At 36.7% G+C, this 57,671-nt stretch carries 56 protein-coding genes (1 of these 56 running past the window's edge); 38 read left to right on the top strand and 18 right to left on the bottom strand.

Going from position 1 to position 57,671, the window contains the following annotated elements; all coding sequences use genetic code 11:
- The 4 genes from CRS_RS17350 to rimP all read right to left on the bottom strand — a co-directional run.
- Positions 1 to 32, bottom strand: the 5' portion of a protein-coding gene (locus tag CRS_RS17350; RefSeq protein WP_142725275.1) for a SusC/RagA family TonB-linked outer membrane protein. It extends 2,863 nt beyond the left edge of the window; the window shows 32 of its 2,895 coding nt (coding positions 1-32); its start codon is at positions 30 to 32; its stop codon lies off the left edge, out of view.
- Positions 33 to 336: 304 nt separating this feature from the next.
- Positions 337 to 3,303 carry a translation initiation factor IF-2 gene (infB, locus tag CRS_RS17345; protein WP_142725274.1) on the bottom strand — a complete coding sequence of 989 codons (2,967 nt, stop codon included), beginning with the start codon at positions 3,301 to 3,303 and terminating at the stop codon, positions 337 to 339.
- A 78-nt stretch (positions 3,304 to 3,381) separates the two neighbouring features.
- Complete coding sequence (gene nusA / locus CRS_RS17340) at positions 3,382 to 4,617, bottom strand: transcription termination factor NusA (RefSeq protein ID WP_066691517.1); 1,236 nt, start codon at positions 4,615 to 4,617, stop codon at positions 3,382 to 3,384.
- 17 nt (positions 4,618 to 4,634) lie between these two features.
- Positions 4,635 to 5,102, bottom strand: a complete 468-nt coding sequence (gene rimP, locus CRS_RS17335; RefSeq protein ID WP_142725273.1) for a ribosome assembly cofactor RimP — start codon at positions 5,100 to 5,102, stop codon at positions 4,635 to 4,637.
- A gap of 214 nt (positions 5,103 to 5,316) precedes the next feature.
- Here rimP and CRS_RS17330 point away from each other — a divergent pair, with 214 nt between their 5' ends.
- The 18 genes from CRS_RS17330 (at position 5,317) to CRS_RS17245 (ending at position 22,045) form a co-directional block, all read left to right on the top strand.
- Entirely contained in the window at positions 5,317 to 6,630 is a 1,314-nt protein-coding gene (locus CRS_RS17330; RefSeq protein ID WP_142725272.1) for a UDP-glucose/GDP-mannose dehydrogenase family protein, read from the top strand.
- 4 nt (positions 6,631 to 6,634) lie between these two features.
- Positions 6,635 to 7,714 carry a dTDP-glucose 4,6-dehydratase gene (rfbB, locus tag CRS_RS17325; protein WP_142725271.1) on the top strand — a complete coding sequence of 360 codons (1,080 nt, stop codon included), beginning with the start codon at positions 6,635 to 6,637 and terminating at the stop codon, positions 7,712 to 7,714.
- Positions 7,715 to 7,718: 4 nt separating this feature from the next.
- The gene (locus CRS_RS17320; protein ID WP_142725270.1) at positions 7,719 to 8,171 is read left to right on the top strand and encodes a hypothetical protein; all 453 of its coding nucleotides are present in this window, start codon (positions 7,719 to 7,721) and stop codon (positions 8,169 to 8,171) included.
- Between the two features lie 4 nt (positions 8,172 to 8,175).
- Positions 8,176 to 9,039 carry a glucose-1-phosphate thymidylyltransferase RfbA gene (gene rfbA, locus CRS_RS17315; protein WP_142725269.1) on the top strand — a complete coding sequence of 288 codons (864 nt, stop codon included), beginning with the start codon at positions 8,176 to 8,178 and terminating at the stop codon, positions 9,037 to 9,039.
- A gap of 174 nt (positions 9,040 to 9,213) precedes the next feature.
- Positions 9,214 to 10,062: an ABC transporter permease gene (locus tag CRS_RS17310; protein ID WP_142725268.1), complete on the top strand. Its 849-nt coding sequence runs from the start codon at positions 9,214 to 9,216 to the stop codon at positions 10,060 to 10,062.
- Between the two features lie 45 nt (positions 10,063 to 10,107).
- A complete protein-coding gene (locus CRS_RS17305; RefSeq protein WP_142725267.1) occupies positions 10,108 to 11,364 on the top strand; it encodes an ABC transporter ATP-binding protein in 1,257 nt (418 codons plus the stop codon).
- A gap of 75 nt (positions 11,365 to 11,439) precedes the next feature.
- A complete protein-coding gene (locus tag CRS_RS17300) occupies positions 11,440 to 11,841 on the top strand; it encodes an FdtA/QdtA family cupin domain-containing protein (RefSeq protein ID WP_142725266.1) in 402 nt (133 codons plus the stop codon).
- Positions 11,838 to 12,299: an acyltransferase gene (locus tag CRS_RS17295; protein WP_142725265.1), complete on the top strand. Its 462-nt coding sequence runs from the start codon at positions 11,838 to 11,840 to the stop codon at positions 12,297 to 12,299. Before CRS_RS17300 ends, CRS_RS17295 begins: the two co-directional genes overlap by 4 nt.
- A complete protein-coding gene (locus CRS_RS17290) occupies positions 12,292 to 13,398 on the top strand; it encodes a DegT/DnrJ/EryC1/StrS aminotransferase family protein (RefSeq protein WP_142725264.1) in 1,107 nt (368 codons plus the stop codon). Before CRS_RS17295 ends, CRS_RS17290 begins: the two co-directional genes overlap by 8 nt.
- The gene (locus tag CRS_RS17285) at positions 13,395 to 14,369 is read left to right on the top strand and encodes a hypothetical protein (protein WP_142725263.1); all 975 of its coding nucleotides are present in this window, start codon (positions 13,395 to 13,397) and stop codon (positions 14,367 to 14,369) included. The genes CRS_RS17290 and CRS_RS17285 overlap by 4 nt, the downstream gene beginning before the upstream one ends.
- Positions 14,370 to 14,457: 88 nt before the next feature.
- Positions 14,458 to 15,378 (top strand): glycosyltransferase, encoded by a 921-nt coding sequence (locus CRS_RS17280; protein ID WP_142725262.1) that lies wholly within the window; start codon positions 14,458 to 14,460, stop codon positions 15,376 to 15,378.
- A 19-nt stretch (positions 15,379 to 15,397) separates the two neighbouring features.
- On the top strand, positions 15,398 to 16,522 hold the full coding sequence (locus CRS_RS17275; RefSeq protein WP_142725261.1) for a glycoside hydrolase family 99-like domain-containing protein: 1,125 nt from the start codon (positions 15,398 to 15,400) through the stop codon (positions 16,520 to 16,522).
- The gene (locus CRS_RS17270) at positions 16,515 to 17,360 is read left to right on the top strand and encodes a glycosyltransferase (protein ID WP_142725260.1); all 846 of its coding nucleotides are present in this window, start codon (positions 16,515 to 16,517) and stop codon (positions 17,358 to 17,360) included. The genes CRS_RS17275 and CRS_RS17270 overlap by 8 nt, the downstream gene beginning before the upstream one ends.
- Before the next feature lie 60 nt (positions 17,361 to 17,420).
- The gene (locus CRS_RS17265; protein WP_142725259.1) at positions 17,421 to 18,089 is read left to right on the top strand and encodes an NAD-dependent epimerase/dehydratase family protein; all 669 of its coding nucleotides are present in this window, start codon (positions 17,421 to 17,423) and stop codon (positions 18,087 to 18,089) included.
- A gap of 182 nt (positions 18,090 to 18,271) precedes the next feature.
- Positions 18,272 to 19,138, top strand: a complete 867-nt coding sequence (locus tag CRS_RS17260) for a glycosyltransferase family 2 protein (protein ID WP_142725258.1) — start codon at positions 18,272 to 18,274, stop codon at positions 19,136 to 19,138.
- Between the two features lie 124 nt (positions 19,139 to 19,262).
- Positions 19,263 to 20,090: a glycosyltransferase gene (locus CRS_RS17255; protein ID WP_142725257.1), complete on the top strand. Its 828-nt coding sequence runs from the start codon at positions 19,263 to 19,265 to the stop codon at positions 20,088 to 20,090.
- Positions 20,091 to 20,099: 9 nt separating this feature from the next.
- Positions 20,100 to 21,089, top strand: coding sequence for an acyltransferase (locus tag CRS_RS17250; RefSeq protein ID WP_142725256.1), 990 nt, complete (start codon positions 20,100 to 20,102; stop codon positions 21,087 to 21,089).
- Positions 21,086 to 22,045 (top strand): glycosyltransferase family 2 protein, encoded by a 960-nt coding sequence (locus tag CRS_RS17245; protein WP_228451286.1) that lies wholly within the window; start codon positions 21,086 to 21,088, stop codon positions 22,043 to 22,045. Before CRS_RS17250 ends, CRS_RS17245 begins: the two co-directional genes overlap by 4 nt.
- A 34-nt stretch (positions 22,046 to 22,079) precedes the next feature.
- Here the strand turns inward: CRS_RS17245 and CRS_RS17240 are convergent, their stop codons facing one another.
- Complete coding sequence (locus tag CRS_RS17240) at positions 22,080 to 23,114, bottom strand: acyltransferase (protein WP_142725254.1); 1,035 nt, start codon at positions 23,112 to 23,114, stop codon at positions 22,080 to 22,082.
- Positions 23,115 to 23,281: 167 nt separating this feature from the next.
- Between CRS_RS17240 and CRS_RS17235 the strand changes: the two genes are divergently transcribed.
- From CRS_RS17235 to CRS_RS17225, 3 genes are read left to right on the top strand one after another with little or no spacing between them, the layout of a single operon-like run.
- Positions 23,282 to 23,824 carry a DapH/DapD/GlmU-related protein gene (locus tag CRS_RS17235; protein ID WP_142725253.1) on the top strand — a complete coding sequence of 181 codons (543 nt, stop codon included), beginning with the start codon at positions 23,282 to 23,284 and terminating at the stop codon, positions 23,822 to 23,824.
- Positions 23,824 to 24,663 (top strand): glycosyltransferase, encoded by an 840-nt coding sequence (locus CRS_RS17230; protein ID WP_142725252.1) that lies wholly within the window; start codon positions 23,824 to 23,826, stop codon positions 24,661 to 24,663. The genes CRS_RS17235 and CRS_RS17230 overlap by 1 nt, the downstream gene beginning before the upstream one ends.
- Positions 24,663 to 25,817: a glycosyltransferase gene (locus tag CRS_RS17225; RefSeq protein ID WP_172617100.1), complete on the top strand. Its 1,155-nt coding sequence runs from the start codon at positions 24,663 to 24,665 to the stop codon at positions 25,815 to 25,817. The genes CRS_RS17230 and CRS_RS17225 overlap by 1 nt, the downstream gene beginning before the upstream one ends.
- A gap of 1 nt (position 25,818) precedes the next feature.
- On the opposite strand, the gene CRS_RS17220 is transcribed toward CRS_RS17225, so the two are convergent.
- Genes CRS_RS17220 through CRS_RS17210 form a run of 3 tightly spaced genes read right to left on the bottom strand, consistent with a single transcriptional unit; the run spans position 25,819 to position 27,808 of the window.
- Entirely contained in the window at positions 25,819 to 26,577 is a 759-nt protein-coding gene (locus CRS_RS17220) for an SDR family NAD(P)-dependent oxidoreductase (RefSeq protein ID WP_142725250.1), read from the bottom strand.
- Positions 26,577 to 26,810: a phosphopantetheine-binding protein gene (locus CRS_RS17215; protein ID WP_047422304.1), complete on the bottom strand. Its 234-nt coding sequence runs from the start codon at positions 26,808 to 26,810 to the stop codon at positions 26,577 to 26,579. Before CRS_RS17215 ends, CRS_RS17220 begins: the two co-directional genes overlap by 1 nt.
- Before the next feature lie 26 nt (positions 26,811 to 26,836).
- A complete protein-coding gene (locus CRS_RS17210) occupies positions 26,837 to 27,808 on the bottom strand; it encodes a 3-oxoacyl-ACP synthase III family protein (protein ID WP_142725249.1) in 972 nt (323 codons plus the stop codon).
- 53 nt (positions 27,809 to 27,861) lie between these two features.
- Between CRS_RS17210 and CRS_RS17205 the strand changes: the two genes are divergently transcribed.
- The 4 genes from CRS_RS17205 to CRS_RS17190 all read left to right on the top strand — a co-directional run bounded on the left by CRS_RS17205 (position 27,862) and on the right by CRS_RS17190 (position 32,163).
- Positions 27,862 to 28,431 (top strand): acyltransferase, encoded by a 570-nt coding sequence (locus CRS_RS17205; protein WP_142725248.1) that lies wholly within the window; start codon positions 27,862 to 27,864, stop codon positions 28,429 to 28,431.
- Between the two features lie 38 nt (positions 28,432 to 28,469).
- Positions 28,470 to 29,618: a glycosyltransferase gene (locus CRS_RS17200; protein ID WP_142725247.1), complete on the top strand. Its 1,149-nt coding sequence runs from the start codon at positions 28,470 to 28,472 to the stop codon at positions 29,616 to 29,618.
- A gap of 12 nt (positions 29,619 to 29,630) precedes the next feature.
- Positions 29,631 to 30,185: a serine O-acetyltransferase gene (locus CRS_RS17195; protein WP_142725246.1), complete on the top strand. Its 555-nt coding sequence runs from the start codon at positions 29,631 to 29,633 to the stop codon at positions 30,183 to 30,185.
- Positions 30,186 to 30,669: 484 nt separating this feature from the next.
- Positions 30,670 to 32,163, top strand: a complete 1,494-nt coding sequence (locus CRS_RS17190; protein WP_142725245.1) for a phosphoethanolamine transferase — start codon at positions 30,670 to 30,672, stop codon at positions 32,161 to 32,163.
- Here the strand turns inward: CRS_RS17190 and CRS_RS17185 are convergent, their stop codons facing one another.
- Together CRS_RS17185 and CRS_RS17180 are read right to left on the bottom strand one after the other, a co-directional pair.
- On the bottom strand, positions 32,164 to 32,775 hold the full coding sequence (locus CRS_RS17185) for a DUF2306 domain-containing protein (RefSeq protein ID WP_142725244.1): 612 nt from the start codon (positions 32,773 to 32,775) through the stop codon (positions 32,164 to 32,166).
- 135 nt (positions 32,776 to 32,910) lie between these two features.
- Positions 32,911 to 34,035: a helix-turn-helix domain-containing protein gene (locus CRS_RS17180; RefSeq protein WP_142725243.1), complete on the bottom strand. Its 1,125-nt coding sequence runs from the start codon at positions 34,033 to 34,035 to the stop codon at positions 32,911 to 32,913.
- A 387-nt stretch (positions 34,036 to 34,422) separates the two neighbouring features.
- On the opposite strand from CRS_RS17180, the gene CRS_RS17175 reads away from it, so the two are divergent.
- The 5 genes from CRS_RS17175 (at position 34,423) to CRS_RS17155 (ending at position 38,601) form a co-directional block, all read left to right on the top strand.
- Complete coding sequence (locus CRS_RS17175) at positions 34,423 to 35,091, top strand: carbonic anhydrase (RefSeq protein WP_142725242.1); 669 nt, start codon at positions 34,423 to 34,425, stop codon at positions 35,089 to 35,091.
- Between the two features lie 21 nt (positions 35,092 to 35,112).
- On the top strand, positions 35,113 to 35,412 hold the full coding sequence (locus tag CRS_RS17170; protein WP_047427346.1) for a hypothetical protein: 300 nt from the start codon (positions 35,113 to 35,115) through the stop codon (positions 35,410 to 35,412).
- 141 nt (positions 35,413 to 35,553) lie between these two features.
- Entirely contained in the window at positions 35,554 to 37,146 is a 1,593-nt protein-coding gene (locus CRS_RS17165; RefSeq protein WP_142725241.1) for a SulP family inorganic anion transporter, read from the top strand.
- Between the two features lie 55 nt (positions 37,147 to 37,201).
- Positions 37,202 to 37,837 carry a carbonic anhydrase gene (locus tag CRS_RS17160; RefSeq protein ID WP_142725240.1) on the top strand — a complete coding sequence of 212 codons (636 nt, stop codon included), beginning with the start codon at positions 37,202 to 37,204 and terminating at the stop codon, positions 37,835 to 37,837.
- A 419-nt stretch (positions 37,838 to 38,256) separates the two neighbouring features.
- The gene (locus tag CRS_RS17155; RefSeq protein ID WP_142725239.1) at positions 38,257 to 38,601 is read left to right on the top strand and encodes a hypothetical protein; all 345 of its coding nucleotides are present in this window, start codon (positions 38,257 to 38,259) and stop codon (positions 38,599 to 38,601) included.
- Between the two features lie 258 nt (positions 38,602 to 38,859).
- Here CRS_RS17155 and pth read toward each other — a convergent pair whose 3' ends face one another.
- The 7 genes from pth to mfd form a co-directional block, all read right to left on the bottom strand.
- Complete coding sequence (gene pth / locus CRS_RS17150; RefSeq protein WP_142725238.1) at positions 38,860 to 39,423, bottom strand: aminoacyl-tRNA hydrolase; 564 nt, start codon at positions 39,421 to 39,423, stop codon at positions 38,860 to 38,862.
- A gap of 87 nt (positions 39,424 to 39,510) precedes the next feature.
- Positions 39,511 to 40,443 (bottom strand): hypothetical protein, encoded by a 933-nt coding sequence (locus CRS_RS17145; RefSeq protein WP_142725237.1) that lies wholly within the window; start codon positions 40,441 to 40,443, stop codon positions 39,511 to 39,513.
- Between the two features lie 99 nt (positions 40,444 to 40,542).
- Positions 40,543 to 41,418: a hypothetical protein gene (locus CRS_RS17140; RefSeq protein WP_142725236.1), complete on the bottom strand. Its 876-nt coding sequence runs from the start codon at positions 41,416 to 41,418 to the stop codon at positions 40,543 to 40,545.
- A 152-nt stretch (positions 41,419 to 41,570) separates the two neighbouring features.
- Positions 41,571 to 42,308 (bottom strand): hypothetical protein, encoded by a 738-nt coding sequence (locus CRS_RS17135; protein ID WP_142725235.1) that lies wholly within the window; start codon positions 42,306 to 42,308, stop codon positions 41,571 to 41,573.
- Positions 42,309 to 42,315: 7 nt separating this feature from the next.
- Positions 42,316 to 43,143, bottom strand: a complete 828-nt coding sequence (locus tag CRS_RS17130) for a hypothetical protein (RefSeq protein ID WP_142725234.1) — start codon at positions 43,141 to 43,143, stop codon at positions 42,316 to 42,318.
- Positions 43,143 to 43,964 (bottom strand): hypothetical protein, encoded by an 822-nt coding sequence (locus tag CRS_RS17125; protein ID WP_142725233.1) that lies wholly within the window; start codon positions 43,962 to 43,964, stop codon positions 43,143 to 43,145. The genes CRS_RS17130 and CRS_RS17125 overlap by 1 nt, the downstream gene beginning before the upstream one ends.
- 372 nt (positions 43,965 to 44,336) lie before the next feature.
- Complete coding sequence (gene mfd, locus CRS_RS17120) at positions 44,337 to 47,705, bottom strand: transcription-repair coupling factor (RefSeq protein ID WP_142725232.1); 3,369 nt, start codon at positions 47,703 to 47,705, stop codon at positions 44,337 to 44,339.
- A 252-nt stretch (positions 47,706 to 47,957) separates the two neighbouring features.
- Here mfd and CRS_RS17115 point away from each other — a divergent pair, with 252 nt between their 5' ends.
- The 8 genes from CRS_RS17115 to CRS_RS17080 all read left to right on the top strand — a co-directional run bounded on the left by CRS_RS17115 (position 47,958) and on the right by CRS_RS17080 (position 57,514).
- Positions 47,958 to 48,353 carry a hypothetical protein gene (locus CRS_RS17115; protein WP_142725231.1) on the top strand — a complete coding sequence of 132 codons (396 nt, stop codon included), beginning with the start codon at positions 47,958 to 47,960 and terminating at the stop codon, positions 48,351 to 48,353.
- A 181-nt stretch (positions 48,354 to 48,534) separates the two neighbouring features.
- A complete protein-coding gene (locus CRS_RS17110) occupies positions 48,535 to 48,831 on the top strand; it encodes a hypothetical protein (protein WP_142725230.1) in 297 nt (98 codons plus the stop codon).
- 135 nt (positions 48,832 to 48,966) lie between these two features.
- Positions 48,967 to 50,466 (top strand): GH3 auxin-responsive promoter family protein, encoded by a 1,500-nt coding sequence (locus CRS_RS17105; protein ID WP_142725229.1) that lies wholly within the window; start codon positions 48,967 to 48,969, stop codon positions 50,464 to 50,466.
- Between the two features lie 69 nt (positions 50,467 to 50,535).
- Complete coding sequence (locus tag CRS_RS17100; RefSeq protein WP_142725228.1) at positions 50,536 to 50,898, top strand: hypothetical protein; 363 nt, start codon at positions 50,536 to 50,538, stop codon at positions 50,896 to 50,898.
- Between the two features lie 92 nt (positions 50,899 to 50,990).
- Positions 50,991 to 52,226, top strand: coding sequence for an MFS transporter (locus CRS_RS17095; RefSeq protein WP_142725227.1), 1,236 nt, complete (start codon positions 50,991 to 50,993; stop codon positions 52,224 to 52,226).
- Positions 52,227 to 52,529: 303 nt separating this feature from the next.
- Complete coding sequence (locus CRS_RS17090; RefSeq protein ID WP_142725226.1) at positions 52,530 to 53,141, top strand: hypothetical protein; 612 nt, start codon at positions 52,530 to 52,532, stop codon at positions 53,139 to 53,141.
- 27 nt (positions 53,142 to 53,168) lie between these two features.
- Positions 53,169 to 55,265 carry a T9SS type B sorting domain-containing protein gene (locus tag CRS_RS17085; RefSeq protein WP_308463716.1) on the top strand — a complete coding sequence of 699 codons (2,097 nt, stop codon included), beginning with the start codon at positions 53,169 to 53,171 and terminating at the stop codon, positions 55,263 to 55,265.
- 101 nt (positions 55,266 to 55,366) lie between these two features.
- Positions 55,367 to 57,514 (top strand): T9SS type B sorting domain-containing protein, encoded by a 2,148-nt coding sequence (locus CRS_RS17080; RefSeq protein WP_142725224.1) that lies wholly within the window; start codon positions 55,367 to 55,369, stop codon positions 57,512 to 57,514.
- Between the two features lie 62 nt (positions 57,515 to 57,576).
- Here CRS_RS17080 and CRS_RS24840 read toward each other — a convergent pair whose 3' ends face one another.
- Positions 57,577 to 57,669: an IS3 family transposase gene (locus CRS_RS24840; RefSeq protein ID WP_373995763.1), complete on the bottom strand. Its 93-nt coding sequence runs from the start codon at positions 57,667 to 57,669 to the stop codon at positions 57,577 to 57,579.
- Positions 57,670 to 57,671: the final 2 nt, after the last annotated feature.

Raw genomic sequence — 57,671 nt, 5'->3', positions numbered from 1 at the left:
CCAGCTGTCAATACACGTAATTTAACATTCATATTAACAAATTTTAATATATTTAATGGGCAAATATGTTAATAAATATTAACACTCACAAATTAAACCAATGTTTAAATACCTCTTTTTTTTAATATTATATTTAAATTTTTCTCAAATTAAATAGGATTCATTAATGATAGATAGCTTTTATTAAATAAATAATAATTTTCATGCAAATCAAATTCGCTTTAACAAATTATTAATAATTTAAAAAAAATTATTTAGAATCATTATAAATTGTAGGTTTTTAAAAATAAAAAAACCACTTTATAAAAAAGTGGTTTTCACATATTTAGGATATAATTATTTCAGTTTTTTCTTAACCGCTACTTCTTCGTAAACTTCAAGAATATCTCCGATTTCGATGTCATTGTAACCTTTCAGGTTCAGACCACATTCATAACCTTTTGTGACTTCTTTAACATCATCTTTGAAACGTTTTAAGCTTTCAAGCTCTCCGTCAAATTTAACAATACCGTCTCTCAATAAACGTACTTTAGACTGTCTTGTTACTTTTCCTGTAAGAACCATACAACCTGCAATTGTTCCTACTTTAGAAATCTTGAATACTTCACGGATCTCAACATTACCAATCACCTGCTCCTGAATTTCCGGAGAAAGCATTCCCTCCATCGCTTCTTTTACCTCATCGATTGCTTTATAGATTACAGAATAGGTCCTGATTTCAATTTCTTCACGGTCTGCAAGCTCTTTTGCATTAGCTCCTGCTCTTACATTAAATCCAATGATAATAGCATCTGATGCTGCAGCCAGGTTGATATCGGACTCAGTGATCTGCCCAACACCTGAGTGAAGGATTTTCACACTGATTTCTTCAGTTGATAATCTTTGTAACTGATCAGAAAGTGCTTCCACAGAACCATCCACATCACCTTTAAGAATAATATTCAATTCTTTGAATTCTCCTAAAGCAATACGTCTTCCTAATTCTTCAAGTGTAGTATGTTTTTTCGTTCTGATAGAAAGTTCTCTCTGAAGCTGTTCTCTCTTGTTTGCAATAGCCTTACCTTCACTTTCGTCAGCATATACACGGAATTTATCTCCTGCTGTAGGTGCTCCATCCAGACCTAAAATTGTTGCAGGAATAGAAGGACCTGCTTCTGCAAGGTTTTTTCCTCTTTCATCAAGCAAAGCTTTTACTTTACCGTGATTTTTACCTGCTACCACATAATCTCCTACTCTTAAGGTTCCGGCCTGTACTAGCATCGTAGCAACATATCCTCTACCTTTATCTAATGATGCTTCAATAACAACTCCGTTTGCAGAACGTTCTGGATTTGCTTTTAATTCAAGCATTTCTGCCTGCAGTAAAACCTTTTCCAACAATACATCTACGTTATTACCAAATTTAGCTGAAATTTCTTGAGCCTGAACATTACCACCCCATTCTTCTACAAGAACCGGAGGATTCAAGCCAGAAAGCTGTTGACGGATATTATCCGGATTTGCATTAGGCTTATCAACTTTATTGATTGCAATAATCATTGGAACCTGTGCGGCCTGAGCGTGAGCAATAGCTTCTTTTGTCTGTGGCATAACATCATCATCGGCAGCAATTACAATAATGGCAATATCCGTAATCTGTGCACCCCTTGCTCTCATCGCTGTAAAGGCCTCGTGACCAGGAGTATCTAAGAACGTAATTCTCTGACCATTTTCCAGTTTCACGTTATAAGCACCGATGTGCTGGGTAATACCCCCAGATTCACCCGCAATTACGTTAGTTTTTCTGATGTAATCCAATAATGAAGTTTTACCGTGGTCAACGTGTCCCATTACAGTAACAACAGGCGCTCTTGATACCAGGCTTTCTTCTGTATCGATTTCATCTTCAGTATTGTTATCTTCAAGATCAGCATCTGAGAATTCAATTTTATAACCAAACTCATCTGCTACCAATAGTAAAGTATCTGCTTCAAGTCTCTGGTTCATGGTAACCATAACCCCTAATGAGAAACAGGCAGAAATTACTTCAGTCGGAGAAACATTCATCAAACTTGCCAATTCACCTACTGTGATGAACTCGGTTACTTTAAGAGTTCTATCCTGCGCCTCAAGTTCCTGTTGACGTTCATCCTGCTCTCTACGGAAAGTTCTTTTGTCTTTTCTGTGCTTTGCAGATTTAGATTTCCCGCCTTTATTGGTAAGTTTCTCTAAAGTTTCTTTGATCTGATTTTTAACCTGTTCGTCAGTCAGCTCAACTGGCATAACTCTTTGTCCAGGTCTGTTATTCTGGCCTCCTTTTTTGAAGCCGCCACCTTGACCCTGACGGTTTCCACCACCCTGATTATTATTTCCGAAACGGTTTCCACCCTGGCCACCCTGACCTTGAGGACGATTACCCTGTCCTCCCTGACCCTGCCGGTTCCCACCTTGTCCACCGTTATTCTGCTGACGATTTCCCTGGCCTTGTCCACCCTGGTTATTATTTCCTGAGTTTTGATGAGTTCCCTGACCTTGCTGATTATTCTGCCCACCAGGTTTTTCAATTCTCTTTCTTTTCTTTTTTGCCCCAGCTCCCGGCTTTGGTGCAAATTGAGTCAGGTCTATCTTTTCTCCAACGATCTTAGGACCATCTAGCTTTTGATATACTGTCTCAATTTTCTGTGGTTCCTGAGATTCAGGCTCAGCTTCCTCTTTTGGAGCTTCCACTTTTTTCTCCTCTACAACCACAGGTTTTGGAGTTTCCTTTACTGCTTCCACAGGTTTTACTTCTTCTTTTTTCTCCTCCATTCTTGGTTTGTCTTTTTTCACAGGTCTGTTTCTAGATTCTATTTGAGACAAATCAATTTTATCCAAAACCTTAAATTCCTGTTTTTCTGGAGCTGCTTTAACCTCCGGCTGTTCTTCTTTCACGATTTCTTCTTTCTTTTCTTCAACCGGTGTTGCAACAGGAGCCACAGGAGCTGCAGAAACTTCTTCTGTCTCAGGTTTTTTAGATTCCAAATCTATTTTACCCAAAATCCTGGTTTCTGGTTTATTTGCTTTAGCTCTTATCACTTCAGGGGTTTTCTTTTCTTCAATTTCCAGCTTTTCTTCCGGAACTTTAGTAATTACCACCTCATGGGAAGCCTTTCGCTGTTCGCCGTCTTTAGCAAACTCAGCCTCCAATGCAGAATATGCCGCTTCTTCCAATTGAGCGTTAGGATTGCTTTCAACTTCAAATCCCCTTGATTGTAAAAACTCTACTAATCTGGACATTGAAATGTTGAATTCCTTAACCGCTTTATTTAATCTAATTTTTGGCATCTATATTATTTACTGTTTTTTAATTTTTAAAATTAAAGTATTTCCTTTTTACTGTTTATTAAAATTTATTTTAAAATCTTAATCTTCAAATTCTTCTCTCAGAATACGTTTAACCTCTTCGATTGTTTCTTCTTCAAGGTCTACCATATTTAAAAGACTCTCAGTTTCTTTATCCAATACTGATTTTGCAGTTGTAAGTCCTACTTTCTTAAACTCATCCAAAATCCACTGCTCGATATCATCGTTAAATTCTTTCAATTCAACATCATCATCCTCGCTGGACTCTCTGTATACATCAATCTCATATCCTGTCAACCAAGAAGCCAGTCTGATATTCTGTCCTTGTTTTCCGATCACTTTGGAAATTTCTTCAACCGGAGTATACACCAACGCATAGCTGGTCTCCTCATTGATTTCAATTTTGTTGATAGTAACATTTCCCAATGCTCTCTTCACCAAGATTTCAGGGTTTTTAGACCACTGAATAACATCGATGTTTTCATTTCTCAACTCTCTTACAACGCCATGAATTCTGGATCCTTTAACCCCAACACAAGCACCTACAGGATCAATCCTGTCATCGTAAGCGTCTACTGCGATCTTCGCCTTTTCACCAGGAATTCTCACTACCTTTTTCAGGATAATGGTTCCGTCCTGGATCTCAGGAATTTCCAGCTCTAATAACTTCTCCAGGAATTTAGGTGCAGTTCTGGAAATAATAATCTGCGGTTTAGAACCTTTAAAATCTACTGTCTCAACAATAGCTCTGATATTCTCACCCTTTTTAAAGAAATCGGATGGGATCTGGTTTTCTTTCGGTAAAATGAATTCATTTCCTTCATCATCCAGCAGGATCACATGTTTATGACGGATGTGATGAATTTCCCCTACAACTATTTCTCCAATTTTATCTCTGAACTGTTCATACAGCATTGCATTATTGTGTTCCTGAAGTTTGGTCGCCAGAATCTGCTTAAGGGTAAGAATATTTCTTCTTCCCAACTGTGCCACAGGAATTTCCATTGTAAAGTCTTCCCCTACTTCGAAGGTAGGATCAATCTTCTTCGCTTCAGAGATTTCAATTTCCAGATCATCATCTTCAGACATTTCGTCCTCTACAATTGTTTTATTTAAAAATATCTGAAAATCTCCTTTATCCGGGTTTACAATCACATCAAAATGGTCATCTGAATCGAATCTCTTTCTCAAAAGAGTCTTCAGTGAATCTTCAATAATTGCCATAAGATCAATCTTACTGATCCCTTTTTCGTCTTTAAAATCACCAAAGGATTCAATCAACGCTATATTATCCATCTATTCTTTTTTCTTTTTTAAAATTTAATTACTACTAATGCTTTTTTGATCTCAGAGTAAGAAATCTCTTTCTCCTCCTCTACATCCACTTTTCCTTTTCCGATATCTTTCGGCTTACGGTAACGCAAAATAAGTGTGATCTTTTCCTCATCTACTTTTGACAATTCCCCTTCAATTTTAGAAGAATCTTCCAGCATTACCTCAATCTCTCTTCCAATATTCTTGCTGAACTGTCTTGGTGTGGATAACGGCTCGCTCAGTCCGGCAGACATCACCTGCAGGCTAAAGTCATGCTCTTCACGATCCATATTGAATTCTATGGCACGGCTTGCATCAAGACAATCCTGCAAAGAAACGCCATTATCACCATCTAAAATCACTGTAATATCATCCCCTGCAGAAATTTTAAGATCAATAAGAAACAGATCTTTTCTGGTCTCAAGGAATTCATTTAATAATTCTTCAATTCTTTTTCTAAACTCCATATATTTTTATCTTGATTTACAGTACGAAAAAAGGCTTTCTTCCGAAGCCTTCCCATTTTTTCCGTAAATCCAATGCAAATATACGCTTTTTTTCTAAAAATGCAAAATTATCTTAAGTATCAAGCAAATAGAGTCAGATTCATTTACCATAAATTAAAAGAGCATGTCACAGTATTTTTATTATTTTTGTCTTTAGAATTTTAAAACAAACATTTTGAATATAACGATTGTAGGAACAGGTTATGTAGGATTAGTCACAGGAACTACTCTGGCAGAACTTGGCAATTCAGTATACTGTGTTGATATTGATGAAAAAAAAGTAGAAGGTATGAAAAACGGCATTGTTCCCATCTATGAGCCGAACCTTGAAGAAATGTTTTTAAGAAACATACAGTCTGAAAGATTATTTTTCACCACCAACCTTAAAGAGGCTTTAGATAAAAGCGAAGTAATATATCTGGCCCTACCCACCCCCCCAGGTGAGGATGGTTCAGCAGACCTGTCCTATGTATTGAAGGTGGCCAATAATATTGGTGAGCTAATGACAGAATACAAGGTCATTGTTAATAAAAGTACTGTTCCTGTAGGAACTGCCGACAGGGTAAGAGAAACGATTGCCGCCAAAACAAATATTCCGTTTGATGTTGTATCAAATCCAGAGTTTTTAAGGGAAGGCTTTGCTGTGGAAGACTCGATGAATCCTTCGAGAGTAGTTGTCGGAGCAAGCTCTGAAAGAGCCCAAAACATTATGTCTAAAATCTACCAGCCTTTCACCAATACAGGAATCCCGATTATTTTCATGGATGAGAAATCATCAGAACTTACCAAATATGCTGCCAACTCATTTTTGGCGGTGAAAATTACCTTTATGAACGAAATAGCGAACTATTGCGAAAAAGTAGGAGCCGATGTAGACAAGGTAAGACTGGGAATGGGAAGTGATGACAGAATCGGGCACAGATTCTTATTTCCTGGAATCGGATATGGAGGAAGCTGCTTTCCTAAAGATGTAAAAGCTCTTATTAAGTCTGGGAAACAGGAAGATTTTAATTTTCAGATCCTTGAAGCTACTGAAAAAGTAAATACAACCCAGAAAGTAATTTTAGTTTCTGAAATTGAAAAGTATTTTGGCGGAAATATCGAAGGAAAAAAAATTGCCATGTGGGGACTGGCATTTAAAGCAAATACCGATGATATCAGAGAAGCATCCTCCTTAGACAACATCGCTCTTCTGCTGGATAAAGGTGCAAAAATTGTAGCATATGACACTATTGCAGAAAACAATGTTAAGAAAATTCTGGGTGACAAAATACAATATGCTAAAGGAATGTATGATGCCCTGGAAGAAGTAGACGCTCTGTTTATCGCCACAGAATGGCCTGAATTCAAAAATCCGAATTTTGAACTTATGGCCAAAAAAATGAAAAACAAGGTCATTTTTGACGGTAGAAACATGTATCCGCTGGAAATCCCGGAACAAAACGGATTCCATTATAAAAGTATAGGAAGAAAGACCATCTCAAAATAAATCAATGAAAAACATTATCATCACAGGAGGCGCAGGATTTATCGGCTCTCATGTTGTAAGAGAATTTGTAAAAAACAATCCGGAAAGCACCATCATTAATCTTGATGCTCTTACTTATGCCGGAAATTTAGAAAACCTTAAAGACATTGAAAACGAGCCCAATTATGTTTTCGAAAAAGCAGATATCACAAAACCGGAAGAACTCCGAAAGGTGTTTGAAAAATACAATCCCGACGCTGTTGTACATTTAGCTGCAGAAAGTCATGTAGACAGAAGTATCACTGATCCTATGGCATTCATCAATACCAATGTGAACGGAACAGCCAATCTTCTCAACCTTTGTAAAGAATTCTGGACATTAAATCCGGACCATACCCACGGCAGATTCCCGGATGAAAAAAGAACAAATCTTTTCTATCATATTTCAACTGATGAAGTATACGGAAGTCTAGGAGAAACAGGATTCTTTTTAGAAACAACTCCTTACGATCCACAATCTCCATATTCTGCCTCAAAAGCCGCTTCTGATCATTTGGTGAGAGCATATGGAAACACTTACGGAATGCCGTTCATCGTATCCAACTGTTCCAACAACTATGGACCGAATCATTTCCCGGAAAAGCTGATCCCTCTGTGCATTTCAAATATTATCAATGAAAGGCCCCTTCCCATTTATGGTGACGGAAAATATACAAGAGACTGGTTATTTGTCATTGATCATGCCAGAGCCATTCACCAGATCTTTAAAGAAGCTAAAACCGGTGAAACATATAATATCGGCGGATTCAATGAATGGCAGAATATTGATCTTGTAAAAGAACTGATCAGGCAAATGGATACCAAACTGGAAAGACCGGAAGGTTATTCTGAAAAACTGATCACTTTTGTAAAAGACAGGCCGGGCCATGATAAACGTTATGCTATTGATGCAACCAAGCTCAATAAAGATTTGGGCTGGAAACCATCCGTAACCTTTGAAGAAGGATTGGCAAAAACCATTGACTGGTATCTTGAAAATAAAGAATGGCTGGAGAATGTAACCAGTGGAGATTATCAAAAATATTACGAAAATCAATATCATTAGAATCATGAAATCTGTTTTCATATTGTTTTTTGCAGTATTTTCTTCTTTGGGAAATGCCCAGGCACCCCCTCCGCCTCCGGCAATGTCAAACTCTTCACAGCAAAAACTGATTGATGAGTTTATAGAAGTTTCTCATTATAAGGAAGCATTGATCAATTATGCAAAAGATTATCTGGAACTGAAAATGTTTGACTACAGTGTGAGCCCGCCCAAAGAATTACTCTCCAGGGAACAGGTAAAATCCATAATCAAGCATTTTAACTTCGATGAGTTTAAAACTTCATTATACAGCTCATTTTCTTTTATTTCAGAAAAAAAATTAAAAGACCTCATACAATTTCATAAAGGCATAGGAGGAACATTATCCAAAGATAATTCGGCGTTCCTCATCACTCCCACCATAGATTTAAATATTAAAAATCAAATGGATTATGCCATAGAAAACATACAAAAATAAAAAGATGAAAGGAATAATATTAGCCGGAGGATCCGGAACACGACTTTACCCTCTAACCATTGCTGTAAGCAAGCAGCTGATGCCTGTTTACGACAAACCCATGATCTATTATCCGCTTTCCACGCTTCTTTTAGCAGGAATTAAGGATATCCTGATCATCACCACTCCACATGACCAAGCCGGTTTCATCAAACTTCTGGGTGACGGTTCCCAAATCGGCTGCAATATAGAATACGTTGTACAGCCAAGCCCTGACGGCCTGGCACAGGCATTCATTCTGGGAGACCGGTTTATTGGAGATGATTCTGCCGCACTGGTACTGGGAGATAATATTTTCTACGGTTCTGAAATGGGAACTTTACTGAAAAATAAAACCAACCCAAATGGAGGTGTTGTTTTTGCCTACCACGTAGCTGACCCCGAAAGATATGGTGTTGTAGAATTTGATAAAGACCTTAAGGCTGTTTCTATTGAAGAAAAACCTCTGAGTCCAAAATCAAATTATGCCGTACCCGGTCTTTATTTTTATGACAATAGCGTAGTCGATATCGCCAAAAATATCAAACCTTCCGCAAGAGGGGAACTGGAAATCACCGATATCAACAATGTTTATCTTAGCAAAGGAAAGCTTGAAGTAGCCGTTCTTGACAGAGGTACAGCCTGGCTGGATACCGGAACATTCGACTCTCTTCACGATGCATCAGAATTTGTAAGTGTGATTGAAAAAAGGCAGGGCTTTAAAATCGGCTGCATTGAAGAAATTGCATTCAGAAATAAATTCATCAATGAAGAAAAGCTGCTGGAAACGGCTACCAAATATGGCAAAAGCGGCTATGGTGAATACCTGAAACAACTTATTGGAAAATAACAATTATAATTTATAAAAACTACAGACTATTGGCTTTATGGCCAATAGTTTTTGTTCATACCGTCAAATATCAATATATTAGTTGTTGATTTTTAGTTTTATGGGCAATGAAAATTCATAAACTGAGCGATACGGTAAGAATTAATTATTATAAATTTGCAAAAACTTACACAGATGAATGAACCACAACAGAAGTGGACTGAAACGATTGATGCTGATCATTCGTTATTTGACTTGAAGCTGAAAGAAGTCTGGAGATACAAAGATCTTGTTTATATGTTTGTAAAAAGAGATTTTGTATCCAGTTTTAAACAGACTATTTTAGGGCCAATCTGGTTTTTTATTAATCCCATTTTAACCACTATTGTCTATCTGGTTATTTTTGGAAGAATCGCCAAGCTCCCTACAGATGGAGCACCGCCACTTCTTTTCTATCTGGCCGGGGTTACTCTATGGAATTATTTTTCTTCGTCATTACTGGCGACATCCTCTACCTTTACTGGCAATGCCGGGATTTTTGGAAAAGTTTATTTTCCAAGACTGGTCACTCCACTCTCCATTGTCATCTCCAATCTTATGAGATTTGGAGTTCAGTTTCTGTTATTCATTCTTGCATGGGCATATTATTTCAATAAAGGAGAAGCACATCCCAATATCTGGGTTCTTGCAACACCTTTCCTTATATTGTTAATGGCTCTTTTTGCATTGGGAGTAGGAATGATATTTTCTTCACTTACTACAAAATATAAGGACCTGGCAATGCTGTTAGGTTTTGGGGTTAGCTTATATATGTACGCTACTCCTGTCATTTATCCTGTGTCTTCATTACCGGGATTTTTTAAAAAACTGGCATATTATAATCCGTTAACAGGTATTTTTGAATGCTTTAAATATGCGTGGATCGGGGTAGGAGACTTTTCTCCTGCCATGCTTGGAATCAGTACGGTTATTATTCTCATTCTTTTAATGATAGGGATTGTCGTATTCAATAAGGTTGAAAAAAGCTTTATGGATACTGTATAGTATTTATTGAGAAACTTTCTTATTAATTTTAAATCATTTAAAAATATGCTGGCTTTAAAAGCAGAAAATATATCAAAACAATACCGTCTGGGGCAAGTCGGGACAGGTACTCTTTCCCATGATCTTAACAGGTTCTGGCATAAAGTAAGAGGAAAGGAAGATCCTTATCTGAAAATTGGAGAAGCCAATGACAGAGCCACAAAGGGAGATTCTGAATACGTATGGTCTCTTCAGGACATCAACTTTGAAATCCAGCAAGGAGACGCAGTAGGAATCATCGGAAGGAATGGTGCCGGAAAATCTACATTACTTAAACTGCTGAGTAAAGTTACAAAACCTACGACCGGTAAAATATACAGCCAGGGAAGAATTGCCTCATTGCTTGAAGTAGGAACAGGTTTTCATCCCGAAATGACGGGACGAGAAAATGTCTTTCTTAACGGGGCTATCCTTGGAATGACAAGAAAGGAAATCACCAGGAAATTTGATGAGATTGTCGATTTCTCAGGAGTAGAAAGATATATTGACACTCCTGTGAAAAGGTATTCTTCCGGAATGTATGTGCGGCTTGCGTTTGCTGTAGCAGCTCATTTGGAATCTGAAATCCTTATTGTGGATGAAGTGTTGGCAGTAGGTGATGCTGAATTTCAGAAAAAATGCCTGGGGAAAATGGGAGATGTTACCAAAGGAGAAGGAAGAACCATTCTTTTTGTAAGCCATAATATTACTGCAATTAAAGAGCTTTGCAATTATGGTATTTTACTGGATAAAGGAACTCTCGTAACTCAGGGTGATATCAATAAATGTATTATTGAATATCAAAAAAATAATGATATTAAATTCTTTTATGACTATTCAAATGACAATACAAAAGTTGAAAATCATAAAATTCTGGTAAAGTCATATAAAGCAGAGCCAATCAATGGAGATATGATCAATATTAAATCAGGAATTAAAGTAACTGTTACTTTCATGAGTAAGCTGGAAAATGTTGATATTGATCTGTCATTCTTTTTAAAAAACAGTCATGATCTTACTGTAATGAGTACAGGAATTATGGTAAGTCAAAATAAAAATTCGGAAAAAGGAGATTACACTGTCAGTTTTGAAATTCCGCCGTACACAATTAATGAAGATTCATATCATTTCGATTTCTTTTGGGGAGTAAACAGGTCGGATATAGCCTTCAGAACAGAATTGTTCGGATTTGAAGTACATGGAATGCAGAATCAGTTTGGTGAAATCATAAAATCACCAGGCATTTTGTTTCCACGCATCACACACACAGTTGAAAGAGCCTGATAAAAATCAAAATTAATCCATAGCCAATAGTTTTATACATTTATTAATTAGGCTATTAAACAATATTCACAATACATGGACAGTCCTCATATTATAAACTTTTCGAAAATAGGATCTCAGGATTTGGGATATATTACCGTTGCCGAAACTCAAAAAAATGTCCCTTTTGAAATCAAAAGAGTATACTGGACTTACTACACCCCTCAGGATGTCATCCGAGGCGGCCATGCCCATAAAGAACTTCAGCAAATCATATTCGCAGTTTCCGGAAGTATTAAGTTTAATACTTTAGACCTGGAAGGGAATGAAGAAACTTTCATTTTAGACTCACCTTCAAAAGGACTTTATATTCCGAAACTCATATGGAGAGATATAAAATTCAGCCACAGTGCAGTATTGCTGTGTCTTGCTTCAGAATTATATAATGAAAAGGATTATTTCAGGGATTTTGATGAATTTAAAAATTATAAAAAATGATACATCCTTTAGCTGACGTACAATCTCAGAATATAGGTGAAGGCACTACTATATGGCAGTTTTGTGTAATATTAAAAAATGCAACTATTGGTAAAAATTGCAATATCAACTGCCAGGTGTTGATTGAAAGTGGAGCTGTAATCGGTAATAACGTAACGGTAAAACCCGGAGTACAGATCTGGGATGGGGTTACAGTTGAAGATGATGTTTTTATCGGCCCGAATGTTACTTTTACAAATGATTTGTTTCCGAAGTCAAAAAATAAGGATTTTAAATTAATAAAAACCTTAATAAAAAAGGGAGCTTCTATTGGGGCAAATACCACAGTATTAGCAGGGGTAACGATAGGAGAAAACGCTCTTGTCGGGGCAGGAAGTGTCGTTACAAAGGATATCCCTAAAGATGAAATATGGGTAGGAAACCCTGCAAAATTTTTAAAGAAAAACAACAATGATTAAATTCCTAGATTTACAAAAAGTAAACCTCTCTCATCAGCAGGAGATTGAGGATGCTATATTACAGACTTTCCGTTCTGGATGGTATTTATTAGGTGATAAAGTAAAGACTTTTGAAAAACAGCTCTCTGCTTATTGTAATGTCCCTCACGCAATTGGAGTTGCCAATGGCCTTGATGCCTTAAGACTGATTTTCAGAGCCTATATTGAACTGGGAATCATGAAAGAAGGAGACGAGGTTTTGGTTCCGGCCAATACCTATATAGCCTCTATTCTTGCTATTACAGATAACAGATTAGTGCCCGTTTTAATAGAACCTGACATCAAAACTTATAATATTGATGTCACCCGGTTAGAAGAAAAAATATCCTCCAAAACCAAAGCTATTTTTTTGGTTCATTTATATGGAAGTATTGTTTTTTCAGATGAAATTAAAACGCTTGCTGAAAGATATAATTTAAAAATAGTCGAAGATAATGCCCAGGCTATTGGTGCTGTCTGGAAGAATAAAAAATCCGGAAGTTTGGGTGATGCTGCAGGATTCAGCTTCTATCCTGGAAAAAATTTAGGGGCATTAGGTGATGCCGGCGCCGTTTGCTGTAAAGAAGAAACGCTTGCAGAATGTATCAGAGCTTTAGCCAACTATGGTTCTCAGAAGAAATATGTGAATCAATACCAGGGATATAATTCTCGTTTAGACGAAATTCAGGCAGCTGTACTTTCTGTAAAATTTAAATATCTGGATAAGGAGAACAGCAGAAGAAAAGAAATTGCTGACCGTTATCTTACAGAAATAATAAATCCCGAAATAATACTTCCACAGCATAAAATTGAAGAAAACAGTCATGTTTATCATCTGTTTGTAGTCAGAACAGAGAATAGGGATCATCTGCAAAAATATCTTGAAGAAAATGGGATACAAACTTTAATTCACTACCCTATTCCTCCTCATCATCAGGTAGCGTATGCACATCTGAAGGAATTGCAGCTGCCCATTACAGAGAAAATTCATAATGAAGTATTGAGTTTACCAATTTCTCCGGTAATGAATGACAATGAAGTAACAAAGATCATCGAAACTTTAAATTCTTACAGCTCATGATACTCAATATAATTTTTTCTTATAATCGTGCAGTTCAGCTGGATTATCTTATTCAGTCTATTTTGGAACGTTTTAAAACTGATTCCAAAGTGGTCATTCTTTATCATACCACAGGAGCTCACAAAGATGGCTACGAACTTTTAAAAAGGAAGTATGAAGACAAAGGCATTTCCTTTGTTGAAAGAAAACCTGTATTTTTTGATTCTTCCTACATTAAAGCCTTAAATTCTAAAAAGGACTGGAAGTTTTTTAAAGAAAAAAATTTATTCAATAAAAAGAGTGACAATTTTAAAGGACTCCTTCAAAAAATAATCCGTGAAAGCGATTGTGAATTTGTTATGTTCAATACAGATGATGGTGTTTTTTATGAAGATGTAAATATTCCTGAAGAAGTTTTTACTATTATCAGAAACAATCCGGAAAATGCATCTTATAGGATGTATGTTGGAGAAAATCTCGAAGGACATCCAAGCTATGTAGAGAAGAAAGATGGATATTATCAATGGGATTATTATTCTGACGCTGAATTCCATCACTGGACATTTCCATTTTCTGTTGATGCAACAGTTTACCATTCCAAAGGACTTTTAAAACATCTTGAAAAGATGGTATATCATAACCCGGTCACATTAGAAGAAAACGGATATCATTATATCACCAGAAAAAAATTGTTCCGCATTGGTTTAAGTCCGATACATTCACAGCTGGTAGCAACAAAATTAAACAGGGTATCCGTTGACAGCTTAAATCCAACAATACATATCAAACCAGAATTTTTGAACGAAAAATTCTTAGATGGGTATACATTAGAATTGGTTATTCCTGAGTTTATCGACAACGCCAATATTGTTCCATCTGAAATTTATTTGGTAAAGGGAGATAAAAAAGAGTTAATTTATTCTTTAGATGACCAAGGGAAAAAAGTTCAGAGTTTATTAGGTATTGAAGGTGCAAAAGAGCAATTAGAGTAAAATTAACACCATGGAAAAACTTTTCAATTGAATTTTTCTGTCCAACATTTAGAACTTAATAGCTTATTAATAACTCCAAACAAAAAATATGTCTGAATTACCATTGGTATCGATATTATGTCTAAGTTATAATCAATCACGGTTTGTAATTGAATCTTTAGAAAGTTTCAAATCTCAGAGCTACAGCAATATTGAGATCCTGATTTGTGACGATTATTCTAAAGACAATTCTGTAGAAGTTATCAATAATTGGGTTAAAAATAATCCTCAGCTGAATATCCAGTTTATTCCTCATTCTCAGAATAAAGGAATCTGTAAGTCATTGAATGAACTGCTGAATATATCAAAAGGTAAATATATAATTACCATAGCTCTTGATGACCTTATGGAGCCGGATAAAATAGAAAGGCACGTAGCTATTCTTGAAAATTCATCTCCTAATGAAGCTTTAGTATTTTCAAATGCTCATATAATAGATGATCATTCTGTACGTTTTCAAAATACGTTCATCCCTTACTTTCACAGGTACCTGAACATTGAATCAGGAAACTTTTATAAAACATTGCTTAATGATAATTTCATTCCCGCAATGTCATGTGTCACGAAATCCTTCCTGGTCAAAGAGATTGGAGGCTGGGATGAGACCTTAACTTTTGAAGATTATGATATGTGGCTGAGATTGAGTCAGAAATATGACTTTATCTATGATGAGTACAAATCCTGCAGCTACAGGATGCATGCTACCAACTCTCATAAAAAGAAAAACTTTTTAGATGTATCCTTTTTTGATATTTACCTGAAACACAAAGAGCAGCCCGAAATGAAAAAGAAAATCCTAAAACTTATTCATGAGGCCTATAAAGAAAACAGACTGACTGAAAACCATAAAAAATACCTTAGAGAACTTGATAATAAAACACTTACCGAGAAGTTAATCCTGAAGAATGTAGGAAAGTTTACCTTTAACACTCTTCATTATCTTCAAAAAGTGTATCATAAAAGTTGGTAATATTATTCTTAAATCAATTATGAAAAAAATAAAGCCCTTAGCATTCTACCTCCCTCAATACCACCCTGTCCCCGAAAATGATGAGTGGTGGGGAAAAGGATTTACAGAATGGACCAATGTAGGAAAAGCTAAACCTTTGTTTGAAGGTCACGAACAGCCTATATATCCTGCAGATCTGGGATATTATGACCTACGGGTTCCCGAAGTAAGGGAACAGCAGGCTGAGATGGCAAAAGACTATGGCGTGCATGGTTTTATCTATTATCATTACTGGTTTGGTAGTGGAAAACAACTATTAGAGCGTGTAGCCAACGATGTCCTAAAGTCAGGGAAACCGGATTTCCCTTTTTGCTTCTGCTGGGCCAATGAAACATGGTCCGGAATATGGCATGGGTTGTCAGAAAAAATCCTGGCAAAACAGACTTATCCTGATGAGCAGGACTTAATAGCTCATTTCGAGTACCTTCTTCCTTTCTTCAAAGATAAAAGGTATATCAAAGTGGACAATAAACCTCTTTTCATCATCTATGACCCCAATCATTTGAATGACGGAGATCCCCATTATATCTCAAAATTCAGAGAACTCGCAAAAAAAAACGGATTTGATGATTTATATGTCATGGCTTCCAATAAACTTCGTGATGATCTTGATTTTCAATCGATGGGATATGACAGTAAAATTTCCAATGCTTTTCAGAAAGCCTGGGTTCCTCATATTGATAAAAAAGAATATATCTCTCATTCTCAATATTATAAAAACAGAATAAAAGGATTAATCGGGATTAAGAAAAAAGAACAGCCTAAAGTCAGAATTCAGGATGCACAGGCAGTTGTGAATGACTTACAATTTGAAGAAAGTAACGTTCCTACCTATCCATGCATTCTGCCCAACTGGGACAATACCCCAAGAAGCGGCTACAGAGGAATCATACTGGCCAACAATTCACCGGAACTCTTCGAAGTGCAGGTAGAAAAAGCAGTACAATATCTTGATGACAAAACAGACTATCCGGAACAGTTTTTAATTGTTAAATCCTGGAACGAATGGGCAGAAGGCAATATCCTGGAACCAGATAGAAAAAATGGTTTCGGATATTTAAATGCACTAAAAAAAATTCTGAATAAACATAGCCGAAATGAGTAAATTCAGTGTACTTATTGCTAACTATAATAATGGCCATTTTTTTGCAGAATGCTACAAAAGTTTAGTTGCCCAGACCGAAACAGACTGGGAAGCTGTAATTCTGGATGATGGCTCTACAGACAATTCCCTGGAAGTCATCAAAAAAATAACAGATGGTGACCATCGTGTTAAAATCAATCAGAATGATCAAAACAGAGGAATCGGATATACGAAAAGAAGGTTAATAGATCTTGCTGAAGCAGAAATTTGTGGCTTTTTGGATCCTGATGATGCCCTGGCTCCTCATGCTCTGGCAACTGTTTTAAAGACACATTCGGAATATCCTGAAGCAGGTTTGGTGTATTCCAATTTTGTACGATGTGATGAACACCTTACTCCGGTGTCTGTTCACAAGGCAAAACAAATCACAGAACTGGATCAGTCCTATTATAATTTCAACGCAGAGATATCACATTTCGTTACTTTTAAAAAGCAGATTTACAAGAAAACATCAGGCATTGATCCTTTCCTGAAAATTGCTGAAGATAAAGACTGGTACATGAAAATGTGCGAAACAGCACCCGTCAGGTATATTGACGAGGATTTATATTTATACAGAATCCACGATACTGGCATTTCTACAACAAAAAATGCGGAAAAGGCATTATTTTGGCACTGGGTAGCACTTATCAAAATGGCAGAAAGACGAAACATCAGTGTCGAAGATCTTTTTCTTCAAAGCTATGTCCCAAAAAATAAATATGACCACGCCCTCAGCAAACTGAACCATGTGAAAAATTCAAGATGGGCAAAACTGGGTAATACACTTGGTCTTTTTAAAATATTTAAAAAGCTTTAGTCCTTTTGATGTACTTAAAAAAATTAAAATTAACATCTTTAACTAGATAAAAAAGCACCTATGATTATTGGCAATGGAATTCTGGCAAATGCCGTAAGATTTTACGATAAAGAAGATGTTATTTTTTTTGCGTCAGGGGTTTCCAATTCGCTGGAAAAAGATCCTTTTCAATTTGAAAGGGAAATATCCCTTCTAAAATCGGTGATCAGCCAATTTCCAGATAAAAAACTGATTTATTTCTCCACATGCAGTATTTACGATCCCAGTAAGACAGACAGTCCTTATGTAATACATAAACTTGCCATTGAAAAAATAATTGCAGAGCAGTGCCCCAACTTTATTATTTTCAGGGTAGGAAATGCTGTAGGCCGCGGAGGAAATCCCAATACTCTCATCAATTTTCTGAAAAATTCAATCGTGTCTGAAAATAAACTGACGATCCACAGCAATGCAAGAAGAATCCTGATCGGAACAGATGATATTGCCTCATTTGTAGGAAAATACATCAATGATTTTAATAATGAGATTATTAATCTTGCGTACCCCTATCAGTATTCATTGCCAGAGATTCTGTCCCAGCTTGAAGATCATCTTGGCAAAAAGGCAGATTATGAAAGTATAAATGAAGGTTCTTTCTACAACATAGAATTCAACAGACTTACAGAAGATTTTTTTACAGAACTGTCACCTGATGAATATTTAAAAAAACTTTACTTATCCTATTTATAAATCATCTTACAGCCAGATACAACAGATGCTGAAGCCTTTTACTCCGGTATAGGAAAATAATTTTGTAACTTCGAACGGAAAACTTCAGCAATCGTAAGCATAGCAGAAATATTTTATAAAGCTGTACCTTATTATCAAGTGAAGCATAAAAACACATTAAACCCATTGAATAAAAAATGAAAATGAATCCCAAAGTATCCGTAATTGTCCCCTGCTATAAACAGGCTCAGTTTTTAGATGAATGTCTGCAATCCGTACTGGATCAAACCTATGAAAACTGGGAATGTATCATTGTCAATGACGGGTCTCCTGATAACACTGATGAAGTTGCCGATAAATGGGTAAAAAAAGACAACCGCTTCAAATATCTTTACAAAGAAAACGGCGGTTTATCCTCTGCAAGAAATGCGGCTCTGGAAGTCGTTACAGGGGATTATATTCAGTTTTTAGATTCTGACGACCTGATCCATCGTGAAAAATTCTCAAAAAGCCTTTCCGGAGATAAAGAATATCCATTGGTTGTAAGTCAGTATACGATCTATAGAAACCAGGCTCATCTTCCGGGATATAAAGATGTTGAGCAGAGCTTCCTGACATTTGACGGAATTGTATACGGTTGGGATCTGAAATTCTCCATCCCCATCCATTGTGCCTTGATTCATAAAAAACTTCTTGAAGGTTTTCTTTTTGACACCACCCTTACCAGTTGTGAAGATTGGGTAATGTGGATCTATATCACCAAAGACAATCCTGATGCATTATTGGTCAATGAACCCCTCGCTCATTACAGAAAAGATGTTAATGACAATATGTCTGCTGACCCGCTTAAAATTATGAAGCAACGTCTTAAAATCTTACCAACATTGAAAAAACTCTATGGAGAAGAGGTTCATGACAAGCTTGCTTATCATATTATAGAAGTCCGTACTACCCAGCTTATCCAGCAAAGAAAAGAATTCCAGAAAATGATTCCTCTGGCAGTAGTCTCAAGATATCTTTCATTTAAGAAATTTTACTACAAACTTTTCAGAAAAAAGGTAAACGGTTAAACTCCCGGTTTCAATGCATATCGGAAAGCTAAATTCCATAAAAACTACACAAGTAAGCGGTTACTGCATAAAATATGAGCAGAACCCTTTATAAAATGATATAACTTTTAATAAATTTATTTAGATGAGTCAGTTTGTACACGTGATAATGACAAGATTCAATGTTCCTACAAAAGGCTGGAATGAAACACGCTCCGGATTTAAACCTCTGACAGAAGAATGGCTGGATGACCGGTTCAAATTATTCAGAACCTATGTACTTCCTTCTTATAAAAACCAGACCAACCAAAACTATGTCTGGCTTACCTTTTTCGATAGTAATACATCTGATAAGTTTAGAAAAATCATCAAAGAAATTGAAGCAGAATATCCTGTATTCAGAGCCGTTTTTGTAGAGGATTTTGATGTGATGAAAATGAAAGCGGTAGAAATAATTCCACAGTTCTTCACTGCTGATACAAAATTTGTAATTACCAGTGAGCTGGATAATGATGATATGCTTCATCAGGACTATATAAAAACCGTACAGGAACACTTCAAACCCATTCATGACCTTGTCATCGATTTAAGAAGAGGTTACCAGCTTACCATGTTTCCTAACCGAAAGGCAGTTGTAAATGTCTACAATGAGGCGGTCAACCCTTTTGTAAGCTTAGCAGAAAGTGTAGACCATTTCAAAACCATGCTTAAGGAAAGAGCTCATAACAGCTACCGTCATTATCCGGATTTTTCCGTGGAGGATAGCAAGGAAATGTACATCCAGATCATTCATCAGTACAATCTGATGAATATTACCTTTAAGCATAAAGCAATTCCTGAGGTCGACTTTTCAGAATACGGAATGACTGAAAATACGCGATTTACAATAGATCGTTTCAGAACTCTTAAGCATAATCTTGCCAGAGTACCTTTTGTAATGGGACTTATCCTGAAGAAGATTTTTAAAAGATAAGGCTTAGTTATGAAGCTTAATAACCTCCAGATATTAAGAGGGATTTCAGCATTATTGGTCTGCTGCTTTCACTTTCGTGAAACGATCAATTTACCGGGGCTGAATCTTGGCGATATTCTTTTTAAAAAAGGAAGTATCGGTGTTCCCGTTTTCTTTATTATCAGCGGATTTATTATGGCTTTTACTACCCAGAAGATCAATTTCAGTAAAGATTCATTTCAGCAGATCACTCTCTTTTATAAAAGAAGGATAATCAGGATTGTTCCGCTGTATTATCTTCTGACGCTCGTTGCGATGATACCCGGCGGAGGTTTCTTATTATATTTTTACGGACAGGGTCTTCATGAGCTTGTTCATTCTTTATTATTTCTACCGACCCAAAAAGAATTCCCTGTACTTTTTCTGGGCTGGTCATTAAATTTTGAAATGTTCTTTTATCTTATATTCGGGCTTTCATTACTTTTTAAAGAGAAAAGATATTATTTCATCACAGCCTTTTTCATCCTGACAACTCTCTTAGGATATTTTATTCATTTTGAAAATCCTTATCTCCGAATGGTAACCCATTCCCTGAATCTTTATTTTGTGGTAGGAATTCTTTTTTCACTTTTACTGAACAGATTTACAATTCCAAGAAATTGGGCGGCAATTTGTGCTGTGATAGGAATCATATCATTTATCCTGGTCTTGCTTAGCATTATCCCAGTAGATAATGACTGGATAAAGCTGGCAATTATATCCCTATTTGTCTTTTCTTTTTTAACTTTTGACTATGTATTCCATTGGAAAGGAAACAAGTTTTTAGTATTTCTGGGGGATATTTCCTATTCTTTATATTTGTCCCATCCTTTTGTAGAACTTATATTTAAGAGGTTTAAAGTTGAAGGTTATGTTAATATTCCTCTTTTTCTTCTTAAAATTATGATGGCTGTTACAGTAGCTTCGCTGCTGTATTACATTGTAGAGAAAAGGGTAACTCAGTATTTAAAAATTAAATGAAAAGCATAATTGATAAAATGAAAATTTCAGTAATCATTCCGGTCTATAACGCCGAAAAATATATTACTCAGGCTGTAGAATCAGCCCTTCAGTTTGAAGATGTATATGAAGTAATATTGGTGGAAGACCAATCTCCGGACAATGCGTTGCAGGTATGCCAGGAGCTTTCTGTACAGTACGACAGGGTAAAGCTTTATCAGCATCCTGATAAGGGGAATCATGGTGCAGGAGCAACCAGAAATTTAGGGATTGAAAAAGCAGAAGGAGATTTTATTGCTTTCCTTGATGCTGATGATTACTATCTTCCGAACCGCTTTGATGCGGAGAAAGAATTGTTTATCAATAAAGATGTTGATGGAGTTTATGGAGCTATAGGTGTCCATTATTATTCTCAAAAGGCAAAAGAGCAGTATTATAAAGTTTTCGGTGACCGCCTGACTACAGTTTATAAAAAGCATCCTCCTAAAGATGTCTTTCCGGGACAGCTTAATATGATAGGAACTTTTGGACTTTTTAGTATTGATGCTTTGACGGTCCGTAAAAGTTCTTTACAGAATATGGAATATTTCTTTAAGACTCATTTAAAGCTTCATCAGGACACAGAATTTTTATTCAGACTTTCTTACTACCTGAATCTGTATCCTGGAATTCTCGATAAAGCAGTGGCTGTAAGAGGGGTTCATGAGAACAACAGAATTACAAAAGTAGATTCCAGACAAATAAAACCGGCTTCTACACGCGTTGTACTGTGGAAAGAAGTCAACCACTGGGCAGAGAATGAAAATACCATTCCCGAAGATATTAAGCTCCATATCAAAAGGGTATATAGAAGTTTTCAGATTGCCAACGCTCCATTCCTGAAAAAATGGGGAATGATTACAAAGTATTTTTTTACGGATTATAAAAGCATACGATCAGGGCTGTATAATATTAATTTCAGAAATGACCTGTTTTAAACTAAGTTCTTAGTTGGCAACAATTCCTTAATTTTCAATGTTTTGCAAAATGAATCTTTCTTAAAAGATTCCGCATCGGCTTTTCAATCAGCTGATAAAAAACTGCGGAGCTGAGTAGCATAACGATAATGTAAATCACAAATACCATATCAATTCCGAATGTGTATTGCTGCGATTTTATCAATTCCCTTACCAGATAAAGGACAGGAATATGAGTGATGTATATACCATAGCTTATTTCCCCCAGATACTCCAGCGGTTTCAGTGAAAAAAATCTGGTAACCCAACCGTTATTGGCAGAAATCATAAGAATAGCCGGAACAAAAAGTAAGGCCATAAGACCGTTGTGATAGAAAAGAGGAACAAACATCAAAGACACAAGAATCAAGAAAAATACGACAATAACTTGGCGGTCATAATTTTTCTGTCTGTAATTTTTTACAAAAAATATCCCTGCAAGATTCCCGATAAGAAATTCATTAAGATGCCAGAAAGGAAAATAGTAAAGAAACTCATGGCTTTTCGTATGAGGACCTTCATAAGCCCCATATACAGGATAAAGATTAGAAAACACCTGAGTAATCAGCCATAGACCAATGGCAAACACCCAGATCATTTTATTTTTCTTTGCATACAAATAATTATATAAAAACGGAAAAAGCAGATAGAAGAAGAACTCTACGGAAATCGACCATCCCGGAAAATTCAGGATCATGGCTTCACCTGGTATCCAGCTCTGAATACCCAATGCATATAAAATCAGCTTATACCAGTCAAACATTTCATATCTGGTGATAAAATACAGCAGAAGCCCTAACATATAAAGCGGATAGATCCTGGCAAACCTGTTTTTATAAAATTCAAGGTAATCAATTTTATCTTTCTTATGATAGGCAATGATCATGATAAATCCTGAAAGAATAAAAAAGTAGCTTACTCCCACATTAGCCCTCAGAAAAAGATTGGAAATATAATCTATTTTATATAAAAACAGATCTTTATTGAAATGGGAAATGACAATTGCCATCGCAGCAACAAACCGGGTAAATGTAATCTGACTTATTTTCACAGAACTGCACAATGCTATACTTTATCAAAACATTGCGACCTTAATGCCGAAGGCTGTTTTTATTTGAGATAAAGTATTAATTTTAAGGCACAAAAATAAGATTTATTCTTATAATTATATAAAACAAATTATATTTGTAAGCTACAAATGTGAAAATAAATCCAGGTATGCTATATGAAATTTTAGCAAAAATTCAACGGAAAAGCCAGATTTCTCGTCTCAAAAAACACCCTAATGTTTCTTTTAAAGGGATTAAGCTTGGGACCAGTAATCATTTTGTTCTGCATGAAAGCTTAAAGAAAATTACAATCGGGAATTCTGTGAGTTTCAGAAATTATGTGCACATTCTGGTACAGCAAAATGCGACTTTAGAAATCGGGAATCATTTTTTCATGAATAACTTCTGTTCTATCAATTGTCTTGACCGTATTTCAATAGGTGACAATACACTTTTCGGGGAAAATGTAAAGCTGTATGACCACAATCATGCTTATCATACCCATCCGGAATTTAAGCTGTTCTCCTCCGAATTTACCACAGCCCCGATCAGAATAGGGAGTAATTGCTGGCTTGGAAGCAATGTGACCGTTTTAAAAGGTGTTACCATCGGAGATAACTGTATTATCGGAGCAGGATGTACCATTTACAAAGACATTCCTCCTAACACCACCGTAATCAATCGTCAAGATTTAATATTCAAGGAACAATAATGAAGTTTTCGATCCTTATTGCACACTACAACAACGCTATTTTCTTCAAAGACTGTTTTGAAAGTATACTTCAGCAAACCTATACAGACTGGGAAGCTATTATTTTAGATGATGCCTCTTCTGAAAGCGAGAAGAAAATGATACAGGAAATGATTTCAAATGACAAAAGATTTAAATTTTTTGAAAATGAAAAAAATTCCGGTGTAGGAGTTACAAAAAGTAAGCTGATTGAACTGGCAGATGGAGATATCTGCGGGTTTCTGGATCCTGATGATGCCATTGCCCCTACTGCTATTCAAAAATGTATGGAAGTATTTCAGGCCAAAAAAAATACAGTTCTTACCTATTCAAGGTTTATGACTTGTGATCAGAACCTGAAGCCAATTTCACCATTCAGGTCTGCTATGCAGGTTCCAAATGATGATCCTTATTTTTTCAATTTCCCAATTCAGATTGCTCATTTTGTGACCTTCAGAAAAGCTGTTTATGAACAGACAGAAAAAATGAATCCCAATTTAAAAATAGGGGAAGATCAGGATCTGTATCTTAAAATGTATGAAAAAGGAAAAGTTCATTTCATTGATGATACCAATTATTTTTACAGAACACATCAGGGAGGAATTTCCCAGAATGACAATAAAAAGAAATCCCACGAGTATTTTGCCCAGGTGATTTTCAATACGATGAAACGAAGAGGACTTACAAGGATCAATGGTCAAAAAGTTCCTGAACAGTATACAAGTGCCGATGAAATATTCGGGCTGCTGCAATATCAACACCAGCTTCCTTTCCGCATCAAGAAAAAAATAAAAATTACGTTACAATCAATCTTCGGATAATGTTAGATAAAAAAATAAAAATTCTGTTCAGGCATCGCTCTATGGAAATGGGAGGTGTGGAGAAAGTTCTGCTGGGACTTCTCAACAACCTTGATCCTGACAAATTTGAGATGACAGTATGTCTGACCCTCAACCAGGGGAAATTGCGTGATGAGTTTCCGAAACATATCAGAAAAGTATATCTTACCGATGGGAAAGAAGATTTTTCCGGCAATTCTCTTTTACAGAAGTTCCAGCTTGTTAAAAGAAGACTGAAGCTAAGAAAACTGAAAAATAATCCTGCCATTGCAGACCGCCTGATCAATGATACTTTTGATATAGAAATCGGTATGGATTACAGGGATTATGATGCTATTCTTAATTCCACCAATAAGAATTCAAAAAAAATAGGATGGTTTCATTCCGAAATTAATGTTCCTAAATTTCAGCCGTTGGTTCCGGATATTTTAAAGAGCTTTCCTCAGTTTGATTATATGGTGTATTGCTCTCACAAGATAAAAGATATGATGCATCAGCATTACCCGGATCTCAGGTATCCGGAAGAAAATGTTATCATCAATCCTATTCCTATTGAAGAGATTAAGCGTAAAGCAGAAGAAAAGCTGGAGAACTTTCCTGAAGGACCGGTTTTTGTCTCGATAGGAAGACTACATTCGAGAAAAGGATATCATAAACTTATTGAAGCCCATACAAGACTTATCAATGACGGATTCCATCATACTATTATTGTTATAGGTGACGGGGGTGAAATGAAAAATCTTAAGGAACAGACAGCCGCCAATAATGTGGAAAAGACATTTATTCTGGCCGGTAATCAGATGAACCCTTATCCTTATATCAAAAAAGCGGATTATTTTGTTCTTTCGTCAGAATCTGAAGCATGGCCACTGGTAATTGCAGAAGCATTAATTCTTCAGAAACCTATTATTGCGACCAATGTGGGTGATGTAGGACTGATGATCAAAGACAGAGAAACAGGATACCTCATCAGCTACGATACAGATGAAATGTATAATGGATTGAAAGCATTCCTTACAGATCCTGCTTTAGTTCTTCATATCAGAGAAAATCTCAGGAATATTGAAAGTCAGTTTGACAATAAGAAAATATTCGACAGCGTGGAAAATATGATAGAAACACTGCACAAAAAATAACTTACTGTGCAGAATATCCTCCGTCGATCACCAGGTTGGTACCCGTGACCCATCTTGATGCATCAGACAGCAGAAAAATACAGGCATTCGCTACATCTTTAGGTTCACCTATTCCCAGCGGATGCTTTTTTATAATTTCTGACGAAGCTTCTTCACCAATATCCTCAAACATCTTTTCTAAAATCGGTGTATTGACCATCGCAGGGCTTATGCTGTTGACACGGATATTACTTCTTGAAAGTTCCATCGCTAAGGAGCGCGCTCCCGAGATTACCGCTCCTTTACTGGCAGAATAAGCCGCTTTTCCAGCCTCTCCTACCATCCCTGCAACAGAAGATATAAATACAAAACTGGAGGTTTCGTCTTTATATTTTTTTAAAGATAAAATTTTAGCAATCTCAAGTCCTGCAATGACATTCACAGCAAATATATCCTGATACAGCTTAGGATTATGCTTCTTTAGCGGTAATGTTTTTTCGATACCGGCACAGTGGATAAAGCCTGATATCTTCCCCAGAGCAGCTACCTTATCTGCAATGACTGCTTCAAGATCCTCAGAATGAGTTATATCTTCGGTGATTGTCTCCACTTTAGTTTCAGGGTGCAGCATAGAAACGGTTTTCATCAGTTCTTCCTGATTTCTTCCTACAAGGATCAGATCAGCGCCGCTTTTGCTGCATTCTACAGAACAGCTTCTCCCGATTCCGGAAGAAGCGCCTGTAATGAGAATAATTTTATTTTTTAATGAGAAAGCATCCATTAATCTTCAAAATTTTCTTTCCCTATAACATCCATTAAATCTGATACGGTTTCAATATCTTTAAAATGCTTGGTATCAATTTTCTTGCTGAAATTTTCGTCTACAAATGCAATAACAGAAAGTAAGCTGATAGAATCATAGCTTTCCAGAGATTTTAAATTCGTTTCAGTAGTTAATGTTTCATCTTCTTCTAATTCCTCTTGTAGTTTTTCTAAAAAAACGGATGTTTTCATATTTTATAATTTTAAATGTTTGTTTTTTACATTTCCATAATGGTAGCCCCCCATGAGTACCCTACTCCGAATCCTGCCATTAAAACTTTATCCCCTTCTTTCAGTATTCCCTTATCCATCATATTTTTAAGTGCAATAGGAATCGTTGCAGAAACGGTATTGCCGGTTTTTTCCATATCAATATAGAACTTTTCCGCCGGTATTTTCGTTTTCTTTCTTAAATAATTCAACATAAAAGAATTGGCCTGATGAAAAACAAAATGGTCAATATCATCCATGGTCATTCCATTCACTTCCAGGGTTTCTTTTACCAGACCGGGAATATTTTCAATCGTAAAATTAAAGATTTCAGGGCCATTCATATAAATATTTTCAGGACTGAATTCATGTTCAGGATTCAGTTCAAAATCCTTTTTAAAAGCACCTTTCTTAACGATAAGGTTTTCTGCACCACTTCCGTCTGTTCCCAGGCAGAACTGATAATCGTTACCTTCCGCTTTTTCAATAATAGCAGAGGCAGAGGCATCGCCGAATATACTTCGGTTTCCTTTATCATCAGGATGGATATGTTTGGTATATGTTTCTGAAGTAACCAAGAGAACACTTTTTGCAATTCCTGAAGAAATCAATCCCTTCGCGAAAGCAAGTCCGTAAACAAATCCTGAACAGCCAAGATTAAAATCTATGGCTCCGATATTTTTTCTAAGTCCCAGTCTATCCTGCAAAATACAGGCCGTTGTAGGCAGAAAATACTCCGGACTTTGAGTGCAGAACAAAATAAAATCTACTTTGTTTCTGTCATAGCTTTCGAAAATTTTTTCCGAAGATTGTACGGCCATATCCAGTACAGTTTCATTGTCAGAAGAAATGTGACGTTGGGAAATGCCTACTTTCTCCTGGATACGGTCGGAACTCCATTCGGGAAACAACTTTTCAAGATCGTTGTTAGTTAGCACCTGCTGAGGCAGATAATATTCTATTTTTGAAATTTTCATCATATTAATAAATTCTCTTTCTTTGCAAAAGTAACGAAAACAAATTTACACTTGTGATGATTTTTATATTCAGAATCCTATTAAAAGTAGACGCTCTCTATCACTCTTTTTTGAATAGGGCCAGTCTTGAAGTGGCTAAATATAGAGGGATGAAGGTAGGTAAGAACTTCAACATGCCTGACAAAGTGTATTTCGGAACAGAACCTTACCTTATCGAAATTGGTGACCATGTGAATATTGCAGGAGATGTGCGGTTTGTAAACCACGGGGGAACCACTACCCTGCTAAGAAGACTTCCGGGATATGAAGATGCCAGAATTCTAGGGAGAATAAAGATCGGCAATAACTGTACTATTGGGCTCAACTGTGTAATCATGCAGGATGTGCAGATTGGAAACAACTGTATTTTAGGGGCTAATTCTGTATTGTCACAATCTATGCCAGACAATACGGTCTTTATAGGAAACCCGGCACAGTTTCTCTGCACCATTGAAGATTATGGTGATATTGTCCTTAAAAACAACCCTGAATATCCACGTGAACTGGAAAAAGACAGAAAAAAACTGGATGCCTATATCAAAGAAAATCTTCCCCACAAGTATAAAAAAGCAAGAAAAATTAAATAAATTTAATCTTGTAAATCCAAAAAAAAGAAAAAAACAAATTGAAAAAGAAAAAACTCCTCATTCGTATAGGTTCATTACGTCACGGTGGTGCTGAGAAAGTACTGATCAACTTTCTGAAAAATCTTCCGCCTGATAAATATGAGGTCGACCTTTTACTCAATCTCTACTCCGGAATATACATTAAAGAGGTTCCGTCATGGGTGACGCTGTACTATCTGACAAAAGGAGAAATGATAACGACCAACAGACCGCAGGATATTCCTGTGAAAGCCTACAGGGTTCTTTATCAGAAAATGTTTCTTTGGTTCCCTTTCCTTCTTTATAAATTTGTTTTAAAGAATAAAAAATATGATGTAGAGATTGCTGCCATCCATGCCATGCATCAGGAAATTCTTTCCAGCCCTCAAAAAGATTCAAAAAAGATCATTTGGGTGCAGAATGATATTTTCAATTTAAAAGAATATACCCCTGAAGTGATCAGACAGTTTTTTAAGTTTGACAGAATACTGGTTATTTCCAATAAACTGCAGGAAGGCATGTATCAACTCGCTAAAAACGAGACTGAAAAAGCATCTGTGATTAAGATTTTTAATCCGATCGACAAAGATGATACTTTAAGAAAGGCAGATGTCGAAATTAATGATTATCCTTTCAGCAGTGATCTTCCCACTTTTGTAACGGTAGGCACTGTATATCCTCAGAAAGGCTATGACAGGCTGTTGAATGTTCACAAAAAACTGATTGATGAAGGACTGAAACATCAGCTTCTGATCATTGGTGACGGATATGATTTCAATAACATTCAGGACCAGCTCCATACACTCGGACTTCAGGATACTGCAAAAATGCTTGGCTTCAGCAGCAATCCATATCCTTACATGAAAAAAGCTGATTTCTACATCATGTCTTCAAGACATGAAGGATTCCCCACGATCATAGCCGAAGCTCTTATCCTCAATAAGCCTATTTCTGCGACCGATATTTCCGGCATCAGGGATCTTCTGCAGGATGGAAAACTGGGCAATATCACCCCGAATTCAGAAGAAGGAATATATGAAGGAATGAAAAAATTCCTTACCGATAAAACGATACCCGAAGAATATAAAAAGCAGATCTCACAAACTGAGCTTCCTTTTGTTTTGGAAAAATCTGTAGAGCACCTCCAGAAAATCATTGATGAAATATAAAACCTTTTTACAATGGCCGACTATTCAATCATTCAAAAAGACTTTTACCGGGAAAGCGGAAAATGGCTTTCAACCATCCAGATATGGAAAAAATGCATCAACCCCAATCTTCATTTTATCTATATCCTGAGGAAAGCCCAGAAATACCAGAAAACACCCGTTCTGAATATCTTATGGAGAATTATACTGAGACATTATCAGATCAAATACGGATTTCAGATTTATCCTGAAACTCAGATTGGAGAGGGATTTTATTTAGGCCATTATGGAAGTCTTGTTATTAATCCGAAAACGGTTATTGGTAAAAACTGTAATATTGCCCATGGAGTTACCATTGGCCAGCAGAACCGTGGAAAAAATGAAGGCTCGCCTGTTATTGGTGATGAGGTATGGATAGGCACCAATGCCGTCATTGTAGGAGGTATTTCTATTGGCAATAATGTATTGATTGTTCCTAATGCCTATGTCAACTTTGATGTTCCTTCCAATTCTGTTGTCATAGGAAATCCGGCAAAAATTGTTCCTACGTCCAATGCCACCAGAGATTATATCAACCGTAAAGTATAGTAATTCCACCAGTTATAGTAAAAATTCTACTTGCAACTATTAGTATTTTCGTGTACATTTGTAAAAGAGGTATTGTTTGATGATGTAAAAAACAACATATTCATCCCGTTTTAAAACCCGCATGAATTGATTCATCAATATCACTCGTTCAGAAAAATCACTTAATATTAAAAACACAACCCCGACTTATTATTAATTAAAAATAATTTTTGATGAAAAAATACAGCCCCATTATTCCCATTCCCTATCTGTATAATCAATCTTAAGGTTATCTTTTCCCATAACCGGAAATAATAAAAGCAATAACATCCGATCTTTCAAAAGGTTCTTTATAAGCTTATATCATCTCTGCTGCATTTGAAATGGATAATCTGATACGATATTTTTGCAGAATACATGATGCGCAGCAGGATGTCATCCTGAAAACTCTTAAGAAAGATGATTAAAAATTTATCTTAACAGCAAAGAAAACATATATACAGCCATGTTCAAAAAAACAGTTCCTATTCTTCTTATTATAATATACCTTACCGGTTTTCTAATCTCTTTTCCCTATATCTATGACAATTTGTTCGGTGCAGAAAAATGGGAAAGTATCAGGAATATCTTTGAATACGGAATTATGTTTTGTTCATTCCTTGTATTCAATGCTTTGTTGCTCAAAAACAAATATACGTCTGTAATTGCTGTTATCCTCTGCTTATTATTGAGTGTTAACTTTCTGATATCAGCATCCTGCTTTTTCATTTACCATTCAGGATTTAATGTGGGAATGGCTATAAGTATTCTGGAATCAAACATGAATGAGGCCATGAGTATGTCTTATATGTTTATTCTGCCAGGCATTCTTTTCTTTGTATTTTTGGGACTACTGCTGTTTTCCGTCAATTATCTGAAAAAAAATGCAGTTGCATTCAATACTAAGTTTGTAATCATTGCCTTATTATGGCTTCTCATGCCGTTTACCTTTTATCTTAAACATCGGTATGTAAGCAATAAAGGAGGCGGAAAGATGATCAAAAGCGTATATTATCATTTATCTGACTTCACTACAGCACTGAAAATTCAGGAAGACATCAACACCATTAAAAAGAATATCCCGGTTTTCAATATCAAAAAAATACAGTCTGGTATAGAAAATGTGATCCTTATCATCGGAGAATCAGAAAGAAAGCAAAACATGTCATTATATGGCTATGCTAAGAAAACCACTCCTTATACAGATCAGCAGGCAGAAAATATGATGATTTTTGACCATGCCGTCTCTCCAGCCGGAATCACCAATCTGAGTGTCCCACTGATGCTGTCCAGCATTCATCCGGATGAATTCAGATATCGTTATGATAAACTGTCCTATAATATCATCAATATGGCCAATCAAAGTGGTTACAATTCTTTCTGGCTCAGCACACAGGCGAGTGCAAGAGGTATCACCGCTATAGCTTCCATGTCTAAGAATAAAAAATGGGTAAACGGCTATGACGAAGTAATTATCCCTGAGCTGAAGAAAGTCATTCAGAAGAAGGAGGATAAATTTATTGTACTTCATATTATGGGAAGCCACCCTAATCCATGCAACAGGCTCCCTGCCAATTGGAATTCCGGAGACCTGAATTGCTATGACAGCTCCATCAAGTACACCGATTATGTTTTCAAAAATATTTTCAGCACCCTGAAAAACACCAATTCAGTGGTTATTTATGCTTCAGATCACGGCCTTAAAATTCAGGGGGATAAGCTACTGCACATAGACTCCAAAGAATCTACCCAGGTTCCGTTTTTTGTTTGGTTCGGGGATAAAGTACCTGCACCTTACAGAATTACAGGACACGAAGTAAGGCAGACCCAAACTACCTATATCTATCCGCTGATCATGAAATATATGGGGCTTGAGCCTCCTCAGCATTATAAAAATGAAGAGAACAAATATTTAAACTTAGAAATGAAGAGTATGGAGTATGGCAAACTGCCGGAATAATTAAGCCTCAGGCAGATGCTGATTTCTGTTAATCCAATAGGCCAACAGCACATTGGGAACCCAGCAGAGCCATGCCACAGCAATATAAGAATTAACAGGATCCTGTGTTATATTTTTAAGTAAAGGGTACCATATTCTCAGAGTTACAGCAGCGAAAGTACAGGCATAACTGTAAGTCATCAGCTGCTGATGCTGAATAATATTTCTCTTTCTAATCTTGACAATGGATACAAGCGTTGTGATAAGCCATGTCACTCCTAAACAAATGAATCCCGCGGCTGAAATCAGTCCTCCATTTGCATAAAAGCCCATATAAATTGCAGATATGGAGCTGATAACTACAGATATCATATAAAGATGTCCAATAATCCTATGTATTCTCAGGTGTTTAATCCTAAAAGAATTTCCAAACTGACGCCAGCCAATCAACAATGCGAGTCCACCGAAAGTAATATGTGCAAAAAATGCCGTTTTCCAGATATTGTCATGAAGAACTTCAGGGGATTTGGATCCCAAAAAAGTATGCTGATGTTCAACGAAAACATAAATAACAGGATATATTCCGATAAGCAATGCCAAAACACACATTATTACAAACAGTAATTTTTTCATATTCTCAATTTAAATTTCTGTAAAAATGAGAATTACAAAAGCTTCAATTGTTCCAAAATGAAAGGCGGAACCTATTTGTAACTCATTAAAAATAAACCTCATGCAATAAAAGCCATTAAAAATAACGGGAATCAGCTATTCTATTTGTATGTTCCGGCTTTTCAGAAATTCTCTTGGGGAGCAGTTCATATATTTTTTAAAATTCCTGTTAAATGAGGTTTTCGAATTAAAGCCACTCTCAAATGCCAATGAAAGAATGGTGAACTTTTCATTTTCAGGAAGCATAGCTATCCTTTTAAATTCTTCAATCCTCTGACGGTTAATATAATCATAAAAGTTTTTGTTCTCCATTGAATTAATCATCTGGGACAGGATGTTTGGATGAATGTCCAGAAGTAATGCAGTATGGTTCAGATTCAGTTCCGGGTCTTTATAAAGCTTTTCTTTTTCCATCTTATCTGTAAGTTTCTTATAAATGATCTTTATAGCATCCTCTCCGGGTGAACTTTTCTGATACTTCACCATTGCTTCATCAGCTTCTTTTTCATGTACAGTAAATTCCGCAGCTAAATCCAGAATCCCGACACGGCTGATTCCAAAATAAGCAGCTGCGATGATAAACAGGACTACGATGAAAAAAATAAGAATATCATTTCTAATCATTACAGCAACCCATATCAAGGCTATTCCGGTAATAAGATAATACAACCAGCTAAGGTTAATCTTCTCAGTATTGGAATATTGATCAGAAATTTCTTTCGTATATTTTCTAACCACAACAAGACTTAAAACAACATAGACTACTCCTGATAAAATCATCATATATTTGAGCAGTCGGCTGATCAACTCGTACTGTCTTCCTCCGCTCTGATAAACAGCAAGCCTCTCCCAGGGACTTAGCATCAACAGTTTCAGCAATAATAAACAGACTATTAAAACAGGAATAAAATGCAGCCACCACGTCTTTTTGTCCGGTCCTTTTCCTGTAACACACAGAACATACCAATACAACATTGGCCCATGAATAAAAGGAAAGATAACTTCGTATCCCAGAAAATAAGGAAACCTCACATAGTATCCTGAAAAAAGTAAAACAAATAAAATAAGATGTATTCCTATAATCAGGAACCACGCTGCCAATACATAATCAGCCATTCCCTTTTTACGTTTCCCGACAATCAGAAATGAAGAGAAACAGGCAATAAAAACTCCTGCCAGATAATATACCGATGGTAAAGATTGCAGACTAAAATCAGACATCAGGTTGATCAATTAATCAAAGCTTCAAGTTATTTATTTTTTTTGATACCTGTGAAGTCATTTTTATTAGCTATTTGACAGTGACAATTCCGACCCAATAAATAATTAAAAATATTTTAATCCACAAATCACAAATTTTGATTTATACTTCGTAATTTTATCCTAGTTTTTAAACGTTTGGATTACCAGATAGACTTCATTGGCTGTAATACGAAACATATCGGGATATCAGATATGATTTTAAGCATATTTTAATATTAAACTTTGTTAAAAGTGATTGATTCTTTAACAAAAATTATATTTTTGTATAATTATTGATTTAGTCTATTGAATTTGAAAATAATTTAAACGAAATAAATAATTATAAACTTCAAAAAATTTAGAATTATGTCACCATCGTACGAGGTTATTTTCGAAAACAACAAAAAATGGGTAGAGTCCAAAGTAGCTGAAGATCCGAATTTCTTCCATGAACTTGCAAAAACTCAGCATCCTGAATACCTCTACATCGGATGTTCAGACAGCAGAGCTACCGCAGAGGAACTGATGGGAGCAAAACCTGGAGAAGTCTTTGTCTACAGAAACATAGCCAATGTGGTCAATACTTTAGACATGAGTTCCACAGCGGTTATCCAATACGCTGTAGAGCATTTGAAAGTAAAACACATTATTGTTTGTGGTCATTACAATTGTGGCGGTGTAAAAGCAGCGATGACTCCTCAGGATCTAGGATTACTGAATCCATGGCTGAGAACCATCCGCGATGTTTACAGGCTGCATCAGGCTGAGCTGGATTCTATTGAGGACGAAAACAAACGTTATGACAGACTTGTAGAACTTAATGTTCAGGAGCAATGCATCAACGTGATTAAAATGGCCTGCGTACAGGAACGATACATTTTAGAAGAGTATCCTATTGTACACGGCTGGGTATTTGACCTCAGAACAGGTAAAATCATTGATCTTGAAATTGATTTTGAGAAAATCTTAAAAGACATCCAAAAGATCTACAATCTTACAAGTTCTGATTGGGTAATGAGCAGAAAGACCAAATAGTTTTTCTAAAAAGAATGTAAAATGAAATTCTGGAGTATTATTGTATTAACGTTTTTTCTGAATTTTACGGCGCTGCCAGGCATTGCTGCGGTAGCGGGCTGGGATATTGCAAGAACGAATATAATAATCAATGAAGAAGAACCACACTCTCACCCATCCTCATTTATTGTTTACGAAAAGACAATTCCGAAACCTTTGGATGTTTTCGATTATCTGAAGTTTTCCGAACCTGATGTTCAGGGCGTGTCTTTTGTTCTGATTGATGATTCTTTTCATCTTTCACCACTACTTACTATATTTTCTCCTCCTCCGGAAGCGTAACCCCTATAGTTAGATTTTTTTGATACTACTCCATATCATTTTTGATATCGGATACGCATGTATTATAAAATTATTTTTCCAACTTTTTATAATTGACTTATTTACAACCAATAAGTCGGTTATCCCTTACAGCTTCACATTATGAAAAAGACATCATTAATAGGAGGAATCAAGGAAAATTTTCCTTCAGGACTCGTGGTATTTTTAGTAGCACTTCCGTTGTGTTTAGGAATTGCTTTAGCATCAGGTGCTCCACCGTTATCCGGTATTATTTCCGGTATCATAGGCGGCCTGGTAGTAGGAACAATCAGTAATTCAAATATATCTGTTTCCGGACCTGCAGCAGGCCTTACAGCTATCGTTTTAACAGCAATAACAGATCTTGGTGCATTTGAACTCTTTCTTTGTGCAGGGATTATTGCGGGGCTTATTCAATTGGTTTTAGGGTTTGTAAGAGCTGGAAGTATTTCCAACTATTTCCCGAATAACGTTATTGAAGGTATGCTTGCTGCCATAGGAATTATTATTATATTAAAACAGATTCCGCATGCCCTAGGATTTGATAAAGATTATGAAGGGCACGAGTCGATTTTTGACAATGGACTGAATTTCGGGTATTTTACAGAATTGCTGGAAGCCATCCATCCGGGGGCTATTGTTATTACTTTAATATCTGTGGCAATTCTTATCGCATGGGACAAAATCCATGTGCTGAAAAGAATGAAAATGCTTCCCGGCGCATTAGTTGCGGTTATAGTAAGTATCCTTTTGAATCAGCTCTTTAAAATGTCCGGAAGCTCCCTGGCTGTGCAGACACAGCATTTGGTTTCCTTACCGGTTCCACAGACTCTGGATGATTTTAAAAACCTGATTACCACTCCTGATCTTAATGGTTTCACCAATCCCAAAGTATGGATCGTAGGAGCAACGATTGCTATTGTTGCCTCTATTGAAACTTTACTTTGTATAGAGGCTTCTGACCGGCTGGACAGACAGAAAAGAATTACAGATACGAATCTCGAGCTTAAAGCCCAGGGAATAGGAAATCTTATAAGTTCTTTTATTGGAGGTCTGCCAATGACTTCTGTAGTAGTAAGAAGTTCTGCCAATGCCAATGCAGGAGCTACATCTAAGATGTCTACCATTATTCATGGTGTATTTTTATTAATCTGTGTCCTGTCTATTCCTGTTGTTTTAAATTTAATCCCATTGGCAACATTAGCTGCGGTATTAATTTTAGTCGGATATAAATTGGCAAAGCCAGCTACGTTTAAACATTTCTGGCATTTGGGAAAATTCCAGTTTATTCCGTTTGTAGCAACCGTTGTAGCAGTAGTCGCAACAGATTTATTAAAGGGAGTTGGAATTGGTCTGGCGATTTCAGTATTCTATATTCTTCAGGGAAATATGAAAAGAGCATATTACTTAAGCAGGGAGAGACTGGATGACGCAGATGGAATCAATATCAAACTGGCTGAAGAAGTATCCTTTCTAAATAAGGCAGCCATTAAAAAAACACTTAAAAACATAAAACCAAGCTCTACAGTAATCATTGATGCAAGAAACACTTCATACATCGCAACAGATGTACTGGAAATGATCCAGGATTTTGCCAATATCCGCGCCAAGGAACAGGATATCAATGTTGAACTGCTAGGCTTTAAAACTTCATACAGAGATTACGAAAGAAGTGAGGATTCCCATATTTTGGTTACTCACAAAAGAGCAATGTAATCTCATCCCTCAATTAATTAATTTTTTTAACTTTAAATTTGAAAACAATAAAAATATGAAAGCACATACATACGAAACCCAATCTACAATTACTCCTGAAAAAGCATTAGAATTCTTAAAAGAAGGAAACCAGAGGTTTGTCAATAACCTTAAAGCAAACAGAGACCTTCTTGAACAGGTAAATGCTACGCGTGAAGGACAATGGCCTTTTGCCGTTGTTTTAAGCTGTATCGACAGCCGTACTTCCGCAGAGCTTATCTTTGACCAGGGGCTTGGAGATATTTTCAGTATCAGAATTGCCGGTAACTTTGTGAATCAGGACATTCTGGGATCTATGGAATTTGGGTGTAATGTTGCCGGTTCTAAGCTCATTGTCGTATTAGGACACACCAAGTGCGGGGCATTGAAAGGAGGTCTTGACGCTGCAAAAATTGAAGGCCTGGGAATGGATAACCTGAACCATCTTATCAATCACTTCAATCCTATTATCAATGAAATTATCGAAGAGAATGAAGAGCGTTCATCCAGTAACAGCTCTCTTCTTGAAAGGCTTAATCAGCAAAATGTAAGAAGCGCGATTGAAGATATCCGTAAGCAAAGTTCAACCCTTAAAAATCTTGAAGCTGAAGGTAAAATTAAAATCGTTGGCGCCAACTACGATGTTGAAACAGGTGCTGTAACGTGGTTATAAGATTTAAATTCATTACATTTCAATTATAATTTACAGGAATGCCATCGAAATTCGATGGCATTTATTTTATTGAATTTCATTATAAAACAAGTGAATAGTAAACCATAAAATGCATTAAAATGGTAAAATCAACAATATATTTCAAAGAGATTTGGTTTAAATTAATGGAGATTAATTATATATATTGCGATTACCTAATTGGAGATAATGATGAGAATACTGATGAGCTTTTTAGAATACAATGTATGAATGAGCAAATGGTTGGATGCTTCGTGAAATGAATTCGAAAAGCACTGATGTTACAGATAAAATGATACAATATCATCCTGGTGCTCCGAGGCACTTTAATGGTAAGCCATATTGGAAAGCACTATCAGGAGGAAATAGAAACCCTGTAATAACACCATAAATCCATAATTATGATACATCAATATAAAAAGATAACAGAAAGTTTAAAATTACTGGCCTCATCGTTAGAGGAACAGGAAAAATACTTGCCCGATTTCGCAGATGTCCCAGATGAGGTCACATCAACTTTTGAAAATGCTTTTTTATTATTACCTGCTCTTATAGAAAGTAATCAATTTTCCAATGCTTCAATAGCTTCGATTTTACGTTTGAATAATAAAGTACAATGGTGTTTAAGAAATGTAGATTTGGATGACTTTTCAAATTCAGAGTGGAATAAAGTGAGAGAAATGGCAAAAAATACTCTTCAAATAATGGGAGAACCCTTTGGAAAACCCAATCTCCATTATATATGAAAAAGCTTATAAAAAATTCACAAGCTTAGCAAAATAATATATTATAAATGATTTGAAAAGGCAAACATTTTGGCAAAGTGGAAAAAATTGAAATTTCTAAATCAGAAGAATTTATCCCTAAGATTTTGGATAATCCAGTATAGATTTAGCTAATAAATCACTCTTAAAATGATTATAGATGACTACCTCTTTTTTGAGGTAGTCATTCTTTTAAATAAATATTATTATATTTTAGATCCTCTTGATTCCAATTACGAATTATTTCCCGTTAAAAGCAGACATCGTATTATTCAACCCTGCAAAAACGAAAGAAAGAGCGGCCTTGGAAAAGGTTTCAATTCTTTCGGTAAGCTTTTCAGCTTCTTCTTCATTCCAGGTTCCCAATACATAGTCTACCTGTCGCCCGGCAGCAAAATCAGCAGAGATCCCGAAACGCAGTCTTGCGTAATTTTGAGTCTGCAGTACTTCATTAATATTTTTAAGCCCGTTGTGCCCTGCATCGGAACCTTTTCCTTTCAATCTTAAAGTTCCGAAAGGAAGAGCCAGGTCATCGGTAACGATCAGTACATTTTCCAAAGGAATATTTTCTTTCTGCATCCAGTATTTCACGGCATTACCGGAAAGGTTCATATAAGTATCAGGTTTAAGGATAAAAACCTTTCTGCCTTTATGCTTTCCTTCTGCAAGCCAGCCAAAATTGGAGGTATTGAATGATACCTCAAGCGTTTCAGCTATTTTCTCCGCTACTTTAAAGCCTATATTATGCCGTGTATTTTCATATTCTGAGCCTTTATTACCAAGCCCTACGATTAAATATTTCATCAGAAATTTTTTGCAAAATTAAGAGATAAAAAACAAAAAAACTCAATCTTAGGAAAGATTGAGTTTGAATATTATTAAAAAAATTTTTTATTGTGGCTTGTAAATATAGTTAACCCCATATCCTTTTGTCATGTATGTCTGAGGATCATAAACGTAATTGGTACTCTTCACAATTGGTGTTGGAATTGGAGGCGTAAGATCTGTTACTGACCATCTCTTAGGATTGTTTGGAGATAAGATAAGACTTTCTTTATCATTGATCACTGTAGATAATAATCTTGAAATCTTATATACGTGCGGCAATAATGTGAATGGACTTACCTGCTCATCATAGGCATAATATTCATAGCTGTATTTTCCTGTAACAGTACCGAATGCTCCTCCTGACATTGTCCCGTAGTATCTTACTACTTTTGATACATTATCTCCTACATAAGTATAAGCTGTTTTAGAATAATCTGTAAAATTAAGAGGAGCTCCCGGAACGTCCGGTCCGTTCTTCATAATGATAGAATCCAGTTTCCCCGTAGAAGTGCTGTACTTGATAGCATAAAGGCTCTTCTCTTTTTTCAGTAATGTCTGTGGTCCAGGAGGATTTCCAGGAATTATAGGAGGAGGTCTTCTGAAAATCGAACGGTTTTCAGAAATTGACTGAAGTTTGTTATTGTTTGCATAAGAGAATAATTGTGTGTATGAAACACTGTCTTTATCCAGCTTTCCGTTTCCGTCAAGATCAAGGAAACCGTTAAAGTTGATCTGGCTGATTTTATCACCACTGTACATGATATCTGTGATTGAGGCACTGTCTGTAATTACTTTAGTCACAAGAAGTCCGCTGTAGCGATATTCTGCAATAGTATCTTTATCTGTAATTTCTCTGTATAATGCTCTTGGCCCGCTTAAACCTCCTGTATTGTTAAGATCCAGCAACGGGTTTCCATCTTCATCTAATAAACTCTTGCAGGAATGTATTGAGGAAAAACCTGCGATTAATAAAATAAAATAGAAAATTTGTTTCATTTCCTTGTAATTGATTATTTTTTTGACAAATATAATTTTTTTTTGCCTAAAAATTGTATTATTATTTATATTCCGGTAAGATTAATAACTATATTTCTCCTATAAATTTTTATAGGTAAAAGTTAGGTTCTGATTTTTTTCAACAGTTACATACCCCTGATTATCATAAGAATAACTTTGAGCTGTATTAACAGGAGTAGCTGGTGATGGCAATTCTATAAACATCGAAGTAGGATTGTTTGGAGATATTTTATAGAAGTTAGCCGGATTCATAAGGCTTCGTGTGATAAAATAAACCGAAGGAAGCGTAGAATAAGGGCTTTTCTGAGCATCATAATTTTGAAAGCTGTATTTGCTTACTACTGCTGTAGTCATATTCGGGTTTCCATTGATATCCAGAATACCCTTGGAACAAACTACCTGAATAACATTATCACCGTTATACACAAAACTATAGTCTATAAATCTGTTGTAGGCACTTATTCCTCCTTCTTTTCTCTTTTCAAGAATTTTGGTAAGCTTATTGGTCGTTGCATTATAGGTAAATGCATAATCACTTACCACTGAGACGGATGGAGTTGCACCGGTTGCAGTAGAACTTGCATTATAAATTCTTTTGCCTGTGGCATCAGGGACAATATTAAATTCATATACGAGACTGGAAGATGCTGAACTCACATATTTTACTTTCGTAATATTATTGTTGGTATATGTTACTGTTCCAGTAAAATAAGCACTTCCGGAAGCGAATTCATCTTTAGATACAGCAGTTTGCAAATCTCCTGATCCTGCTGCAGTAATATACTCTTCCTGAGAAACATTATTGGAACTCACCTTTGTCAAAACTTTTTTAGGTGGTGGACCATCATCCGGATTAGGAATGGATTCTGTAGGGTCTGAGGTTGTATTACATGCTGTCAGCAGCCCAAGAAAAGCAATACCGGCAAACATTTTTAAAAAATAGTTTTTTACCATATAGAATTTTTTTAGCTTGTCCAAATATAATTCAATTTTCAATAATACACTTCACTTTATCTGAACAAATTCACAAGAAATAGACTTAATAAACAAAAAAAATCTAAAAACATAACGTTTTTAGATTTCCAATTATTGTATTATTATGAAAATTAATAAGGTTGCAATATAGAAGTGGTCAAAACCGACTGTGACATATCACTGTTCAGATTATCTGTATTAACCGCTCTTCCAACACCAAGCGTGTTACTTGAAATTGCTCTTTTAATACAGGCTACTTTTACACTGTAATTGTTTTTAGGTGTAAGATTCGCCAGTGTGGCATTAAGATTAAAAATCTTGTAAGTTCCGGCATCTCCAAGCAATACATCTGTTCTTACTGCTCTCAGCTTGTCATCCACAAATACCCCACAGGCAAAACTCGCAGAATTTGTTCCTGTTTTCTGTACGGTAGTCTGGAATGAGAAGGTCGCTTTATTATTACTGTTGGTGATAGAAAATAAATCAACCGCACCAGGAATTACAGTCCAGCCACCTGTCAGTGCCTCTCCTTCAGTATAGGGATTTGTTGATCCGTTAGCTCCTGAAAAGCTCACTCCGGTCTGGTCTGCCACTGTATTAATTGAAAATACAGACATACTCCCCTGGCCGTCTGCAATTTTGATTGCTTTCCAGTCGTTCGTACCCAGATCTGTATTATTATGCAGAATATCTCCTGCTGCGCCGGCAGATCCTTTCAACAGATCAGTACCTCCTGTTCTTAATTCTTTTGCGATATTAAGATCCCCATTTACATCCAGCATATTGCTGGGCGTTGGAGTATTAATACCCACCTGAGCATTGGCGATACCTGCTACCAGCAGAGAGGTTATCAATATTATTTTTTTCATGATCTGCTTAATTTATAATTGGGTTAAACACCTCCGGAACTTCATATACATCCACCTTAAGAGATGACTGTGAAATGAAGCTGTTGATATTGGTATATACATTGGTCCCTATTGTCAGCGCATTTCCTGATCCTGTAGCTCCATAAGAGCCTAATCTTGTACACGCTACACTTACTGTATGATCTCCTTTCGCAAGATTCTCTACAATTCCTATCTGGGTATGGGTAAGGAAAGGATATGAAGTGGTAATTGCCTTTAAGTTTCTCTGTCTCAGATTCACCAGCTTATTATCCACAAAAATACCACACGCATAGTCTATTGAATTATCTGTTCCTCCCGCTGCGCCAAAATCTGCCTGTACAACTGTTTCAAACTGGAAGTAAGCTTTACTCTGAGTACTGAATACTTTGATCACCTGTGAAAGCCCATCTATTTTTTTGAAATTGGTAAGACTGCTGAGATCTTTTCCTTTGGTAAAAGTGGCACCTCTTGAAGTGAAGCCCACCGTAGAATTCTCGGAAGAACTGAATGTAACTCCAACTTTATCAGAAAAAGAATTGTTATATATCAGGTAAAACTTATTGGGCTCATATTCCGGAATACGCAGTGATTTCCAGATTGGAGCATATCCCTCTCCCTGAGAAACCAGAAGTTGGTCGTTATTTCCCTGAAATACAGAATTGTCAGTAGCATTAAGAACCGCAATTTTACCTCTGAAATTGACATCTCCGTTGACGTCCAGTTTTGCATTAGGGGTATCTGTTTTTATTCCCACCTGAGCCGCTGCCCAAAGTCCCGTGGTACAAAGCAGCGTTGATAATAGTTTTTTCATCATTAGTTGTTTTTATAGCTCACGTATTCGATAAGGTCCATTTTCATGGTAGATTCTAAAGTAAATGCACTGGAAGTTCCGTTTGAACCCTGTGCATTACGCCCGATAGCAAATTGCGAGCCGGCATTTGAGGTATCAATCTTTCTGCATGCAATTTCAATTGTATGCACTCCAATCGGAACATTTTGTTCGGTATAGTTAAGAGTAAAAATATAATCCTGGAGACCATTTTTCCCGCTATTATTGTTAGAAGCAATTCTATCCGGGCGTACCGCTACCAGCAGACCGTTTCTGAAAACGCCACATGCAAATCTGACACTTTCAGAAGTAGTGGCAACAGGTGCTTTAATCTCAACCCCTGTCTGAAACTGATAAGTAAGTCTGTTTTTTCCGTTTTTAACAGTAAAACTATTTTGAAGGCCATCGATCTTCACCCATTTGCCTTTGGTAAGATCGATAAGCTTATCACCAACACTGTTTACAAGAATACCATCTCCTGCAACATTATCAGAAAGTGATATAATACCCGTTTGATCCGACGACAGATAAGAATTGATCAGCTTATACTGTCCCTCTTCCATAAAGGAAACATTCAATGATTTCCACACAGGAGGCAATCCCTCACCCTGAGAAACCAAAACCTGGCCGTTCAACCCGGCATCTCCAGCCTGCGTTGAAGTTCCGCCTACTCTAAGTTCTTTTCTTAAGGTGGTCTTTCCATTCACATCAAGAACAGATTTAGGTTTTGCAGTACCTATTCCCACCTGTGCGTTGGCATAGAATGAAAGAAGTCCAGCCGCGCAGCAATATATAATTTTTTTCATAATAAGGACTGCAAAGGTACACAATGAAGTCCAAAAAATTCCAGTTATATATCCATAAACCTATAGAAATAAACACATTACAATATAGAATTAATCACATCTAAAAGTAGAATTATTTCTACATAACTCCACTTTTCATTTACTAAATAAAACATATTATGCTCCAAACCCTTACTGTACGGGAACTTACAAGTTTTTATTACTCATCAGAATGTGATTTTAACACCACAAAAAGGGCCTTAATTCTCCCCGAGAGGAATATTCCAAAATAAAAACATGATAACAATCACAAAAAAACGTATAAAAATTTAAGGCTTTTATACGTTTTTCACGATTTTTATAAAGTTGTCCCTAAAGAACAAAAAGTAAAATTTAATTATGTTCAATAATGGCTTTCAGCAGTAGATTTACCTCATCAACATTTTTAACCTTTTCCTTCCTCATCATCAGCTGGTTGCCTTCTTTTCCTGACTTCTCTTTCAGCTGAGCCTCAGCAGGATTGCGGGTCAGATAATTGATAATATGTCTGAATCTATCGGTCTGATAGAATTTATCCTGAGGATTCCCCGGAAAGTATCCTAAAAAGACGCCGTTTTTCATTACAATCTTCTCAAAACCAATATCAGCAGCCAGCCATTTCAGGGACACACTCTTCAGAAGATTAACAGCTTCTTTCGGCAGTGCCCCAAAACGGTCGATCAATTCCAGCTCAAACTGATGAAGATCTGCTTCATTGTTGATCTCTGCAATTTTCTGATACAGCAGCAGCCTTTCTTCCGTATTGGAGATATATGAATCCGGGAGCATCAGTTCCAAATCCGTATCGATATTAACCTCTTTCACGGATTTAAAAAGCTTCTGACGATCTTCTTCATTTTCAAAAAGGTTTTCAAAATCAGCATCATCTTTTAATTCTTCCAATGCTTCCTGCATCAGTTTCTGATACGTTTCAAAACCCATCTCATTGATAAATCCACTCTGCTCAGCTCCCAGAAGATCACCTGCTCCCCTTATCTCAAGATCTTTCATTGCAATCTGGAATCCACTTCCCAGATCTGAAAACTGTTCAATAGCCTCCAAACGTTTTCTGGCATCCGAAGTCATCATATCATAAGGAGGTGTGATCAGATAACAAAACGCTTTCCGGTTGCTTCGTCCCACCCTTCCTCTCATCTGGTGAAGGTCTGCCATTCCGAACCGATGTGCATCATTGATAAAAATAGTATTCGCATTCGGCACATCTACACCACTTTCCACAATGGTGGTAGATACAAGGACATCATATTTTCCTTCCATAAAATCCAGGACATTCTTTTCCAGCTGTTTTCCCTCCATCTGTCCATGTCCCGTAATCACTCTTGCATCGGGAACCAGTCTCTGAATAAGCCCTGCAATATCTTTCAGATTCTCAATTCTGTTATTGATAAAATATACCTGCCCATCTCTCTGAAGCTCGTATGAAACAGCATCACGAAGAATTTCTTCATTGAATCCTATCAACTGCGTATCCACAGGCTGTCTGTTAGGAGGTGGTGTTTTGATTACAGACAAATCCCTGGCAGCCATCAATGAAAACTGCAGGGTTCTTGGAATAGGAGTAGCTGTAAGAGTAAGGGTATCCACATTATTTTTTAAGGTCTTCAACTTATCCTTTACTGAAACTCCGAATTTATGCTCTTCATCAATAATCAGCAATCCAAGGTCTTTAAATTTCACAGAGCTGCTTACCAACTGATGTGTTCCAATGATAATATCTACTTTTCCATTCTTCAGATCTTCTAAAGTCTCTGATTTTTGTTTGGCCGTCCTGAATCTGTTGACATAAGAGACATTTACCGGAAAATCTTTAAGCCTTTCCTTAAAACTTCTGTAATGCTGAAAAGCCAGAATAGTTGTAGGCACTAATACGGCAACCTGCTTGCCATCAGTAGCCGCTTTAAATGCAGCCCTGATTGCAACTTCTGTTTTTCCGAAACCTACATCACCACAAACCAGCCTGTCCATCACTGTATCAGCTTCCATATCTTTTTTTACATCTATGGTAGCCTTTTCCTGATCCGGAGTATCTTCATAAATAAAGCTGGCTTCCAATTCGTTCTGCAGATAGGAATCCGGTGTATACGCAAAACCTTTTGCCGTTTTTCTCTGGGCATACAGTTTAATAAGGTCAAAAGCAATCTGCTTAACTTTAGCTTTTGTTTTCTGCTTTAAAGATTTCCAGGTTGGAGATCCGAGTTTACTCAAAACAACTTCTTTTCCATCCGGGCCGTTGTATTTTGAAATCTTATGTAAAGAGTGAATACTCACATACAGCAGGTCACCGTTTTTATAAGTCAATTTGAAACATTCCTGGATTTTGCCATCATTATTTACCTTTACCAGGCCCATAAACTTCCCAATTCCATGATCGATATGAGCGATATAGTCACCGATCTTCAGAGACATCAGATCTTTCAGGGTAAGCTGTTCAGATTTTGCAAAAGTATTTTTAGCTTTATATCTCTGATAACGGTCAAAAATCTGGTGATCTGTATAGACCATCAGTTTGTGACCATGATCTACAAACCCTTCGTGAAGTTCAGATTTAAAGCTTTTAAAGGGAAGTTCATGCTCAAGTTCTTCAAAAATAGACTCCAGCCTTTCTTTCTGTTTTTCTGTTGAAAAGGAAATCCAGGTATCAAATCCATTATTCTGTTTTTCCTCAATATCTTCAATCAGCAGTTCAAAGTTTTTATGAAAAGAAGGCTGTGGGAGCTGGTCCATTCTGACCTCAGTAAATTCCTTCAATCCTTCAATCATTACTCCTCCAAAATCAACTGTCCTGAATTTTTTATAATCGAACAGAAACTCCTGATCAGAAATAAAAAGTTCCTGTGGAGTCCTGTGTGCAATATCCTTACTTAACGTTTCATATTTCTCCAGAGACTTTTCATAAAAAGTCCTTATTTTCTGCATTCCCACCATTCCGTTTTTTGAAACTACAAAGCTTTCATTAGACAGTAACTGCAGCAGTGATACCCTGGTTCCTGTCACTGAAAAATTCATATTGGAAACCAATTGAAAATCCTTTACCTTATCTACCGAAAGCTGGGTTTCAATATCAAATGTTTTGATGCTTTCCACTTCATTTCCGAAGAACGTAATCCTGTATGGTTTTTCATATGAATAGGAAAACACATCTACAATTCCTCCTCTTACAGAAAATTCGCCTGGCTCAGAAACGAAATCAGCCTGTTGGAAATGATAATGATTAAGCAGCTCATCTACAAAATCAAAATCCAGCTGATCACCTACTTTAATATGATGAGAAATCGCCTTAAAATCTTCTTTTTTTAAAACCTTTTCAGATAGAGCGCCGGCATAGGCAACTATCACTCTGGGAGACCTTCCGGAATTGATTTTATTTAAAACCTCCGTTCTTAAAACCAAGTTTGCATTCTGTGTTTTCTCGACCTGATACGGCTCAAGATGGGTTGCCGGAAAGTACAGCACTTTATCTTTACCAAGAAGGTCTTCCATCTCAGTATTGGCATATAATGCATCTTCCTTATCATCTACGAGATAAAGAATATTTTTTTTCTGAACCAAAAAAAGTTCAGCCACAAAAATAGAGACTGAAGATCCGGCACTTCCTTTTACAGCAATATGCTGATTATTTTCTAGCTGAGTAAAAATTTCTTTTCCAAACTCTTTCTGCAACAGGTCTGGAAGGAACTTTTCATTGATGGATTTTAACTGCATATAGTAGTGGTATAAACGACAGAAGCGATTTCGGGAGTTTTCCGAAACCGTTTAGGAGATACAAAGATACTGATATTTTTTTCTCTGCTTATATAATATGATCCTTTCAGATTTAGAAATGAAATACTTAGCCAAAAAAAATAAATCTTAATTTTTTACAATTTTATTTAATAACCCGTTAAAAAAAATTAATTATTCCCACATGGCACAGTGTTTGGGATCCTTATGTTACCAAACATTAAGAATAGTATTATGAAAAAAGCAATTAAAATTTTAGGACTTATGATGCTGTTGGTATTTACAGCATTATCTTTTTCGTCGTGCAGCAAAGATGATGATCCTGTAAACAATGAATTTTTTGCAGGAACTTACAAGGGAAGTGTTTCTTATAATGACGGAGGCTCCACCAATATCAGCACAGATAACGGAAGTGTATTTGTGACAAAGATCGCCAGCGGCACCAAGTATAATTTTGCCTTCTCAAACAGTATTCCCGATCTTAACGGAATAGAGTTTAATCAGGAAGGGGATCATACGCTTGTAATGATTGGTTCTACAGCAACCTCTTATATCAGAATTGATAACAACACGTTAAAAATCTTATTTGCAAAAGACGGCAAAACGTGGACAGCCAACTGTACACGTTAGATGTGTCTATTTATATATTATGCAAGCCTGTCTTCATCCTTTGAAGGCAGGCTTTTTAACTGTAAATGAAAAGCTTTAATCTTTTTTTAAGCTGTAATAAACTTTAGTTAAGTTTGAAAATACCATTTTTTTAGCCTGGTTTTTGTATATCTTTATTCAACAAAAACAAACAATCATTCTTATGAAAAAATTATTATCTGCAATGTCATTAATCTTAGGGTTAGGACTTGCCACTGCACAGCAGACTGCTCCCGCTAAAAGCACAACAGCACATCCACCTGTAAAAGCAACTACTGCAAAGGCTGCTAAACCGGCAGAAGTAAAAGCTGCCAAACCGGCAATGGATGCAAAAGCAGCGAAGCCTGCACAACCGGCTGCCAAAATGAAAAAAGACGGAACTCCGGATAAAAGATATAAAGAAAACAAACACCTGAAAAAAGACGGGACTCCTGATAAAAGGTACAAGGAGAATAAATAAGCACAACATTAACATATAGTTGTTATTTTCATAATCAAATTTCGAAAAGCCGGTGGAACATGTTCCATCGGTTTTTTTATGTGAAGCCTTGTAAAAAATGATTCCAGATTCTGTACTTATTTATAAATTTGACCCATGTTAAACTTCTTCAAGAAAAATGCAGCACTGATCTGGGCAAAAAAGCATGTCCAAAAAGCGGAAGATTTCAAAAAAAATGCAGGAAAAGACCAGGAAGACCTGTTACTTTCTCTGGTAAATACAGCTCAAAAAACACTTTTCGGGCGTGAGCATGATTTTGAAAACATCCATTCTGTAAAAGAATTTCAGGACAGAGTTCCTGTAGCCGACTATGAAGATCTGAAACCTTATATTGAAAGAGTAAAAAAAGGACAGGCTAATATTCTCTGGACAGAAACCCCGGAATATTTTGCCAAAACTTCAGGAACGACTTCCGGATCCAAATACATCCCTATCTCTAAAGAAGGAATGCCTTTTCAGGTTGGCGGAGCTCAAAGTGCCCTTTTCCATTATATCAGCAAAAAGAACAATGCTGATTTCGTAAACGGGAAAATGATTTTTCTGCAGGGCAGCCCTGAACTGGAAGAAATATTTGGAATAAAAACAGGGCGATTGTCCGGTATTGTAGCCCATCATATCCCTAACTATCTTCAAAAAAACCGCCTGCCAAGCTGGGAAACCAATATCATAGAGGATTGGGAAACCAAAGTTGACAAGATCATTGAAGAAACAGAACGTGAAAATATGACGTTGATCTCCGGTATTCCTCCATGGCTTATCATGTATTTTGAGAAGTTAACGGAAAAACATGGTAAAAAGATCAAGCAGCTCTTCCCTAATCTTCAGCTTATCGTCACCGGTGGAGTCAATTATGAACCGTACCGTGATAAGATGGAAGAACTATTGGGCGGCAAGGTCGATATTATTCAGACTTTCCCTGCCTCTGAAGGTTTTTTTGCTTTTCAGGATGATTACACCAAAGAAGGACTCCTGCTGCTGACCAATCACGGGATTTTCTATGAATTCATTCCTTTGGAAGAATATGGCAAACCAGGAGCAAGAAGATTAACATTAAAAGACATTGAACTTCATAAAGATTACGCGCTGATCCTTACCACCAACTCCGGATTGTGGGCTTATTCCATTGGAGATGTTGTAAGGTTTATCAGCAAGGATCCTTACAGGATTTTGGTAAGTGGCAGAACAAAACATTTTACTTCAGCTTTTGGAGAACACGTGATTGCTTTTGAGGTGGAAGAAGCGATGAAAGCTGCCATTGAAAAATATCCGGCACAGATTACAGAATTTCATCTTGCACCACAAGTAAACCCATCTGAAGGACTTCCTTATCATGAATGGCTGATTGAGTTTGAAAAAGAACCGGAGCATCTGGAAGCATTCAGAGAAGAGCTGGATCAGCAGCTTCGGGCGAGAAATACGTATTATAACGATCTGATTTCGGGAAATATCCTGCAGAAACTGCAGATCACAAGACTGAAAAAGAATGCTTTTCACGAATATGCCAAATCCCAGGGAAAACTGGGAGGCCAAAATAAGACTCCAAGATTGGCGAATGACAGAAAGATTGCAGATCTCTTAGAAATTTACAAACTTTAATCATATTTTTTCAATTCCAAAAACGTATATTCGAAAAAAATTATAAATTTGAAAAACTAAAAGAAAATAATGAAAGCATCTGTACTGTTGAAATCATCTTTATTAACATCTTTATTTGTTATTACGTCTTGCGCTACGACAAAATACAGCGAGGATATTTCAAAAAACAACTACTCCAATCTTGAAGCCGGAAAAATCTACAAAGTAACAATGAGAGACGGATCTCCGAAGCAGACCATCTTATTCAGAAATATCGTTGGAGACAACCTTGTAGGTACAGCTGGTAAAAAAGACAGCACAGAAGTCATTATCCCTAAAGCAAAAGTAGCCGCTGTGAAAGACAGGAGGAAGGCAAGGATTGCTGCAGGAGCTACTATCATTGGAGCAGCAGGAGTTGCTGCCATCGTATTGAGTTCTACCAGAGCTGACTAAAATAGATTTTATCTTTCGGGATATATTTACGATATCTTTTAAAAATCAACATATGAATAGTCCTAAATAAATTTTTAGGACTATTTTTGTTCATGATTTCCTTTACCCCGTTACAGACATTACAAAATGTTGAGTTCAGAAATCTTCTCACCGGGAGATTTTTTATTGTTTTAGCTTTCAGAATGCTTGCCACATTATTAGGATGGTGGGTGTACCAGTTAACAAAAGATCCTTTTTCAATAGGTCTTATTGGCCTTTCAGAAGTAATTCCTGCAGTAAGCTGTGCCCTGTATGCAGGACACGTTATTGATATGAATGAAAAAAAGAAACTGCTTCTTACCTGCAATTATGCTTATATTTTTCTGATCGGACTGTTACTGATTCCCGCTTTCTTTAATGTGGAAATGCATTTTACAGGTCATCAGATCACTTATTTTATTTATGGGGTGATATTTTTCACAGGAATAGCAAGAGCTTTTATCGGCCCTATTGTTCCTTCCATGATTCCTAAAATTGTAAAGAAAGAGAACCTCCCCAATGCCGTAACTCTCAATCAGGCTACATTTCTTATTTCTTCTGTGTGCGGACACGCTATAGGCGGACTCCTCATAGGATACATTGGAGTAAAATGGACTCTAGTTGTTATTCTATCTTTGATATTCGTTGCTTCTTTATTTTTCTGGCAACTTAACAAGCAGTATTCGGAATACAAAAAGGAAACGGTGAATGTCGTTGAAAGCATGCGTGAAGGAATTTCCTATATTTTTAAGACCAAAGAAATTTTAGGTGCTTTATGCCTTGACATGTTTGCGGTACTCTTTGGTGGCGCTGTAGCCATGATTCCTGTTTTTGCCACAGATATTTTAAATTCCGGAGCTGAAGGTTTCGGCCTGCTCAATGCAGCCTCTGATATCGGATCCATGTGCATCATTACAGTTTTATCAATTGTTCCTCTTCGGAAAAATCAAGGGAAAATACTTCTTGCTGTGGTAACCGGATTCGGGCTTTGCATCATAGGCTTTGGCTTATCCAAAATTTATTGGCTTTCTTTTATGTTCCTTGTGATGAGCGGGATGCTTGACGGAATCTCTGTGGTAATACGCGGAACGATTGTACAGCTGAAAACACCTGATCATATAAGAGGGAGGGTTCTCAGTGTGAATTCAATATTTATCATGTCCAGCAACGAAATGGGACAGTTCGAAAGCGGACTCATGGCTAAATTACTTGGAGTAGTACGATCTGTAGTCTTTGGAGGATGTATGACTGTGTTAGTAGCATTACTGGTGGGAAGCACCAATCCTAAGCTGAGAAAAATGCAATATTAACTTATTATTTATCAGTTCATTTAAATTTAACACGAAACAAATCGTAATTCGAAATACTTAAAATCAGAATAGATCATTTTCTATTCTGATTTTTCTTTTATACCTGCTTTTTATAACAAAAAAAGAGAATTAAATTCTAAATATTCAGACAAATAACCAATATCTTTACCATCTTCATATAATCGCACATGAAAAATAAAATACATTATTAAAAACCAATACATTAGTTTCATTAAATATATCTTAAAATCTTTAATTTAACGTTAATAATTTTTTATATTTGCTTCTATAAAATATCCCCCTATGACTAAACTTTTACTAATTTTAAGCTTTTTCATTGTAAACTGCTGGGTTTCGGCCCAAGCCTTCACTGACAAAGTGCTAACCCAAGCCGTACTGCAGCTCAATGCATCCAAAACAGCTAGTGATTACGACAATGTCTTCAGTAAATTTTCAGGAGCAAAAACTTCAGAAACCTGGCAGGCCAATTATTATGCCGCTGTTGCATTATACCTTAAAAATGAAACCCTGCTAAAGAAAGCACCCGGAGCCAGCCTTACGGATGACAATGCTTTAGCCAGAAAAATAGCAGCGGGAGCATGGACTGCGCAAAGAGATAACGCTGAGATCAACATATTATTAGGTTTACTGTATGTTCAGAAAATGCAGATTGACGGTTCTCAAAGCAGCCAGCCTGATCAGAATGTCATCTCTCAAAGTATAGCTAAGGCTGAAACCAGTGCTGTTAACAACCCGAGACTGGCGATTCTTCAGGCAAAGATCAAAGAAAAATCAGGTGATAAAACTAATGCCGACATTTTATACCGTAAAGCTTTAAGCGAATTTTCCAACCCAAACGCTTCAGACAGCAAATCTCCAACTTGGGGAAAGCAATTGATCCCTTCTGTTCAATAATCTGAAGATAAAATTAAAATGATCAACATGAAAAAATATCTACTCGTTTTTCTATTTTTCGTAGCTCAAATGGCTTTTGCACAGCAGGACTGTGCTACTGCCATACCGATATGCAGCGATGCAGCGATTTCTCTTAAGCCTAACGGATGGGGAAATATTAAAGAAGGCCAGGTAGGCTGCCTTGGCCCTAATGGGGAGAGTAATTCCATATGGCTTACTTTCAGCATAGAAACAGCCGGAACACTGACGTTTTTAGTAACTCCTACAGGCCCCACTGCCGTAGGTATAGACTATGATTTTGCTCTGTATGGCCCGAATCATAACTGCGCCAATACAACAGCCACTCCATTGAGATGTTCTTATGCCGGTGTTAATGCAAGCATCATCAACCCTACCGGCCTTAATATGACTTCTACAGATACGACTGAAGGAGGAGGGGGTGATGGTTTTGTAAAATATATTGATGTACTTCCCGGACAGGTTTATCATCTTCTTTTAAATAATTACTCTATAGACATTGCTCCATTTACCTTAACGTTTGGCGGAACAGCTAAGCTTCTTACTCCGTTTGACCACAATTCGGCACAGGTTTATCAGCCAAATCCGTTTTTACAGCCTGGTCCTACCCAAAACGGAGAGATCCCGGTATGTGGTAAAATTGTCAACTATGATTTCTCTACATTTTCCTCACAGATCTTAAACGGCAACCCAAATTTTGCAGTAAAATACTATGCTTCAGCAACAGATGCCCTGGATGATAATAATCCTATTACCGCACCTACGAATATCAATGTAGCTACAACTTATACATATGCAATCAGCTATGTTGATCCCAACAGCCCGACCAGCTTCTTAAATCAGTGCAGAGAATATGGACAGATAAAATTTCTTGATAAATCTTTCACACTAAACCCTGCTACCCTTACCTCTTGCAGCAATAACAATTCAGGCACTGCAATGTATGATCTATCTACAGCAACTGTAGGGGCGGCTCCCAATCATATATTAAAGTATTATCCTTCAATGTATGACCTTAATAACGGAACCAACGAGATTACCAATCCTTACATGTATGTTTCTGCAGAAGGCTCAGTTTTTGTAAAAGCGATCAACGAATTTGGATGTACAGCGTCAGCTGAAATTACACTTAAATTCTACCCTTTGGTTACAGCAACAGACGCTTCATTAAGATCCTGCTTTATAGAATCAAACCCGTCTACGGCTTTATTCAATCTGGCAAATGCTCCGGTCACGAGTCCTACAGGAACGACAACCAAAAGATATTTCCCATCGCTGACAGATGCAATAGATGCAACAAATGAAATTTTAGGATTTAATAATTATATTGCACCCAATGGATTTGTATACGTTAGAGTATCAGACACCCGCGGATGCTATACTGTTGCAAAAATTACTTTAACAGTAATTCCACCTGTGACATCAAGTGTACTGAAAGACAAGGTCATCTGCATGGAGGACACCACAACTCTTGATGCCGGAGCAGGTTTCAGCAGTTACGAGTGGAGCACAGGAGCAACTACCCAGTCAATCAAAAATGTAGGGGTAGGAGTCTACTGGGTAAAACTGAAAACAGGAGAGTGTATCGCAACACAGAAAGTTACCGTATATCCTTCTGAACAGCCTGTAGTAACCAATATTGATGTTTCCAACACAACGCTTACGATAAATGTTATAGGAGGAACACCGGATTATCAGTACTCAATGGACAAAATCACATGGCAGAACTCCAATACATTTACCAATATTGCCAGAGGCACTTATAAAGTATATGTAAAAGATGCATATGACTGTGATCCTATTGAAGTTACTGTAGTAGTTCCAAACCTTATAAATATGATTACTCCGAATGGAGATGGTGTAAACGATGTTGTAGATTATTCTGCTATGGCAGACAAACAAAATCTTGTATTAAGTATCTTTGACAGATATGGAACAAAAATCCATCAGGGAGATAAATCAAACGGATACAAATGGGACGGAACCATTGCCGGCAAGAAGATCCCTACAGGTACTTACTGGTACTCTGTAACATGGAATGAAAACGACAAAAAGAATACTCCTTTCAAGTTTTCAGGATGGATTGTTGTAAAAAACAGAGAATAAACCCTTATTATAAGAAAAGCCGCTTTGGCGGCTTTTTCTTTTACAAATTATGATAAAAATTTATTGATCTTTAATTTTGTTTAACGAAAATAGTTTTAACAATGAAAAAAATATTACTTCTTTTTATTTTATTGATAACGCAAATGGCCTATTCACAGTCAGACTGTGTCACAGCAATCCCTATCTGTGGTAACTCTGACATCTCTTACACCCCTTCAGGCCCGGGGAATATTATAGAAATTCTTAATCAAAACGGGGGATGCCTCAGCACCAATGAAAGATATACTGTATGGTATACTTTCACCATATCTACACCAGGCACCCTTGCATTTAAAATAAAACCAAATGACCAGGGTGATGATTATGATTTTGCAGTTTATGGTCCCACAACAAACGGATGTACTTCTTTACAGAATTCAGCTCACGTCTTTGTACAGCCAATAAGATGTAACTATAGCGGAACTCCCGGAGACACAGGATTGGATCTTACTCTTGCCCCGCCTGCAGTATTTCCTACCAACCCTCCAGGCACTACAGCCAGTATGAACAATGGCAAATGGAGTCCTTATATGGATGTATTGGTAGGTCAAACGTATTATCTGGTTATTGACAACTTCAGTAGATCGGTTAATGGATTTTCCTTAGAATGGTCTGGTACTGCAAGCTTAAGCTCAGCATTCAACGATCCAACTCTGGCTCCATATCCATTCATTACTCCAGGAATTCCAGGAACTAATCCAAATGATCCAAGCCAGGTAATGGTTTGCTCATTACCTACCCAGTTTGATTTTACAACACTTACTGCCTCTATCATCAATGGAAACAGCTCGAATTTCAAGGTTACTTACCACAAAACAACCAATGATGCCCTTACAGGCGCAAGCCCTCTTACCGTAGCAACAGTAGACGGAACCACTACATACTATTACAGAATTGTATATCAGGATCCTACTAATCCAAGTAATCCTAACAACGGATGTTTCATAACCGGGAAATTTAAGTTTGTCAATGTAGGTATTTCAGCAAATACCGCCACTTTATATTCTTGTAACAACAACGGAGCCGGTACGGCAAAATATAACCTAACAACAGCCAACGTATTTGGACCAGGCGGAGCAACAATCAAGTATTATGCTACCGCTGCTGATATGAATGCAGACATCAATGAAATCACTGACCCTGCTAACTATATTTCTCAGGAAGCAACGGTCTATGTAAAAGTGATTTCTTCTTTTGGATGTATCGCAACGACTACAATCAAACTGCTATTCTATCCTGCAGTAGTTTTAAAAGATGCTGTTATTCAGAACTGCTATATTGACAATGATGTAAACCGTTCAACTTTTGATCTTTCTAAAGCTGATATCGGAGTACCTGTTCCTACCCCTACCGGAACTATTATTAAATATTACACTACTGTAGCTGATGCCAAAGCTCAGACCAATCCTATTGCTACACCACTAAATTATCTTTCAGAAAGCAAAACGGTATTTGCAAGAGTAGACAATGACAAGCAGTGTTATTCCATTGCCAAGATAGATCTGAAAGTATTACCTCCTGTAAAATCAGCTGTATTGAAAGATAAAACGATTTGTGCTGAAGCCAAAACAACACTGGATGCCGGACCTGGTTTTGTCAGCTACGAATGGAGCACTGGTGAAACTACACAATCTATCAGCAACGTAGGAGTTGGGGCATATTGGGTAAAACTTCAGACAGGAAAATGCTTCACTCTTCAGGAGGTACGCGTACATGCGAGTGTTCAGCCAGTAATATCAGGAATAGAAATAACAAACAATACTATCGCTGTTACCGCTACAGGAGGAGTCCCTCCTTACAAATATTCTGTAGACGGTGTCAACTGGCAGGATTCAAATACATTCACAGGACTTCCGAGAGGTGAAAATACAGTATATGTAAAAGATACTTACAACTGTACACCAACTCAGGTAATCATTACGGTTCCGAACCTTATTAATGCCATCACTCCGAACGGGGATAATGTAAATGACGTTATCGATTACTCTGCGCTGGCATACAAGAAAAATCTAGTCTTTATAGTATATGACAGATATGGAAACAAACTTCATGAAGCCAAAAGAATAAACAACTTTACATGGGACGGAACTGCATTTGGAAAGAAAATTCCAACAGGAACCTACTGGTATACCATCTCATGGAATGAAAACAATAAAAACAGTACTGAAACCAAATATTCAGGATGGGTATTGGTAAAAAATAAAGAATAAGCTTTATCAGACCTTCTAAAAAAATCACCCCAGATAGACTGCACCCAAAAGTTTAGACAAAATTAAACAATATTATTATATGAAAGAGTTCGGTACTGTACCGGACTCTTTCCTTTTAGATTAAGTCTTATCCTGTCGTTATTGTAATAATTGATAT

The sequence above is a fragment of the Chryseobacterium sp. ON_d1 genome (assembly GCF_006829085.1).
GTDB lineage: Bacteria > Bacteroidota > Bacteroidia > Flavobacteriales > Weeksellaceae > Chryseobacterium.
Note: the sequence above shows the minus strand (reverse complement) of the source record. Positions and strands in the feature narration are given on the sequence as shown.

Excerpts from the sequence above, each read along its gene's own strand:
- CRS_RS17280 (WP_142725262.1), top strand. The coding sequence starts at position 14,458 with ATGTCTGAATTACCATTGGTATCGATATTATGTCTAAGTTATAATCAA.
- CRS_RS17250 (WP_142725256.1), top strand. The coding sequence starts at position 20,100 with ATGAAGCTTAATAACCTCCAGATATTAAGAGGGATTTCAGCATTATTG.
- CRS_RS17210 (WP_142725249.1), bottom strand. The coding sequence starts at position 27,808 with ATGATGAAAATTTCAAAAATAGAATATTATCTGCCTCAGCAGGTGCTA.
- CRS_RS17145 (WP_142725237.1), bottom strand. The coding sequence starts at position 40,443 with ATGAAACAAATTTTCTATTTTATTTTATTAATCGCAGGTTTTTCCTCA.
- CRS_RS17135 (WP_142725235.1), bottom strand. The coding sequence starts at position 42,308 with ATGAAAAAAATAATATTGATAACCTCTCTGCTGGTAGCAGGTATCGCC.
- nusA (WP_066691517.1), bottom strand. The coding sequence starts at position 4,617 with ATGGATAATATAGCGTTGATTGAATCCTTTGGTGATTTTAAAGACGAA.
- CRS_RS17175 (WP_142725242.1), top strand. The coding sequence starts at position 34,423 with ATGTCACCATCGTACGAGGTTATTTTCGAAAACAACAAAAAATGGGTA.
- CRS_RS17245 (WP_228451286.1), top strand. The coding sequence starts at position 21,086 with ATGAAAAGCATAATTGATAAAATGAAAATTTCAGTAATCATTCCGGTC.
- CRS_RS17300 (WP_142725266.1), top strand. The coding sequence starts at position 11,440 with ATGGACAGTCCTCATATTATAAACTTTTCGAAAATAGGATCTCAGGAT.
- CRS_RS17275 (WP_142725261.1), top strand. The coding sequence starts at position 15,398 with ATGAAAAAAATAAAGCCCTTAGCATTCTACCTCCCTCAATACCACCCT.
- CRS_RS17295 (WP_142725265.1), top strand. The coding sequence starts at position 11,838 with ATGATACATCCTTTAGCTGACGTACAATCTCAGAATATAGGTGAAGGC.
- CRS_RS17090 (WP_142725226.1), top strand. The coding sequence starts at position 52,530 with ATGACTAAACTTTTACTAATTTTAAGCTTTTTCATTGTAAACTGCTGG.
- CRS_RS17170 (WP_047427346.1), top strand. The coding sequence starts at position 35,113 with ATGAAATTCTGGAGTATTATTGTATTAACGTTTTTTCTGAATTTTACG.
- infB (WP_142725274.1), bottom strand. The coding sequence starts at position 3,303 with ATGCCAAAAATTAGATTAAATAAAGCGGTTAAGGAATTCAACATTTCA.
- CRS_RS17320 (WP_142725270.1), top strand. The coding sequence starts at position 7,719 with ATGAAATCTGTTTTCATATTGTTTTTTGCAGTATTTTCTTCTTTGGGA.
- CRS_RS17260 (WP_142725258.1), top strand. The coding sequence starts at position 18,272 with ATGAATCCCAAAGTATCCGTAATTGTCCCCTGCTATAAACAGGCTCAG.
- CRS_RS17140 (WP_142725236.1), bottom strand. The coding sequence starts at position 41,418 with ATGGTAAAAAACTATTTTTTAAAAATGTTTGCCGGTATTGCTTTTCTT.
- mfd (WP_142725232.1), bottom strand. The coding sequence starts at position 47,705 with ATGCAGTTAAAATCCATCAATGAAAAGTTCCTTCCAGACCTGTTGCAG.
- CRS_RS17185 (WP_142725244.1), bottom strand. The coding sequence starts at position 32,775 with ATGAAAAAATTACTGTTTGTAATAATGTGTGTTTTGGCATTGCTTATC.
- CRS_RS17235 (WP_142725253.1), top strand. The coding sequence starts at position 23,282 with ATGCTATATGAAATTTTAGCAAAAATTCAACGGAAAAGCCAGATTTCT.
- CRS_RS17305 (WP_142725267.1), top strand. The coding sequence starts at position 10,108 with ATGCTGGCTTTAAAAGCAGAAAATATATCAAAACAATACCGTCTGGGG.
- CRS_RS17310 (WP_142725268.1), top strand. The coding sequence starts at position 9,214 with ATGAATGAACCACAACAGAAGTGGACTGAAACGATTGATGCTGATCAT.
- CRS_RS17265 (WP_142725259.1), top strand. The coding sequence starts at position 17,421 with ATGATTATTGGCAATGGAATTCTGGCAAATGCCGTAAGATTTTACGAT.
- CRS_RS17160 (WP_142725240.1), top strand. The coding sequence starts at position 37,202 with ATGAAAGCACATACATACGAAACCCAATCTACAATTACTCCTGAAAAA.
- CRS_RS17230 (WP_142725252.1), top strand. The coding sequence starts at position 23,824 with ATGAAGTTTTCGATCCTTATTGCACACTACAACAACGCTATTTTCTTC.
- pth (WP_142725238.1), bottom strand. The coding sequence starts at position 39,423 with ATGAAATATTTAATCGTAGGGCTTGGTAATAAAGGCTCAGAATATGAA.
- CRS_RS17205 (WP_142725248.1), top strand. The coding sequence starts at position 27,862 with ATGATTTTTATATTCAGAATCCTATTAAAAGTAGACGCTCTCTATCAC.
- rfbB (WP_142725271.1), top strand. The coding sequence starts at position 6,635 with ATGAAAAACATTATCATCACAGGAGGCGCAGGATTTATCGGCTCTCAT.
- CRS_RS17130 (WP_142725234.1), bottom strand. The coding sequence starts at position 43,143 with ATGATGAAAAAACTATTATCAACGCTGCTTTGTACCACGGGACTTTGG.
- CRS_RS17215 (WP_047422304.1), bottom strand. The coding sequence starts at position 26,810 with ATGAAAACATCCGTTTTTTTAGAAAAACTACAAGAGGAATTAGAAGAA.
- rfbA (WP_142725269.1), top strand. The coding sequence starts at position 8,176 with ATGAAAGGAATAATATTAGCCGGAGGATCCGGAACACGACTTTACCCT.
- rimP (WP_142725273.1), bottom strand. The coding sequence starts at position 5,102 with ATGGAGTTTAGAAAAAGAATTGAAGAATTATTAAATGAATTCCTTGAG.
- CRS_RS17285 (WP_142725263.1), top strand. The coding sequence starts at position 13,395 with ATGATACTCAATATAATTTTTTCTTATAATCGTGCAGTTCAGCTGGAT.
- CRS_RS17220 (WP_142725250.1), bottom strand. The coding sequence starts at position 26,577 with ATGGATGCTTTCTCATTAAAAAATAAAATTATTCTCATTACAGGCGCT.
- CRS_RS17085 (WP_308463716.1), top strand. The coding sequence starts at position 53,169 with ATGAAAAAATATCTACTCGTTTTTCTATTTTTCGTAGCTCAAATGGCT.
- CRS_RS17195 (WP_142725246.1), top strand. The coding sequence starts at position 29,631 with ATGGCCGACTATTCAATCATTCAAAAAGACTTTTACCGGGAAAGCGGA.
- CRS_RS17115 (WP_142725231.1), top strand. The coding sequence starts at position 47,958 with ATGAAAAAAGCAATTAAAATTTTAGGACTTATGATGCTGTTGGTATTT.
- CRS_RS17110 (WP_142725230.1), top strand. The coding sequence starts at position 48,535 with ATGAAAAAATTATTATCTGCAATGTCATTAATCTTAGGGTTAGGACTT.
- CRS_RS17165 (WP_142725241.1), top strand. The coding sequence starts at position 35,554 with ATGAAAAAGACATCATTAATAGGAGGAATCAAGGAAAATTTTCCTTCA.
- CRS_RS17155 (WP_142725239.1), top strand. The coding sequence starts at position 38,257 with ATGATACATCAATATAAAAAGATAACAGAAAGTTTAAAATTACTGGCC.
- CRS_RS17270 (WP_142725260.1), top strand. The coding sequence starts at position 16,515 with ATGAGTAAATTCAGTGTACTTATTGCTAACTATAATAATGGCCATTTT.
- CRS_RS17255 (WP_142725257.1), top strand. The coding sequence starts at position 19,263 with ATGAGTCAGTTTGTACACGTGATAATGACAAGATTCAATGTTCCTACA.
- CRS_RS17100 (WP_142725228.1), top strand. The coding sequence starts at position 50,536 with ATGAAAGCATCTGTACTGTTGAAATCATCTTTATTAACATCTTTATTT.
- CRS_RS17290 (WP_142725264.1), top strand. The coding sequence starts at position 12,292 with ATGATTAAATTCCTAGATTTACAAAAAGTAAACCTCTCTCATCAGCAG.
- CRS_RS17080 (WP_142725224.1), top strand. The coding sequence starts at position 55,367 with ATGAAAAAAATATTACTTCTTTTTATTTTATTGATAACGCAAATGGCC.
- CRS_RS17125 (WP_142725233.1), bottom strand. The coding sequence starts at position 43,964 with ATGAAAAAAATTATATATTGCTGCGCGGCTGGACTTCTTTCATTCTAT.
- CRS_RS17105 (WP_142725229.1), top strand. The coding sequence starts at position 48,967 with ATGTTAAACTTCTTCAAGAAAAATGCAGCACTGATCTGGGCAAAAAAG.
- CRS_RS17180 (WP_142725243.1), bottom strand. The coding sequence starts at position 34,035 with ATGTCTGATTTTAGTCTGCAATCTTTACCATCGGTATATTATCTGGCA.
- CRS_RS17190 (WP_142725245.1), top strand. The coding sequence starts at position 30,670 with ATGTTCAAAAAAACAGTTCCTATTCTTCTTATTATAATATACCTTACC.
- CRS_RS17225 (WP_172617100.1), top strand. The coding sequence starts at position 24,663 with ATGTTAGATAAAAAAATAAAAATTCTGTTCAGGCATCGCTCTATGGAA.
- CRS_RS17095 (WP_142725227.1), top strand. The coding sequence starts at position 50,991 with ATGATTTCCTTTACCCCGTTACAGACATTACAAAATGTTGAGTTCAGA.